We start from the raw sequence: 57034 nt of genomic DNA on the forward strand, positions 1-57034 counted from the left end.
CGGTTGACCGACGTCATGTTCGCGTTTCCTGGCCTGCTGTTCGTGGTGCTGGTGATCGCGGTGTTCGACCGTGGCCCGGCGACCGCGGTGATCGGCATGGGACTGGCGTTCGCGCCCGTGATCGCCAAGTTCACCAGGGCTGTCGCGTTGGAGGAGTTGTCGCGGCCTTACGTGGACACCTACCGGTTGCAGGGCGTGGGCCCGATTCAGCTGTGCACCCGATATGTGCTGCCGAATCTGATGCCCACGTTGCTTGGCTATCTGGTGGTGCTCTTCGGGGAAGGGCTGCTCAGCCTGGCGGCACTGAACTTCCTCGGCTTCGGCGCGCAACCACCCAGTTCGGAGTGGGGACTGATGGTCCAGGAGGGACGCTCCGGCGTGATCCAGGGATTCGTCGGGCCTGCGCTGATCCCTGGACTGGCCATCGCGATCGTCGTGGTGGCGACCAACGTCGTCGGGGTCAGGCTGTCGGACAAGCTCGCGGTGAGGACGTAACGCATGCTGCTGTCCATTGAGGACCTGAACTTGTCCGTCAGCGACCACCAGATCCTGCGCGGTGTTTCGATCGAGGTCGCCGAAGGTGAGACGGTCGGACTGGTCGGCGAGTCCGGGTCGGGCAAGTCGACCACTGCACGGGCCGCGTTGCGGCTCGTGCCCGATGGCGCGCAGATGTCCGGCGCTGTCACGGTTTGCGGCCATGACGCGACAGATCCCATGCTGGTTCGTGAAGTCCGGCGGACCATGGCCGCGATGATCTTCCAGGAGCCTCGCTCAGTGCTCAACCCAGTGCGGCGGATCGGCGACTCGGCTGCCGAACGGCTGGTACAAGTGCATGGGATGAACAAGGCGGAGGCCCGAAGGCGGATCACCGAGCTGTTCGTCGAGGTGGGGCTGAAGGACACCGAGCGCTTGTTGCGGTGTTACCCACACCAGCTGTCGGGCGGAATGCTGCAACGCGTGGTGATCGCGGCCGCGTTGAGCATCACCCCGAGACTTCTCTTGGCCGACGAGGCCACCTCGGCGCTCGACGTGACGACCCAGGCCGAGGTCCTTGCGTTGCTGCGCAGGCTGCAGCGCGAGCGAGAGATGGGCGTCTTGTTCATCACCCACGACTTGCACTTGGCGGCCGCGTACTGCGACCGGGTTTACGTGATGAAGGAAGGTTCCATTGTGGACCACCAGAAAAGTGGCGCGATCTTCGTCAACCCGGCCCATCCGTACACCAAAGCACTGGCGGAAGCGGTTGCGCTGCTGCCGGAACGCGACACCACGGAGATACCATCATGAGTGCCGTCATCAGTGCGTCCGGATTGGTCAAAGCTTTTGGTGCGACACGGCATTCCAAGGGAATTGTCGCGGTGGACAATGTGAGCTTCGCCCTGGGCAAGGGAAAAGCCATCGGCCTGGTCGGCGAGTCCGGGTCAGGCAAGAGCACGCTCGCACGCATGCTCGTCGGACTGACTCGGCCGGACGCGGGCACGATCGAGATCGAAGGCCGGGTTCGGGCATGGCGGGAACGCGGCCGCGCTGCTCGACTGCGCCGAGCCAAGGAAGTCCAGATGGTGTTCCAGGACCCGTACGGATCACTGGACCGGCGATTGACCGTGGGTGCTGCCCTGCGTGATTGCCTGCGCAGACATCACACCGGCGAGTCGACGGCCGGTGATCTGATGGACCGCGTGGGACTGGCGTCACGGCTGCTGGACTCCCGGCCACACCAGCTCAGCGGCGGGCAACGGCAGCGGGTCGCGATCGCCAAGGCACTCGCGGTGAACCCGTCGGTACTTGTCCTCGACGAAGCCACATCGGCGCTCGACGTGTCCGTGCAGGCGCAGATCCTGGCCTTGTTGAACGAGATCCGGGTGACAACCGGTGTCAGCCTGATCTTCGTCTCGCACGACCTCGCGGTCGTCGGCGAAGTCACCGACACCATCCTCGTGATGTACTTGGGCAAGGCCGTCGAGCAGGGCGAAACTGCCGACGTCCTGCGCAGACCACAACACCCTTACACCGAGATGCTGCTGTCCTCGGCCCCCGGGCCGGACTGGCAGCCTGAACGAGTCGCCGAACTACGCGCCGCGTTCGCAGGCGAGCATGAGCGAGTAGGAGGCTGACATGACCAGCATGCTCTACACGCACGGTTCCACGCCGCTCTTCGCGTCCCAAGTGGACCAGAGGCTGCACTACTGCCTGCACGTCCCGCGCGAGTTGCCGGACTTGCCTGCGCCGCTCGTGGTGATCCAGCACGGCACCGGCAGGACTGCCCAGAAATACCGCACGGCGATGCGCGACTTCGCCGAGGAACACAAGGTCGTGGTTCTCGCGCCGCTGTTCCCCGCCGGGCTGATCGATCCGGACGACGTGCACAACTTCAAGTTCATCGAGTACCGCGGCATTCGCTTCGATCTGATGCTGCTGGCGATCATCGACGAGGTCGCCGCCCGGTATCCGGTCGCCGCCGACCGGTTCTACCTGCACGGCTTCTCCGGCGGGGGCCAGTTCACCCACCGGTTCCTGTTCCTGCACCCGCAACGGCTGGCCGCGGCGTCGATCGGCGCGCCCGGCCGGATCACCCTACTCGACGACTCGCTGCCGTGGTGGTTGGGCACCAAGGGTTTCCAGGAGCGGTTCGGGCGGTCCATCGATCTTGACGCGGTGCGGCGCGTGCCGGTGCACATGGTGGTCGGCAGCGAGGACACCGACACGTTCGAGATCAACAACCCGGGCGAGTCGAACTGGATGAACGGCTGCGAGAAGACCGGTCGCACCCGCGTCGAACGGCTGGACACCCTGCGGCGCAACTTCGAGTCGAACGGTATCAAGGTGATCTTCGACGTGGTCGACGGCGCCGGGCACAGTGGATCGGCCGTGCTGCCTGCCGTGCAGAGGTTCTTCGGCTCACTCATCGGAAGGTAGCGCCCGTTGTCCTACCGTGTCGCGTTCATCAGGGGCGATGGCATCGGCCCTGAACTCGTGGAGTCCGCGTTGGCCGTGCTCGACGCCGCGGTGGATTTCCCGGTCGAGCTGATCGAGGTGCAAGGCGGCGCCGGGGCGTACCTGGAGCAGGGGACTGCCATGTCCGCGGCCGGACTGGAGGTGATCCGGCAGGCCGACGCGACCCTCAAAGGCCCGGTCGGGCTCCCTGACGTGCGACTGCCGGACGGCACCGAGGCCGGATTGCTCGGGGGCGTACTGCGTAACGGTCTGGACCTGTACGCCAACGTCCGGCCGATCACGCTGTTGCCCGGAGTGCGGTCGGCGCTGCGCGTTGAGGGAGGGATCGACTATGTGATCGTCCGGGAGAACACCGAAGGCTTGTACGCCTCGCGCGGAAAGGGCGTCGGCAATTCCCAGGCAGTGGCGGACACCTTGTTGGTAACGCGGGCGGGATGTGAGCGCATCGTGCGGTACGCCTTCGAACTAGCGGCCAAGCGGCAGGGTGCGCCGGAGGACGGCGTACGTCGAGTGACCTGTGTGGACAAAGCGAACGTGTTGCGCAGCATGTACTTCTTCCGCAGCGTCTTCCTCGAAGTGGCTGCCGAATACCCGGACATCGAAGCCGAATGCATCTATGTGGACGCTGCGGCACAGGCCTTGGTGATGTCGCCACTGCACTTCGACGTGATCGTCACCGAGAGCATGTTCGGTGACATCCTCAGCGACCTTGGTGGCGGCACAGTCGGGGGAGTGGCGCTATGCCCTGGCGGCAACATCGGCACCTCGCAGGCGTACTTCGAGCCCATCCACGGCAGCGCGCCGAGCATCGCGGGGCAGGACAAGGCGAACCCACTCAGTCAGATCCTCGCGACCGCGATGATGGTCGACTATCTCGGCGAACAGCCGACCGGCGACCGTATCCGCGGCGCGGTACGGCAGGCGCTTCGCAGCGGGTCAGTGCAGTTGAATTCGGATGGGACAGCAACTTCCGGTACCAAGTCGGTGACCACAGCGGTGATCGGAGCGTTGGCGTGATCATTGAGGAAGGGAAACAGTTTCCGTGGGACAGACCCCGCAAGCACCGAGCCTGCTGATCCGGCCGTCCGAAGTGGAGCCGTTCGACCGGGGTGAGGGCATCGTGACGCTGCCCATGGTCGGCAAGTGGAACTCCACACAGTCTTCCGTCACCACCGGTGTGACCAGCTTCGCGCCCGGCACAGGCATACCACTGCATTCACACAACGTGGACGAATGCGTGCTCGTGCTCGAAGGCGAGGCCACGGTCACGATCGGCGAGGACGAGTTCGATGTGGATGCTGGCGTCAACACATGGGTACCCGCCGGTGTCCCGCACCGCTTTGTCAACCGCGGCGACTCACTGATGCGCATCTTCTGGATCTACGGCGGCCTTCAGGTGACCAGGACGATCACCGCGACCGGTCAGACCTTCGAGCACCTGTCGGCGCACGACCGTCAGTGACTGTTCTGTTTGGACGACTTGGCCCGGAAACCGAGCTGCTCACGCAGGGCGGTCAGCTGATGCGACGCTTCGACGGTGCGCTCACGATCACTGGCCGCCACCGCCTGCGCAAGAGCGTCTGCGAGCACGATCGCGGTCAACGGCTCCGCAGTCATGCCTGTCGGTGTATTCGGCGCGTACAACGCGACCGTGACGTCGTCGCCGATCTCATCGACCAGCTCGTCGCTGACCAGGATGCATTTCGCGCCGACCGTGCGGGCCCGCTCGATCAGCACCTCGACCTCGGTCGGCAGCCTGCCGGGCACGAACACCAGGACGACCTCACCGGACTCGATGTCGATGAGGTCATCGGCGAGCCGGAAACCGGTGGTCTGGATGGATCGCGCATGCCGATCCATCCGCCGCAGTTTCAACGCCAGATGCTCAGCGGCCACATAGGACGCACCCCACCCGTAAGTCCAGATTCGCCGCGCCTCGACCAACAACCGCACGGCAAGCTCGTAGGACCCGGCGGACACCTTGCTCCGCAGCAGCTCGATCCGGTCGAGCGACTCGGTGACCACGCTGTTCCAGACCTTCTCCAGGTCGCCACCGGTCGACTCGACCCGCTGCCGCGCCCGCTCCTCCGGCGGGATGTGACTGGTGAACGGTGCGGCGACCATTCCCTTGAGCTCGGCGAGGCCGGAGTACCCAAGCCCCTGCAGAGTGCGGATCACCGTGGCGTTGCTGGTCTTCGCCTCGGCTCCGAGCTCCTGAGCGGACATGTAGAGCAGTCGCTCCGGAGTGATCGCGGACAACGACCGGCACACCCCCCGCACGGCAGGGGAGAAGTCGTCCCATCCGGCCCGGATACGCGCCCTCAGCTCGACCAACGCCGGGTTGCGTGTCGCATCCGTTACATCTTCCGTCACGTCTGTATCGTACAGTACAGCGTTTGCCTATCGGGATTCTTCGGTGGCTGGGATCATCTCATCGGGCCGCGCCGGTCGCGTTGATCTCGGCTGCGGACGTCCACGGGCCGCTGTCCTCGGCCTCGGACAATGCTCGGAGTTTCAGGTACCGTCCGGGTTTCGCGGTGAAGGACGCCCGTTTGACGTCCGACGTGTCGGCCCATTCCCCGGAGGCGACCGCGGACCCCCAGCCAGAGCCGTCGGTGGAGACGTAGATCTCGTATCGGCCGATCCGTTCTCCGAGGCGGTTTCTTCGCTGTCGGCCGTTGCTTTCCAGGCCGTCTTGGGGATCGATGGCGAGCCGGTGACGGGCGTTCCGGCGTGGACTGCGACCGACGTCGCGACTACGGTGACACCGGTCGATCTGGATGCGATCTTGGTGTGCAATACGCCGTCGTAGAACCACCCGGAAGTCGCTGCGTCGTAGCTCGCTCGGCTCGTGTGCTTGGTCAGTGTCGTGCCGTCGGCCGTGACCGATCCGGGGGCGGAGGCTACGTGCAGGTCGAGTTCGTACCCACGGCTGGCGAGTTTGCCGTTGTACGAGCCAGTCGAGGCGCCGACCGAGACTCGAACGTCACCGGTTCCGCTGGAAGGTGCGGAGACCTCGACCCTTTGCCGTGCGTACGCCCCTGTCTGATAGGCCCTGGTCAGGCCGTCATCCTCGTAGAGGTCGAACGATGATGTGCCGGAGGGGTAAATGTCGTAGGAGATCGGCGTGGCTGGCTTCTCACCGAAGTAGTTCATCTGCGGCCACATCGGCACAATCGATCCACTGCGGACAAACAGTGGCACTGTGTCGAGAGGCGCGTTGTATCCGTCGAGCCAGCCCGGGCCTGTCCATACCTTGCCGGTCCAGTAGTCCGTCCAGTTTCCGGCGGGCAGGTAGATCCGGTCACGAGTTGTGGTGTCGGAGACGACGGGTGCGACGAGGAAAGCGTTTCCTGCCATGAATTGGCCGGACGTCGCATTGCCGCGAGCGGTCGGGTCGTTCTCGAATTCCAGCGCCATCGCGCGCACGGTCGGCACCCCGGTGTCGGCGGCTGTGCGCGCCAGCGTGTAGAAGTACGGGGTCAGCCGCATCTTCAGCTTGAGGTACTTGCGGTTGATGGACAGGTACGGCTCGGCGAACCGCCACGGCTGCTTGTCGTGGTACCCCGGCTGCGGGTTTGTGGCACCCCAGCCGGACATGGTCATCAACGCCGGTGTGAATGCCTTCCACTGCAGGTCACGCACAAAGGTCTTGGGCGAGCCGGAGTAGATGCCGTCGATGTCACCGGAGGCGTAGTTGAACCCGGAGAACCCGGCACCCGCGATCGCGGGGACGTGCCAGCGCATGTCGTCCCACGTGCCGTAGGTGTCTCCGGTCCACACGACCGCATTGCGTTGCGTCCCAGCCCATCCGTCGACTGTCCAGACGAAACGCCGGGCGTCGGAGTTGCGTTCGATTCCGTCCACAGCGGACTGGACGCCGTCGAACGAGCTTTGGTATCCGCCGCCGACCCATGCGACATCGGTCTTCACGGCACGGGTGCCCGCGGTACCGACTTCCCAGTCGATATTGGACAGGCTGCGTTGTGTCCACAGTCCGGTGCGGAATCCGCGTGCCGCCAGATCGGACACCGTCTTCGGCAGATCCTTGTAGCCACACCCGTATCCGTCATTCGGCAGGAACCACCCGGACGGCATGTCAGCGGCCCGTGCGTCGTCGGCGTATCCGACGACATCGGGTGTGACCTGGTGACGGGCCCGGTTGTGGTCACCTGTGTAGTCCGGGTTGGACGCGTTCCAGCAGTCCGCGTTGCCCATCTCCAGGCCCCAGATCGGTGCGAGGAACGGTTTGCCGGTGACATCGGTGTAGTCGCCGAGTACGTCCTTCAGCGAGTTCCCGACGAAGTAGTAAGCGTCGAACCGGTTCTCGTCATGCCGGGTGGACACTGTGGACGCGAAGTCGTACTGGCCTTTGGCCCACGTGTTGCGCATGACGCCGTAACCCGCCGTCGACAGGTAGAACGGCGCCGGGCTGGCGTTGTTGTTCTCCCGCCACTTGTTGTCGACCGCGATCGGCACACTCTTGTCCCGCAACGCCCATTCGCCCAAGCGCAGGCCCGTGCCGTAGAACTGTTCGTCCGTGCCCCGGGAGAGCCGCTGGTAGGCCTGGCTGCCGGTCCACGTCAACCCGGCGGACTCGCGCCACACCGGAGTGGAGTTGTCCGCTTTGTACAGCTCGAAACGCATCGGGGTCTTGTAGACGCGCAGTGTCAACGCGCTCGTGGAGATCCGGTGATACGAGCCCGCGTCGGCGGTTGTCGTGGACACCGGACCGAAGTCTGTGCGGATCGCCAGCTTGTTCGCCGCCGGGTCGGTGAAGGTGCCGGTCGGGGCGAACCACAGGCGGAAGATGTCGGCTCTGGCGAAGGTCACCCGTACTTTGGCGGCGTCCGCGGTGATCGTGTACGAGTTCCCGGAGCCGCTGAACGCCGTGACATTGCCGGCGGTCTCCGTGGTCGCGGCCGGTGGGGGCGCGAGAACCATCCCCAAGAGCACAAGCGCAGCCAGTCGGCGCATGCCTTCTCCTCGACGTTGAGGCCAGCTGCAGCCTCGTGATCAAAGCTGCACAAAACAAGCATGCTATGAACACATACGCGCAAGGCCCGATTGTTCCCGGTCATTCCCACACCAAAGAGCCCGACCGGCGGCCGGGCTCAGAACAAGCCATGACTACACGCGGGCGCACGCTCCGAGGGTGTCCGCGCCGTAGCGCGCGATGTCGGCATCCAGGTTCAGCTCGCCGCGGTGGTTGCGGGCCGCGTCGTCGACCAGTTCGGCGGGCACGAGCCAGCAGATTTCGAACTCCAGTCCGTCCGGGTCCTTGGCGTACAGGCCCTTGGTCGTCCCGTGGTCGGCCGATCCGACCAGTGCGCCGGCGCTCTCCAGACGCTGAGCGTAATCCTGCAGGTCAGCGAGGGTGGGCACCTCCCAAGCCAAGTGGTACAGGCCGACCTGGCCGTTGCCCGCCGTGCTCAGTTCCGCCTGCCCGCCGACCTCGAACAAGCCGAGGTCGTGATCATTGGCCGAGTCCGGCGCCTGCAAGAACACGGCTTTGCCAGCGTTGTGCACAACTCGGAACCCCAGCACGTCGACGTAGAAACCAGTGCTCACGCCCGCGTCGCGCACCCACAGCACGGCGTGGTTCAAACCCCGGATAGCCACCGTTCAGCCCTTCTCATTCGCTTGCCGGCAAGGCGAAAGACGCCCCGCCGCGCGCCCACCACCGCGCGTACACGGGGGCGTTCGCCACCAGTTCACGGTAACCCTCGTCGATGTCCGCACACACTTCGTCCACTCGCGACGCCTCGGACCAGTCCACGCGCCAGGCCAGGACGAGCTTGCGGGACAACGGGTTCCCGGTGAGCGGCAACGTCGCCAGGCCGTCGCGGTTGGTGCCGATCGGATAGAGCGGGCAGACGACCCGGCCTGCCGCGGTCAGGGTGAACGCCACGTGCGACTCGGTGGTGAAGTCGGTGATCCGCTGCTCGAACCCGGCCGCGCGGCAGGTGGCCGCGAAGAATTCGTTCATCCCGCTGTCGTCCGGGTTGGGCATCACCCAGCTCTCCGCCGCCAGCTCGGCCAGTTCGACGTCCTCATGGGCGGCCAGCCGGTGGTCTTCGTGCACGCCGACGAAGATCGGCTCGGTCAGCATCAGCCGATGGCCGACAAGCGGCGGGAGCCGTAGCGGAAAACCCGGGAACTCCCGCAGCACGGCCACGTCCACCTCACCGGTCTCCAGCAACGTGAGCAGTTGCCGTGTGGAGCGATGGGTGCAGCTGACGACGTCCTTGTTGGGCAGCAACACCCTGAGCGACTTGACCAGCAACGCGTACTGCTGCGCGGGAACTCCCGCGACCCGCACCGGCGTCGCCGTCCGCCGCGCGGTCCGTTCCAGCTCACTCAGTTGGCCGAGCACCTGTTTGGCGTGTTGCAGTACCTGGCTGCCCAGGTGCGTCGGCTGCGTGCCTTCGCGGTCACGCACGAACAGCGCGCCGCCGAGATGCTGCTCGATCCTTCTCAACTGGGTCGTCACCGCGGGCTGGGTGAGGTGCAATTCGGCGGCCGCCCGCCGCAGGCTGCCGGTGTTCCCGATCGCGACGATCAACTCCAGATGACGAAAGTCGAGACGCATGCAGGTCCTTCCCGACGGCGAAGTGTTATCACCCATTGTCATATGCCCGAATCCCGCTGTGATCGCCGGTCCGTGGTTGTGTGTCCGAAACCCCCTGCACAGATGAGGATTTCCGATGCCGAACAGGGCACCCGTGGTGCTGCTGTCCGACCGGGTGCTGCGGCCGTTCCTCGACACCGCGGCCAGGCAGTACGAGGCCATCACGCCGGACGAACCCAGACCGTGCTTCGCCGTGCTCGTCGGGCATACGGTCGACGGCGCGCACATCGTGGAGCGCATCGAGTTCGGCCGCAACGCCAGGACGACCGATCCGGCCGCACGCGAGGAATTCGCGGCGGTGATCGTGCCCACTTTCGGTGCGGCGTACGAGAACCCGGTGCGCGCCTGGTGGTTCGACCCCATCGACCTGCTGCACATCTCGCGCGCCGCCGAGGCACGAGACCAGGAGATCCTTGGCTCCATCCACATGCATCCGGACTGGCACCGGCTCGGTCCCGAGGCTGCCCGAGCGCATCCGCTCTGCGAACAGCCCACACCGATGGACGAGTACGTGTTCCGCGCAAGCGGGTGGCCGGTCAACGTGGTGTGTTACGTCGAACGCCTGCACGGCAGGCTCTACCACACTCTCGCCGCGTGGCAGCCCGACTGTGCCCAGATCCCGGTGCGGGTGCACGCGGGAGTTTCCCTCTCGCACAAGGAGTCCGCGTGACGCATCAAGAGATCAGTGCGCTCTGGGACGTGATGTCCGAAGCATGGGCCGCTGGCGACGCGCAGGCGTTCGCCACAGTCTTCGACCCCGAGGTCGAGTTCGTCACCGTACGCGGCGAGGAACACCACGGCCGGGACGCGGTCGAGAAGTCCCACGCCGCGCTCTTCACCACGATCTACCAGGGCACCCTGCTCAAACCCGAGGTCCGGCTGGTCCGGGAGCTGGCCGAGGGACTGTGCCTCGTGCACGCCACCACCACGGTGTACCCGGCGGGAATCACCACCCATGCCCAAGCGGTCGTCCGGTGCGGCCGGGCGGGCTGGTCGATCGTCGCGTTCCACAACATGATCCCTGGAGGTACCCGTTGAGCAGGCCCAAGCTGCGCCACATCGCGTTCGTCGTGCGGGACGCCGCCAAGATCGCGGACTTCTACCGTGAGCAGCTGCGGATGGAGGTCTTCCACGTCGATCCGGACGGCAGCCACTTCCTGACCGACGGCTACATCAACCTGGCGTTGATCCAGCACCAGCTCGACAGCGAGACACCGGTGGGCTTCAACCACTTCGGCTTCGCGGTCGCCGATGTCGCGGCGGTGTCGGACAGAATGGTGGCCGCGGGCGTGCCAAGGCCGGTGACCAGGCCGACCGACCGGCCGTTCGCCGAGTACCGTGCGATCGACCCGGAAGGCAACTGGTTCGACCTGTCCGAGCACGGCTTCCTCCCGCCGGACAAGGAGGAATAAGGCTCAGTCACTGCCGTACGCGGGGGGCGACCCGTTGCGCCGAAAGTGGTGTCGCGACGTCCTCCAACGAGCGGCGGGCGGCCTCGACACCCAGCGCCGGACGAGGCGAAGAAGAAGATCACGGCCCACGCACCGGTCAGCGTCCACGCCGACAGCACACCGGCGGAGAACATCCACGCCGTGGTGATCAGCAGCACGCCGGATCCCAAGTAGCTGACGCTGATCATCGTTCGACGACCGATGCTGTCGAACAGCCGGCCGAGCACGAGCGGGCCGATCAAACTGCCCACTGCCAACGCGATGAGGTACAACCCGGACTGCGCGCTCGGAACGCCGAAGAACGTCGTGAGCACGAGTGCGAACGTGAAATACACTGCGTTGTAAAGGAAAGCCTGGCCGATGAAGAGGGCCAGCCCGAGTAGCGTCCGTCGCGGGTAAGTGCGCAGGACGGTTCGTGCGATCTCACCGAATCCGGTGCTGGCCTGGCAGGTGACGGTGGACAAGCAGGATGACCAAACCGAGTACCGCACCTAGTCCGAATGCGACTCGCCAGCCGACGTCGGCGGAGAACATCGCGGGGTCGAGCAACAGCCGGGTCAACGCGGCGCCGACGGCGGCGCCTCCCCAGTAGGAACCGTTGACGGCCAATGACACCGTCGCGCGGAGCCTGGCCGGGACGAGTTCGTCGATGGCCGAGTTGATCGCGGCGTACTCGCCACCGACCCCGGCACCGGTCAGGAATCGCATCAGAACGAAAAACCAGACGTCGAACGAGAACGCGGTGGCCGTGGTCGCCGCCAGATAGAGCCCGAGCGTCGCCAGGAACAGCTTCTTGCGGCCCAACCGGTCGGTGAGGTACCCGAACAACAGCGAACCCAAGACCGCGCCGGCTACGTACATCGATGCGGCCAGGCCGACCTCGGAGTCGGTGAGAGCGAGTCCACGGCCAGGTTCGGTCAACCGTTCGGCGAGCGCGCCGACAATCGTGACTTCGAGAGGATCCACACGGTGCCCAGCCCGGCCAAGACCAGCCAGTGCCAGCGCGCCCACGGCAAGCGGTCCATCCGGCAGGCACGTCGGTGGTCACCGTGCCGAGCGATCGGCCGCCTGCTCTGTGTCATACCAACGAATTGCCGAACCGTTCCGGGCCGAAACTCGCCGTCCACTGCGGAGCAGCGGGATCCCCGTGAGGCTGAATTTGCTGTTGGCAGGGCGTGCACTAATCTGACCAGGTGGTGGAGGGGCCTGGTGCTGAGGATCAGCTACAGCGGATCGAGAGCGTGACCGACTCCGCGCTGTCCCACCTCGACCTTGAAAAACTGCTGCAGGAACTCCTCGAACGGGTGCGCGAGCTGCTCACCGCGGACACCGCGACGGTGCTGCTGTACAACCAGTCGTCGGCGGAGCTGGTGGCGACCGCGGCGGCCGGGTTCGAGGAAGAGGTCCGCCAAGGCGTCCGGATTCCGCTCGGTACCGGGTTCGCAGGGCAGGTGGCCGCGCAGCGCAAGCCGGTGCGGATCGACCACGTCGACTCCTCGACCGTGGTGAACCCCCTGCTCTGGGAGAAGGGCCTGCACGCGCTGCTGGGAGTGCCGATGGTCGCCGCGGGCGAACTCGTCGGTGTCGTCCACGTCGGCACGTACGCGCAGCGCGACTTCACCGACCACGACGTGCAACTGCTCCAACTCGTCGCAGACCGGATCGCGCTGGCCACGCAGGCCCAGGTCTCGCGAACCGAGCGGGCCACCGCCGCCGCGCTGCAGCGCAGCCTGTTGCCGACCCGGTTGCCTCGGCTGGACGGGCTGGAGTTCGCCGCACGTTACGTTCCCGGCGCTGACCTGCGGGTCGGCGGCGACTGGTACGACGTGTTCCCGCTGCCTGGCGGCTGGTGGGGCATCGTGATGGGTGACGTCGTCGGGCACGGGCTGCCGGCCGCGGTGGTGATGGGCCGGCTGCGCAGCGCCCTGCGGGCGTACGCGTTGCTTCAGGTCGACGACCCGGCGGACGTGTTGGACAAACTCAACCGAAAGGCGTCGCATTTCGAGCCAGGTGCCATGGCCACGGTCCTGTACGCGGTCGTCGAACCGTCTTTTGAGCGGATCCGGGTGTCACTTGCCGGACATCCGCCGCCGGTGCTGGCCGCTCCTGGGCATCCCACGCGGTTGCTCGAAATGCCGGCGGACCCGCCGATCGGTGTGCGGTTCGACTCGATGCGCCACACCACCGAGATCGACGTGCCGCCAGACGCGGTCGTCTGCTTCTACACCGACGGTCTGGTGGAGCGGCGCGAGTGGACGCTGGACACCGGGCTCGAGAAATTGAAGGCCGCGGTCGACGCCCGACCAGCCGAGATAGTGAGCGCGGCCGTCATGTCGGCTTTGACCCAGGCACATCCGCCGGAGGACGACACCGCCGTGCTGATCATGCGGCGTACGTCCAGTACCGAGTGAAGCTGCGTATTCCCACGTCGGCGCCCGCGTGTAGTGGATCACTGCATGGGTATGCGTTGGGTAGCCGACGAGAGGAGAAACCGTGTCGAGCACGGAGACTGGTCAAGTCACTGGTACGAAGGACAAGGACTACAACATCATCTGGTTCGTCGAGTCGTGCCTGAGCAACGTCCTGCGCCTGGAGACCTACATCCAGGACGCGGAGCGCGCGAACGACAACGAGCTCGCCGACTTCTTCCGCCGCGCGCAGGAAGAGAGCCGCAAGGGCGCCGAGAAGGGCAAGGAGATGCTCACCAAGCGGCTCGGCTGAACCAGCGGCGCACACCGGCCCTCGCGATCGGCAAACCGGGGGCCGGATTGCCATCTGTGTCGAGCGGGTACCCACAAGGGTGCCCGAACTGCCTGACGTCGAGGGCTTCCGTCGCGTGCTGGCTGATCACGCGACGGGACGCCGGATCAAGGGCGTCAGCGTGTTCGACCGCGGTGTGCTGCGGGGTGTGAGCGTTTCCCGATTGGAACAGGCGCTGACGGGAGCGTCGTTGGGCAAGCCGTGGCGGCACGGCAAATGGTTGGTCGTCCCGGTGACCGGGGGCAAACCGGCCCTGATCCTCCACTTCGGAATGACCGGCGGGCTGTTCTGGGTGGCCGCAGGCGACAGGCATCGGCACGACCGTGTCGTGCTGCAGTTCGACAACGGTGATCTGTCCTACCGGGACATGCGCAAGCTACAGGGGTTACGGCTGGCAGTACCGGATCGAGTGCTCGCCGGGACCGGCCCTGATGCGCTCGAACTGCCGCGTGACGACCTCCGCGGCGTACTGGGCGGGCAGAAACGTCAGATCAAGGCGGCGTTGGTCGACCAGTCCGTGCTGGCCGGGCTGGGCAACCTGCTTGCCGACGAAATCCTGTGGCGTGCTCGCATCCATCCCCGGCAGGTGTGCGCGGAACTGGATAACAGTGATTTCGCGAGGCTGCACGCCAATATGGGCACGGTGCTCAAACAGTCCATCAAGGATGGACGGGTCCCGTCGCGCAAATCATGGCTGACCGGACGCCGGGACGAGGAGTCCGGGTCTTGCCCACGCTGTGGCACGGTGCTCAAGCATGGCCGGGTGAACGGGCGAGGCACGGTGTGGTGTCCGCGGTGCCAGGGAGAAAACGCATGAGCGCCAAGAAGGAACGCAGCCTGATCACCGTCTTGGTCGCGCTGGCGGCGAACCTGGGCGTGGGTTTCGCCAAGCTGATCGCTGGGCTGCTGTCCGGATCGGGTGCGCTGCTTTCCGAGGCCGCGCACTCGTTCGGGGACACGTCCACCCAGATCCTGTTGCTCACAGCGGTCCGTCGATCCCAGCGCCCGGCCGATCGCCGCTACCCGTTCGGTTACGGCAAGGAGCGCTACTTCTGGTCGCTGCTGGCTGCCATGGGAATCATGGTTTCCGGTGCGGCTTACTCGATGTACGAAGGCATTCACACCATTGTCGCCGGTGGTGAGCAGACCGAGTACGTGTGGGTGAACTACATCGTCCTCGGCATCGCGCTGGTGATGGAAGGCACTTCCTTGGTCCGGGCGACGCACCAGGTCAAGAAGGATGCGGCCGACCATCACCGGTCGGTCCGTGACCAGCTGGCAAGCAGCGATGACCCGACGCCTCGTGCGGTGTTCACAGAGGACAGTGCGGCCGTGATCGGCATTCTGCTTGCCGCGGTAGGCGTCGCGCTGCACCAGGTGACCGGCTCCGCGGTCTGGGACGGTATCGCGTCGATCCTGATCGGTGTCCTGCTCGCGATTGTCGCGCTGTTGCTGCTGCAGACAAGCAGGCGGTTGCTGCTCGGCAGGCAAGCCGACGTCCGGATGATCCGTGCGGTGGAGCAACGGCTTGAACAGCAACCTGAGATCGATGACGTGGTCGATCTGCTGACGATGATGACCGGCACCGACCGGGTGTTGTTGTGCGCCAGGGTGGACTTCGTGGACACGTATTCGGCCGGGGACGTGGAACAAGCGTGTGTCCGGATCGACGACGACCTGCGGGCCGAGTTCGCGGACCTGGACGAGATCTTCATCCAGCCGGTGCCCAGGTCCGACCAAGGACTGCGTGCCCGGGTCCTTCGCCGTTACGGTCGGGTGCTCGCCGACGAATGACGTGACCCGAGCGTGATGCGGCGACTGTCAGACCTTGCCGAGCTTCTCGAACGGAGTCACGATGCCGTCCTTGAACGTGCGTCCGGTGTGCCGATAACGCAGTGTCAACCTGAGCAGCGCGAGGACAATGTAGACGCCCGACAACACGATCGTGACCCACCGGTTGGCTTCAGGGGACAGCACAATGCTGGCGGCGAACTGGATGCCGAACAGTCCGAAAAGGACTCCGGCGGCCGCGCCGGTGAGCACGTGGTCGAGCAGGATGCTCACCGCGAACAGCGACTGGGCCGCGGTGAGCAACAGTTCGAGGCGCTGGTGGCCGTCCAGCGGCAGACCGCTGAACGTGCCCGCGGACAGGGCGAAGACGATCGGGATCGTTCCGACGAGGAGAGTCCATTGGTTGACCTTGCTGGAAAGCAGCGTCGCCAAGGACTGCGAAGCCTTCAGGCGTGCGGCGTACAGACAGGCGACGATGAGCTCAGGGGACTCACTGGCCAGCGGTGCCACCCATTGCACGAGCAGGAACTTGTCGACACCCAGTTGCTCGCCGGTGCTGACCAGGCTCTCGGCGAAATGCTCGGCACACGCCAGGATGATCACGCCTGCCACGGCGAACATGCCGATCACGTAGCCCCGGCGCGACTTCCTGGGCTTGCCGCCCACCCATTCCGCCACGCCGATCAGTTCCGGCTTGTCCGGTGGTGCCTGAGCGAGCCGCCAGGCGTACAAGGCGAAGATCGCCACGAACACGACGGCATCGATGAGCGTGAGTGAACTCCGCAGCGGCAAGGTCAGCGAGTACACGGTGGCCACGCCCAAGTACGCGAGTTCGACCGACATCGCGGGTTTGAACTCCACGCGGCCGGGGCGTGGGTTGTCCGAACGCGCGCGGGCGGCGGCGACACTGGCGACGAGGACCACCAACGGCCAGCCGAAACCGACCAGGATCCGGTTCGCGCCGGTCATGTTCGCCAACGCGAGCGAGCACGGATTGCCACCCCCGGTCACACAGTGCCCTTGCTCGGCGAAGACCTGCCCGGCTTGGTACGTGAACACCAGGTCGACGGCGTATTCCGGGAGGACGGCGACGATCGCCAGCAACGCGATCGCCAACCCGGCGGAGATGTCCACCTGCGCGGCCTCGGCCGCCCATGACAGCAGGAACGCGGCACCGATGATCGCGGCGCCGAAGATCAGCACCGCGATCGCCGCAGGCAGGTCGGGGTGGGGTAAGCCCAGGTAATCGGCGGCGCCGAGGTAGGTGCCGGCAACCGTCGCGGCGGCTGCCAGCGGGAGTTGGACGGGCCTTTTCGGCGCGTCCTGACTCACGGTTGCTCTCCCACGCCCGCTATTCCGCCTCGGGATCCTCAGGCGGACGCACAATCGCGACGGGACATGGCGCGTGGTACGCCACAGCGTGGCTGACTGAGCCGAGCAGGGCTCGCTTCAGCATGCCTCTTCCGTGGCTGCCGACGACGAGCAACGCGGCGTCCTGGGCATGTTCGAGCAGCGCATGGGTGGGCCGGTCGGGGGAGATCACCTGGCGTACGTCGACGTTGGGATGCCGCTGCCGGTGACCGGCAAGCGACTCGGCGAACATCCGCTCGCCTTTCTCATGGATGTCCTGCCAGGCGTAGTCCCAGGTCCGTACGGGCGCCAACGCGTCAAGCGGAAGGTCGGACCAGGCATGCACGGCCAGCAGGTCATACCCGTGCCGGTCGGCGAAATCGAACGCGAAGTCGATGGCGTTGGTGCTGGTCTGCGACCCGTCGACACCCACAACGACCCGTTTGCCGTCGGGCTGCTCGGCAGGATGACGCACGATCACAATCGGACGCCGGTAGGTGTGCATGAGCTCGGCGGCCGTTGAACCGAGCAGGGCTCTGGGCAGTGCGGTGCGGCCAGACGGCCCGATCACCAGCAGTTGCGCATCGGACGCTATCTGGGCAAGTGTTTCCGGGCCACGCCCGGACACGGCCCGTGGCGTGACGTCGAGTCCGGGATGTGCCTTGCGGCACGCCGCTGCGACGCTTTCCAGCTCACTGTCCGCGTGGCCGAGCAACGCCTGCTGTTCGTCGACGTTGAACTGCGGTGTCACCCACCCTGCGGGCGTTGATGCCATTTCCGGCAGAGCGGGAAGGCTGACTGCCTGCACGACAACGAGACCGAAGTTGCGGCTGGTGGCTTCGGCGGCTGCCCACATGACGGCCTGCTGTGCCGTTGCCGAACCGTCGTAACCCGCGACGATCACCGGACGCTCTACTGTGGACATCCTGACTCCCATGGACGGATCACACTGGAACCGGCTCTTCCGGGTTCGGGTCTGGCTGGCCTGGCGGTGGCGGTTCCGGTGCGGGCGGGATGGGATCCGGTTCCTCGGGTATCGGCCGCTCCGGCCCTGGGTGCAGGGGCGTCGGCGGCTCGGTGGGCACCGGATGCACAAGGTGAAGCACGAAATGCCCTTCTGGCTCGATATGTGTGTTGTACTTCGGCTACCACGCATCGCCCGCGCCGAAACTCCGGGCGGTTCAGCGGTGTGTTTCCTGGGTAGACCCCCAGGAATAGGCCGTGCCAGGCTAGGCGAAAGGGTGATCTCAATGCTTGTGCTTACCCCGGTAGCAGTTGAAGTTGTCAGCGCCATCACGTCAGCGAGCAACCTGCCGGACGCCTCGGGCGTGCGCATCGCGGCGGTGGAAACCTCACCTGGGACAGCAAATCTGAGCGCCGAACTTGTGGACTGTCCATTCGACGGTGACCAGGTGCTCGCACAGAAGGGGGCAAGGGTGTACCTGGACCAGACGGCGGCGCGTTTTCTCGAGGACAAGGTCCTGACCGCCGAGCTGGACGTGAACGGTAGCCCGCGGTTCATGTTGTTCGAGCCAGAAACGGACGTTCCGAACTGAGTGTCCTGCCGTGGACGGACCGCAGCACCATGAGACCGGTCACGAGTGCGACACCGAAGAAGACGGTGAATGCGGCGGCGCCGTCGAATAGTCCGCTCATCAGTCCCTGTCCGGTGACGATGGTGCCAAGCACAGGAGCTGCCACGCCCTGTGCGAGGTAGCCGATCAGGTAACCACCGGAAACCATGCTCGCGCGATGGTGCGGTGCGGCGTACTTGTTGAGGACGGTCAAGCCACCGGCGAAATCGAAGGCGTACGCCGCGCCGGCGGTGGCTGACGCGAGGAAGAACACGACCAACGAGTGCGTCGCGCCGGTGATGACGAACAACCACACCGCCGCGATCGATCCGAGCGCGCCCAGCGTGAGCATGGTCCAGACTGCCAAGCGCCGCGCGAGCAGCGCGTTGAACGTGATGCAGGCGGCGAAGACCGACAACAGTGCGCCCGTCACCAGCGCGTTGGTCGAGCCGGTGAGTTGATGGGCGATCTTGGCGCCCAGCGGCAGGACGATGGAGCCCAGCAAGAACGACGAGGCGAAGATCAGCGAGCCTGCCGTGAAGATCCCGCGACCGCCGCGCGGGATGATGATCGGCCGTACGCGCCACTTCTCGGTCGTCTCGTCGGGGGTGTGGCGGGGCGTGCCGAGGACGAACCAGATGACGACGGCGATCGCGACAGCCAGCACGACGAAATTCAGTCGCAGTGGGTAAGGCGCGTACTCGGTCAGCGCGCCGCCCACGATCATCGCGAGGGCGATCCCGAGCGCGGAGATCGCCGTGCCGATCGCTCCGGCCCGCTTCTCCTGTCCGGGCGCGCTGAACTCGACCATCGCCACGTTGGCCGGGCTGAGCGACAGCCCGACGCCAAGGCCCATGAACGCCCGGCCGACAAGCAGCCACGGCACATCGGTGGCCACCGTGAACAGCAGCACGCCGATGAGTTCCGCGAGCAGGCCGAGCGCCATGGCCGCCCGTCGCCCGATGTGGTCGGACAGGTCGCCGAAGATGATCAGCACCGGGATGAGCGCGATCGGGTACGCCGCGAAAATCCAGGTCACCGTGGTCGTCGAGACGTTCCAGCCGGCCTGGTACAGCGGGTAGGTCATGGTCGGGCACGCGCTGGTCCACAGAGCGAGCGCGACCACGGCGCCTGCGGTCCAGAAACTGCCGCGAGTGCTGAGGCGGGGCACGAGTACTCCAAAGTCAAGGCTGAGTTGCTTCAAGCAATCTAGCTAGGCTGGATAGCTTTCCGCAACTCATCCCGTATGCTGGAGCCATGTCGAAGGCACTCGGCAAAGACTCGACCTGCTCCATCGCACGGAGCCTCGAAGTGCTGGGCGACACCTGGACGTTGTTGATCGTGCGGGACGCCCTCGTCCTGGGCTCGACGCGGTTCCAGGAGTTCCGGGATGCACTCGGGGTGGCGCCGAACATCCTGGCCAAACGACTGGCTTTGCTGGTCGACGAGGGTCTGATGACCCGCCGTACCTACCAGGACACCGGTGCCCGCGCCCGTGACGAATACGTGCTGACCGACGCAGGACGAAGCCTCAGCCTGGTCATCGCGGCCCTGGGGGCGTGGGGACGGGAGTTCCGGCCCCGCCCGGACGGGACCTCGCCGAGTTTCCTGGTCGAGGACTCCGAGACGCCCGCCCAGCTGGCCTTCGTGGCCGCGGATGGTGGCCACGTGCCACCAGACCGCCTGGTGGCACGACGCACCCCGGACTAGGTTCGCGGCGCCGCGAGCAAGGCCACATACGTGACGGCGCACGCGATCACGATGTACAGCGCGATGACCCACGAGCCGCTGAATCCGGCATACAGCGCCGCGGCGATGAACGGCGCGGGTCCGCTCGTGATCAGGCCACCGACCTGGTAGGCGACAGACACGCCGGTGTAGCGGTGGTTGGCGTCGAACAGCTCCGACAGGAAGCCCGCGATCGCGCCGTACGTCAGGGCGTGCCCGAGCGTCGCGTACAGAATCATCGAGACCAGGACGCCGACGGTGGAGCCTGTGTCGACCAGCCAGAAGAACGGGAAGGCGGCGACTGCGGAATAGATCGCCCCGATTCGCAGGACCTTCCGCCGTCCGATCCGATCGGCCAGGATCGCGACGAGCGGAACGGCTGCGATGTCGAGTAGTGCCGCGATGATGAGACATGTGAGCACGGTTCCGCGTGAGATGCCGACATGCGTGGTCGCGTACGACAGCACGAACACGGTCACCACGTAGAACGGGATGTTGGCGGCGGCTTGGGTGAAGATGCCGACGAGGACTGCGCGCGGCGAACGGCGCAGGGTGTCCCGTAATGGGAACGACGAGACCCGCCCGGCCGTGCTGACCTTCTCGAACTCAGGTGATTCCTCGAGGCGTGACCGTACATAGAGGCCGACGAACAGCAAAAGCGCGCTCGCGAGGAACGGCAGCCGCCATCCCCAGCTGAGCAGTTGTTCCTTCGGAAGCTGCTGTACGGCAAGGAATGCAGCGGCAGACAGGACGAGTCCTGCGGGCACGCCTGCTTGCGGGAAACTGCCGTAGAAGGCGCGTCGCTGCGGGGGAGCGTGTTCGACCGCCATCAGGACGGCACCGCCCCACTCGCCGCCGACCGCGAACCCCTGCAACAGCCGAACCACGACCAGGAGCAACGGCGCCGCGATGCCGATTTGGGCGTGCGTCGGCAGCAGTCCGATTGCGACAGTGCTGCCACCCATCAGCATCAGCGAGATGATCAGCATGCGCTTGCGACCGATCCGGTCACCGAAGTGCCCGAAGACGATGCCGCCCAAGGGGCGGGCGACGAACGCGACGCCGAAAGCCGCGAAGGCGGCCAGTGTGCCCGCCAATGGGCTCAGCGTGGGGAAGAACTGCGTGTTGAAGACGAGGGTCGCGGCGGCGCCGAAGAGGAAGAAGTCGTACCACTCGATGGCGGTGCCGATGAAACTGGCGAACGCGACCCGCAACGGCCGCAGGCGTTGGCCGGCTCCTGTTTGGACTGTCACAAGGACCTCCGAGGTGAGGTGCGGAGATTCGGCGGTTGGCCCGGGTAGCCGAGGTGTCAGGTGTAACACGCGAAGGTGATCGACAACAAGCAGTTGTGTACCGATCGGTCCAAGAAATCTTGCCAGCGTCTTGAGCTTCGTCAGGTGAATTACCCACGGCTTGGACCGATCGGTCTGGCGTAGGATGGTGGCGGGGAGTAGCCTCGGGGCATGGCCGATGCTGATCTGCACTTCTACTTCGACCCGGTGTGCCCGTTCGCGTGGATGACCAGCAAGTGGGTACGGATCGTCCAACGGCAGCGCGATTACCACGTGGACTGGCGGTTCATCTCGCTGCGGCTGATCAACGCCAACGTCGACTACGACGCCCACTTCCCACCGGAATACGAGGCTTCACACACCGCGGGACTGAAGCTGCTACGCGTGGCGGCGCGAATCCGCGACGAGCACGGCAGCGAACCGCTCGGTGCGTTCTACAAGGTGCTGGGCGAGGAAACGTTCGAACGCGAACCCGTGCCGGGTGGCAGCGCGGCCGCAGTGCACCGCGGCACGCACGCTCTGGCGACCGAAGCGTTGACCCGTAACGGATTGCCAGCGGACTACGCCTCCGCGTTGGAGGACGCTTCCTGGGACTCGGTGATCCAGGCCGAAACCGACGAGGCACTGAGCCTGACCGGCAAAGACGTCGGAACCCCGATCCTGCACTTCGCGCCGCCCGACGGCAACGCCCTGTTCGGGCCGGTGATCAGCCGTCTGCCTGACGAGACCGAGGCGCTCGAACTGTGGGAGCACGTGATCGCACTCGGGCGTTTTCCCGGATTCGCCGAGCTGAAGCGCAGCATGCGCGAGCAGCCACAGCTGCCGTCCTTCGGCGTTCGCCCAGGTGAAGTGGGCATCCAGGAAGACTGGCACGCCGGCAGCAGACGGTTGAAGAAATGACGCCGTCGAGTCGATAACCTGTGGATCGTTCGGTCCACGACGTGAGGTGGGGGCATGACGGCAACGAGTTTCGACACGAACCGCGCACGCGTGATCGCGATCGCCGCGGACCTCTTCGCCCGCAACGGCTACCACGGCACCGGCATGACCGAGCTTGGACAAGCGGTCGGCCTGGGCCGAGGCGCGCTGTACCACTACATCGGGAGCAAGGAAGCGGTTCTCTACGCGATCAGCAAAGACCAAGTCGACAAGATGAACAGCTACGCCGAAGAGCTGCTGGACCAAGGCCTGGAGGCGGAAGAGCTGCTTCGGCAGATGGCACGGGGGTTGCTGCGGAACATCGCGGAGCACCGTGCGGAGTGGGCGGTGTTCTTCCGGGAGTACACCGCGCTGACGGGGGAGTGGCGCGATCACGTGCTGACGGCTCGGGAGAGGTATGAGGGGTATTGGCGGCAGGCGCTGAGTAGTGGGGTTCGGGACGGGGTGTTGCGGAAGACTCCGCCGCTGCTGGTGAAGGGTATTCTTGGGATGCTCAATTATACTTATTTGTGGTTTGAGCCGGATGGGAAGTTGAGTCCGGATGAGGTTGCGGATATGTTCCTTGATGCTTTGATTGAGGGAATTCGGGCTTAGAGGGCTTTGCGGCTTCATTTTAGTTTTCAGCTGGGTTTCTTTTCCTTTGGCTTTTATTTCTGCCTTTGGTGCCTGCTGCGGCTCGATTTGACTTGGGGGCCCCTGCGGCGCGCTCGGGGAGGAAGCCGGGGAGTCCCCCTTCGTTCCGCATTATTTATCCTTCGTGGCGCGAGGGGCCTCCCCGCACCGGACAGTTTAAGCGCGCCGCTACCCCAAGTAAAATCGAGCCTTCGCTTCGCCCACCACACCCCATACCTTGCCTTGCGCTTCGCCCGCTTTTCGCGCCATACCCGGCTTTCCGTTTTGCTCGCTTATTCCAACTCGTAGGGTTCCGGCTGCGTGGTGTGGGTTTTTCCGCTTGGTGTGGTGAAGGTGAGTGTTCCTGGGTGGGGTTGTTCGATCTTCCAGGTGCTTCGCTCTTTCAGTAGGTTGTGTTTCTTGCAGAGGGCGGCGAGGTTGCCGTGGCTGGTTTCGCCGTGGTCGGTGTGGCGTTGGGTGTGGTCGATTTCGGTGCGTTCGGCGGGTTCTTCGCAGCCGGGTTGTCGGCATTGGCGGTCGCGCAGTTGGATGTGGCGCTTCAGCGAGGGTGGCGCGAACCTGCGGTGGCTGACTTCCAGGACATGGCCTGCGGGGTCGGTGAGGATGCGGCGCCAGGTGCTGTCGTGGGTTAGTTCGCGGGCGTGCTCAGCGGTGATCGCGCCATACCCGGACAGCTCACCCGGCTGCTCGGTCAACCCGGCCAGGGTGGCCATCGGCACCACCACATTGGTGGCGATAACAGGACGCTTGATGTCCTTGCCCACCACCAGGTCGATGAACACATCCGCCCGGCACTGCTTCAGCGACCGGTCCCTGGTCTTGCGCTGCTTAGCCAACGCGTCGATCTGGTTGAACGCGGTCAGCGCTTCGGCGGCGTCCAGGGTGATCTTCAACTGCGCCAGGCCGTCGGGCAGGTCGACCATGGTGATGCCACGCTCTTCCTCGCGGGCGCGCTGGCGTCGTTGGTCGGCGGCTGTGACGTCGGCGCGGGTGACGGTGTCACGCACCGCACGCCGAAACCGGGAGTGATCAGCCCTCGGCCCCCGTTCCAACACCCGCTGTTCCACCCACCGCGCCTGGTCATCCGACAGCACCGCAGTCTGTTTGGTCATGGTGGCGGCACGGTCGGCGTCGATATCCCCAGCCTCCAACGCAGCCAAGGTGGCAGGCAGCCGGTTGACCATCTCCTGAGCCTGCAACAGTTTCGCCAACGCCACCCGCGGACTCACCCGGGTCTCGATAGCGATCTCCTCGGCAGCGCCATCCGCAACCCGAATACCGTCCCGGTTGGGTGGTGACAATTCCGCGAACCGCGCCAACAAGCAAGCGTCCTCGGCGTCGAGTGAAGCGCGTACCCGGGCGTTGCGGGCAAGCCGGGAAAGGACTTGCTCGCGACCCAGAGAGCGCGTTTCGAACATACGTCCAGTGTATCAGAAACAGCGTGACGAAGCAGGAGGAAACCGCAAAAGAAAAGCAACCCATCCCCGAGCGAAGGCTCGATTTTACTTGGGGTAGCGGCGCGCTTAAACTGTCCGGTGCGGGGAGGCCCCACGCGCCACGAAGGAAAAATGATGCGGAACGAAGGGGGACTCCCCGGCTTCCTTCCCGAGCGCGCCGCAGGGGCCCCAAGTCAAATCGAGCCGTGGCGGGCACCGAAGAACCCCGAAACAAAAGCCAAACCAAGAACCTAGCTGGAAATAGGGCAAACGAAGCTGGAACCCGAAGCAAAAGAGCAAGCCAAAGAGCGAGCCAAGGCAAACACCTTAGCCAAGCCGAAGACCGAACCAAAGCAAAGAAAAAGGCGGCCCGAAGGCCGCCCTCCTCTTCACCAAAGTCAGTAGGGACCGTGCTGACCACTCGGACCGTGTTGTCCACCCGGACCCGGACGCCGAACCTTGCGGACCGCGTTCTCGATCTGGTGGTGGTACTTGCCCTTTGTCTGCCGGTCAACGAACTTGCCGGCCTTGTCGGCCATCCGGGCGACCTTCTCAGGATTCTTCCTGGCGTACCGGCGGGCGGCCTCCGCCGCGCCGGCCAGCACGGTCAACTTCTTGAACAGTCCTGCCATGGCGAACCTTCCGCGAGCGGGTGCTTCCAAAGCCTTCAACGTCTCAAGTACCCAGCCGAGTTCCGCTCAAATCGCCCGTTCGGCCGTATAGATCAACCCGGTTGGCCCAGACACCGACTTCACACCGGGCTCAGACCCCCTCTGGCAGGCTCAACCGGCGATGGTCGGGTGCCGTTGACAGGAAAGATCCGGCACAATGGCGCCCGCGTATGACGGTGAGGGCAAGGGGGACGGACTGTGGGTTTGCTGGTGCGGTCGGGTGGCTGGAGAGGTGCCTTGGTGCGCAGGGTTGTCCTTGCCGCGCTGGGGAGCCTGATCGCCGGCCTGCTGAGCGCTGTTCCCGCAGCTGGGCAGGAGGAACCGGAGCAGCCGACCACGGTGGCCGGTCTCCTCGGCTACTACAAGGACTTGAGCAACCGGGCCGAGCGGATCAACGAGGATCTGCTGCGCATCCAGGAGGAACTCGAGGCCAAGCGTTCGGAGTCCAAGGACGCCGGTCAGCGAGCCGATGCCGCCCGCAAGCAGGCCGATGAGTCCCGTGCCCGCGTCACCCAGGCTCAGCAGGACAAGTCCCGTGTCGACGCGCTGCTGTCCGGCACCGGCGACCTGAACGCGATGAACGTGTTCCTCACCGGCAGTAGCCGTGATGACGTTGTGTCACGGATGCAGGCCGCCAGCATGGCGTCTCAGCTCAGCGGCACCGCCGCCGAGCAGGGCAGGCGGGCGATCGCCGAGGCCGAGCGGGCCGCGAAGGACGCCACCGCCGCACAGAACGATGTCCGCAGGTCCGAGGCCGCGTTAGAGGCGGGCGCCGCTCAGGTGCAGCGCCGCCGGGACGAGCTGGCCAAGCAGATCGAGCAGGTCAAGGCCGCGATCGAGCAGTTGACGCCTGAGCAGAAGGCGATTCTCGCCGACAACGGCGACAGCCCGTCCACGGTGAAGATCCCGAACGGCGATGTCGGCGCGGTGCTGCGGTACGCCCTCGCTCAGATCGGCCGTCCGTACGTGTGGGGCGCCGAAGGTCCGGACTCGTTCGACTGCTCTGGGCTGATGCAGACCGCGTACCAGGTCGCAGGCGTGCGCCTGCCGCGGGTGTCGATCCAGCAGTCGGGCGTTGGCCAGGCGATTCCGCGTGACCAGGTCCGCGCGGGCGACATGATCTTCTACTTCAGCCCGGTGCACCACGTGGCCATGGCCATCGACAGCAACCGCGCGGTGCACGCGCCCAGCGCTGGTCAGAACGTCAAGATCGCCCCGATCAACTCGATCGGGCCGATCACGGTCATCCGCCGCGTGCTGAACTAACCAGCCACTGTCGCTGTGATGAACGGGTCCGGGTCGGCCACGATGGCCCGGACCGCGGACGCAGCGGCGCCGCGCACCGCGGCTTCGGTTCCCAGCGTGGAGCGCAGGATCCGCACTTCCGACCACGCCGCGCTGACCACTCGGACGTTCAGTTCCTCGAGCAGCAGTTCGTGCAGCCACGGCTCGATGCGGGCGTAGGTTCCGCCGAGCACGATCGTCGGCACGTCCAACAGGTTGACCACATTGGACAGTGCGGTGCCCAGCCAGCGGGCGACCGAACGCGTCGCGGTGACTGCCTTACGGTCGTTGTCCTGCAAGCGGAGTACCAGCGTGTCGACGTCGGGCACGCCTGCCTGCTGCAGGATCGTGTCCTGGCCTGCCATCGCCTCGAGGCAGCCGCGGGCGCCGCATGAGCATTGCGGCCCTTTGGAATCCACTGGCAGATGGCCGATTTCGCCACCGAATCCACGGACGCCTTCGAACAGCACGCCGTCCATCACGATGCCCGCGCCGATGCCGATTTCGCCGGACACGTGCACGAAGTCGCGCAGGTCTTCGTGGCCGCCGCCCCACATTTCGCCGAGTGCGGCGAAGTTCGCCTCGTTGCCCACCATGATCGCGGTGTCGCCGAGGTCGGTCCGGTCGCGCAATTCCGCTTGCACGTCCACGTCCCGCCAGCCCAGGTTCGGGGCGGTACGCAGGAACCCGGTCGACGACTCGACCAGGCCGGGGACCGCGACGCCGACGCCGCCGACCCGCACGGGCAGTTCCGCCACGGCTGTCCGGATGGCACGGGCCACTTTGACCAGCACGCGGTTGGCCGGTTGGGATCGGTTGTCCACCGGGCGGATCCGCTGGCTGCTGACCGAACCGGTCAAATCGACCAAACAGGTCGCGATGTAGTCGACGCCGATCTCCACGCCAAGCCCATGTGGACCGTCGGGCGACAGCGACAGCGAGGTGCCGCGCCTGCCGGGGCCGTCTCGGCGCGCCGGTTCGCCGTCGACCACGAGATCGGCCGCGATCGCCCGGTCGACGAGGCTGGACACCGTCGCCTTGGTCAGCCCGGTCTGGGCGGCGACGCCTGCGCGTGAAATTCCAGGGGAGTCCGCGATCGCGCCGAGCACGAGCGCGGAGTTGTGCCGGCGGACGGTGTGCTGGCCGGCTGGCCTCGGCTGGGTCACGACGTCATGCTAGTGGTGTGGGTCGTGAACCGGCGGTTGCCTCACCAGTGCGACCCGGATAAGTTTAGGCATCGAACTATTAACGGCTCGATCTGAAGGAGACACCGTGACAGATCTGCCAACTCGTGCGGACAAATTCAGCTTCGGCTTGTGGACCGTGGGGTGGCGGGCGGTTGACCCATTCGGTGAGGCGACCAGGCCCGCGCTCGACCCGGTCGAGACGGTGCACCGGTTGGCCGAACTGGGCGCGTACGGCGTGACCTTCCATGACGACGACCTGATCCCGTTCGGCTCGGACGACGCCGAACGCGACCGCCGGATCAGCCGGTTCAAGCAGGCGCTGCAAGACACTGGCCTGGTCGTGCCCATGGCCACGACGAACCTGTTCAACCATCCGGTCTTCCGCGACGGCGGTCTGACGAGCAACGACCGTGCTGTCCGCCGGTACGCGATGCGCAAAGTCATGCGCAACATGGACCTCGCCGCCGAACTCGGCGCGCAGACATACGTGCTGTGGGGCGGCCGTGAGGGCTCGGAGACCGACGCGGCCAAAGACGTCGCCGCGGCGCTGGACCGCTACCGCGAGGGCATCGACACGCTCGCCCAGTACTCGATCGACCAGGGCTACGGCCTCAAGCTGGCCTTGGAGCCCAAGCCGAACGAGCCGCGCGGTGACATCTTCCTGCCGACCATCGGGCACGCCCTGGGGTTCATCTCGACGCTGCAGCACCACGAGATCGTCGGGCTGAACCCGGAGGTCGGGCACGAGCAGATGGCCGGCCTGAACTTCGTCCACGGCATCGGCCAGGCGTTGTGGCAGGGCAAGCTGTTCCACATCGACCTCAACGGCCAGAAGGGCCCGCGTTACGACCAGGACCTGATCTTCGGCCACGGCGACCTGCTGTCCGCGTTCTTCCTCGTCGACCTGTTGGAGAACGGCGGCTACGAAGGCCCACGGCACTTCGACTACAAGCCGCTGCGCACCGAGGACAGCGAAGGTGTCTGGGCCAGCGCGGCTGCGAACATGCGCAGTTATCTGTTGCTGCGTGACCGTGCCAAGACCTTCCGGGCCGACCCGGAGGTGCAGGACGCGCTGGCGGCCTCGCGCGTGCCGGAGCTGTCCGTTCCGACACTTTCGCCCGGGGAGACCTGGCAGGAACTGCGGGCGGATCGTTCCGCGTACGAGGACTTCGACCCGGACAAGGCCGCCGAGCGGGGATACGGCTTCGTCCGGTTGTCACAGCTGGCGCTCGAGCACGCGATCGGCGCCCGGGGTTAGCCGCGGCTGATCTCGTGCACGGCGGCGATCAGCCTGTCCACATCGGACTCGTCGGTGTAGGGCGCGACTCCGGCACGGACCGCGCCCGCATCGCCGAGGCCTAGCCACCGCGCGCACTCCAGCGCGTAGAACGTCCCTGCCGGCGCGTTCACGCCACGCGCCGCCAGTTCGCGGTAGATCTCGGCCGGCGGTATGCCGTCCATGGTGAACAACGCGGTCGGCGTCCGGTCCCGGTTCGGTGAACCATGCAAACGGGCCACTCCGGACAGTCCGGCCTCCATTCGCTTGAGCATCGCGCTTTCGTGCTGCTCCAACGCCTGCATCGACTGCGCCAGCCGGGTCCGGCGCGGTCCCGTGCCCGCTGTGAGGCCTGCAAGGAAGTCGATCGCCGCCGTGGTTCCGGCGAGTTGTTCGTACGGCAGGGTTCCGTACTCGAAGCGTTCCGGTACGGCGTTGGTCGCGGGCAACAGCTTGTCCGGCCGGAGCGTCTCAAGCAGCGTTGGCCGGGCCGCCACGATTCCCATGTGCGGGCCCAGGAACTTGTACGGGGAACAGGCGAAGAAGTCCGCGCCCATGGCTTCGACGTCCACCCAGGCGTGCGGCGTGAGGTGCACGCCGTCGACATAGACCAGCGCTCCCGCCTTACGGGCGTGTGGCGTGATGCGGGCGATGGATGGCCTGGTGCCCAACAGGTTCGAGGCCGCGGTCACCGCGACCACGCGGGTCCGGTCGGTGAGCAGGCTGGTGACCGCCGAGACGGGCAGCTCGCCCGTCGCCCGGTCGAACTCGGCCCAACGGACCCGCACGTCGTGTGCTTCCGCTGCCTGGACCCACGGGCGGACGTTGGCGTCGTGGTCCAGCTTGGTGACGATCACCTCGTCGCCCGGCCGCCATTGTTTGGCCAGCATGCGGGACAGGTCGTAGGTCAGCTGGGTCATGCTGCGGCCGAAGATGATGCCCGAGGGCTGTGCGCCGAGCAGATCGGCCGCGGCCTGCCGGGCCGAGGCGACGAGGTGCTCGACCCTCAGCTCGGCCGCAGTGATCGATCCGCGGTTGGCCAGGCCGGACAGCAAAGCGTCGGCGACGGCTTTCGCCACCACGTCGGGCACCTGTGAGCCGCCTGGGCCGTCGAAGTGGGCGACGCCCTCCCGCAAGGCCGGGAAATGCGCACGCACAGCCGCTACGTCGAATGGCACGTTCGCGAGCGTACTTGCGTGAAGGTGTGAATCACTGGTTCACTTCTTGTGTGCCGTACCGCCGGACTCCGCGAGTGCAGGCGCGCATGGACAACGTGCGCGCCGCGATCCTGGTCGCGGGCGTCGACCTGCTGTCCGAGCAGGGCTACGCCGGGTGCTCCGTGGCGGCTGTCGCGGCCCGCGCGGGCATCGCCACGGGCAGCGTGTACAAGCACTTCGCCAGCAAGGCGGAGCTGTCTGTCGAGCTGTTCCGATTCGTGGTCAACCATGAGGTCGACGCGGTCGCGAAGGCTGCCGCGCAGCCCGGTGACCTGGTCGAACGGATCGTTTCGGTCGCCGTCACGTTCGCGTCCCGCGCGTTGCAGTCGCCTCGGCTGGCGTACGCGTTGCTCGTCGAACCGGTCGATCTGACGGTCGAGCAGGAGCGCCTGGTGTTCCGGCGTGCGTTCCGCGACATCGCCGCAGAACGGATCGCGCACGCCGTCGACGCCGGCGCACTGCCGCCCCAGAACCCCGAATTCACCGCAGCCGCGTTGATCGGCGCGCTCAGCGAGATCCTGGTCGGGCCGTTGGCCGAACAGGCCGCCGCGGACGACGTCCTGCCCGCCCTGACCACATTCTGTCTGCGTGCCTTGGGAGGTCATGCGTGAGCACCACACACGAGGTCACCAACCAGGTCCCGCCTTTGGTGGGGCACGACGTGGCCGAAGACCCGGCGCTGCTGGAGGCCCTGCGGCGAGAAGGTGCCGGGTGGGCCGAGCCGGAGCTCCACGAGGTGGGACGGCTCGCGGGCAGCGAACAGGCCCAGGAATGGGGCCGGGTGGTCAACGAGAACGAGCCTGTCCTGCGCACGCATGACCGGTACGGCAACCGGATCGACGAGGTCGAGTTCCATCCGTACTGGCACTCGCTGATGGATGTTGCCGTCGAACACGGCCTGCACGGCGCTCCCTGGGCCGATTCCACCCCAGGAGCGCACGTCGCCAGGGCGGCCAAGCTGTTCGTCTGGGGCCAGGTCGAGGCCGGGCACACGTGCCCGATCAGCATGACTTACGCCGTGATCCCGACCCTGCGGGCCAATCCTGAGCTCGCCGCGCAGTACGAGCCGTTGCTGACAGCCAAGACGTACGACTTCGGCCTGCGCGTCCCCACGTCGAAACAGGGCCTGATCGCGGGCATGTCGATGACCGAGAAGCAGGGTGGCTCGGATGTCCGGGCCAACACCACGCGGGCGACTCCGGCCGGTGATGGAACCTATCGGCTGGTTGGGCACAAGTGGTTCACGTCCGCGCCGATGTCCGACATCTTCGCCACGCTTGCCCAGGCTCCCGGCGGGTTGACGTGTTTCCTGCTGCCGCGCGTGCTGCCGGACGGTACGCGCAACCGGATGCACATCCAGCGGCTGAAGGACAAGCTGGGCAACCGGTCCAACGCGTCGGCGGAACTCGAGTACGACGAGGCGGTCGGCTGGCGGCTGGGCGAAGAGGGTGAAGGTGTGAAGGTCATCCTCCGGATGGTCAACAACACCAGGCTCGACTGTCTGCTCGGCAGCGCGGCTGGGATGCGTTTCGGGGCCGTGCAGGCGATCCGCCACGCACGGCACCGCAGCGCCTTCGGTTCAGTGCTGGTTGAGAAGCCGTTGATGCGCAATGTGCTGGCGGACCTGGTCGTGGAGTCCGAAGCGGCGACCGTGGTGGCGATGCGGCTGGCCGGGGCGACCGACCGGGGTGAGGAGATCCTCCGGCGGATCGGGCTCGCGGTGAGCAAGTACTGGGTCTGCAAGCGGGCTCCGGTGCACGCGGCCGAGGCGCTGGAATGCTTCGGTGGCAACGGGTACATCGAGGACTCCGGGATGCCCCGGCTGTACCGCGAGGCGCCTCTGCAGTCCATTTGGGAGGGTTCGGGCAACGTTGCCGCGTTGGACGCGTTGCGTGCCATGGCGCGGCAGCCGGAGACCGTCGAGGCGTTCTTCACTGAGGTGGAACGGGCCTCCGGCGCCGACGCCAGGCTCGACGACGCGATCGAGGGTCTGCGCAAGGAACTGTCCAATCTGGAGGACATGGAGTTCCGTGCGCGCCGCGTTGTCGAGTCAATGGCTATGGTGCTTCAGGGTTCACTGCTTGTCCAGCATGGCGCGCCGTCGGTCGCCGACGCGTTCTGCGCATCGCGGTTCGCCGGTGACTGGGGTGTCGCGCTGGGCACGTTGCCGTCCGGTGTGGACACCAAGGCGATCATCGAGCGTGCCCTGGTTTGACCAGGCCGAGCTGCCAGGCGTCGAGGTAGCGGGAACGGAACCCGGCTTCGCAGTAGGCCAGGTAGAAGTCCCACATCCGGCGGAACACCGGGTCGAAGCCCGCTGCCACGACCTTGTCCCAGCCCGCGAGGAACCGCGCCCGCCACTCGTGCAGTGTGCGGGCGTAGTGCGGGCCCAGCTGGCGCTGCATCACGATCCGCAGGCCGGCATTGTCCACATTGTCCTGGATGGCGGGCAGCGAGAGCAGTTGACCGCCAGGGAAGATGTACTTGTGGATCCACGTGTACGAGCGCCGTGTCGCGAGCATTCGGCCGTGCGGCATGGTGATCGCTTGCAGACCGACCCGCCCGCCCGGCTTGAGCACCCGGTTGATGGTCTGGAAGTACGTCGGCCAGTACTCCTCGCCGACCGCCTCGATCATCTCGACTGACACCACTGCGTCGTAGGATCCTCGCGCGTCACGGTAATCCCGTAGCCGCACCTCGACTTGCCTGCTGAGCCCGGCTTCGGCGATCCGACGCTCGGCCAAGTCCTTCTGCTCGCCGGAAATCGTCAGCGTGGTCACGCGGGCACCGCGTTGCGCCGCCCGAATCGCCAGAGCGCCCCAGCCGGTGCCGATTTCGAGCAGATGGGTGCCCGGCCGGACGTCCGCGAGGTCCAGAATGCCGTCGATCTTGCGCAGCTGCGCGCGATGCAGGTCGTCGCCGGGCTGGTACCACGCGGACGAGTACGTCATCGACGGGTCGAGGAAGACCTCGAACATGTCGTTGGACAGGTCGTAGTGCCGGTGGATGTTGCTCCGCGCACCGTCCACAGTGTTGCGTTCGTCGTCCGGGCGGGTCGTGTCCACCCAGCGCCGCAACACCTGTAGCGGCTTGGGGACCAACGTCGCCATTCTCCGGGCGAACGGGGTCAGCAGCCCGGCGGGGTCGTTGCTGGTCCAGTCGCCGGCCATGTACGCCTCACCGAAGCCGATCTTGGCGTCCACGCCCAGCCGGTGGAAGAACGTCTCCGGCCGGATCAGCCGCATCACCGGCCCGCCGAGCCCGATCCGTTCCCCGCCGGGGAAGACGACCTGAACGGGCAGTCGGCGGATGGCTTGACGGAAGAGCCGTTCGGCGGCCCACGCGCGCACGGCGGATCGGGACGGTGCGGTCAATCCGGGCCAGAGCTCGATAGCTGTCGCGGTCACTGGACACCCTCCTGCGGGACGTGCGGCGTTCGGCGGACAATCGGGACGCGGCGCAGCCACAAGGCAACGCCGTGCCGACGGATCAAGGCGCTGACCAGCCGCGTGACCAGCGGACGGTTGAGTACTGCGCGGACGATTTGCCGTGTGGTCGCGGGCGTTCGGAATCCACGCACGGTGGCGACGAGTGGTGTCTGCCCATGTTGCCTGAGCCGGATGGTCAGCTCGAGCTTCTCGTCCGGTTTGGGCAACTCCATGACGTAGTCGCCGCCCATTTGCTGGAACGGCGAGACGTAGAACTCCTTGGCAGTGGTGGCATGCCCGGCCTCGTCGGTGTCCAGCAGGTAGCAATGCCTTTCGCCATAGGTGTTGTGGACTTCGGCGACAACACACGCCAGCGATCCGTCGGGCCGGTGACACCAGAACACGCTGACCGGGTTGAACACGTGCCCGAGCACGCGGGCGTTGGCCAGCATGAGCACCTGGCCGCCGTGCAGCTCGACGCCGTAGCGGCCCAGCCACGCGTCGAGGTTTTCCCGGATCGTCCTGTCAGGACGGCCCAGATGATCCCGGGACTCGAAGCGTGCGAACGGCCGCAACCACCGGGGAAGCTCCGGCAGCCGGTCCACGTCGACCAGCCACAGGTAGATCCGGTGCCGGAAAGCGCGTGGTGGTGGCACTTGGCGGACGTGTTCGACCTCGGCCTGATAGAGCGCGGTCACCACGTTACACCCAGCGCCTTGGCGGCTCGCACACCCGACACGCAACCGTCCTCATGGAACCCCCAACCGTGATACGCGCCTGCGAACGCGATCCTGTCGGTGTTCAACCCAGGAAGCTTTCGCTGTGCTGCGACGGATGCGGGGGTGTAGACGGGGTGTTCGTAGGTCATCTTGGCGATCACGGCCTGCTCGGGGATCCGGCCGGTCGCGTTGAGCGTGACGACATAATCAAGGGGTTCGGCCAACCGCATCAAGCGGTTCATGTGGTAGCTCACCACAACCGGGCCGTCGTTCTCGTGGCACGCCGTTTTCAGGTAGTTCCATGAGGCCGAAGCTCCGGTGGTGGTCGGGAGCAGCGCGGCGTCGGTGTGCAGCCAGGTCTCGTTACGTGAATAGGTGAAAGCGCCCAACACTTCCCGTTGCTGCTGCGTGGGCTCGGCCAGCATGGCCAACGCGTGGTCGGGATGCGTTGCGATCACTACCCGGTCCACGTGATGCGACTGTCCACTGTCGTCGCGGATCTCGACGCCTTCGTTGTGGGTGACGACCGTGCGGACCGGTGTGCTGACGTGCACAGCGGACAGATTCTTGGCCGCAAGCTCCACATAGGTCCGAGAACCGCCCACAACGGACCGCCATTGCGGCGACCCGGTCACCGAGAGCATCCCGTGGTTGTCTAGAAAAGCGAAGAGATATCGCGCCGGGTACTCACGTGACACCTGCGGACCCGCGGACCACACCGCGGAGACCACCGGCAGCACGTAATGCTGAACGAAGTACTGTGAATACCCGCCGATGGCTAGAAACGCGCCGAGCGTGACGTCATCAAGGGTGTCGTCGGCCAGCACCCGGCGCGCGTGCCGATGAAACCGCAGAACCTCGCCCAGCATCCACAGGTACGTCGGCCGCAGGTTGTCCATTCGCGGGAACAAGCCCGGAAGACCTTTGGCGCCAGCGTATTCCAGACCACACCCAGCACATCGGACACTCATCGACATCTCGGTCGGCTGCGTGACAACACCTAGCTCACCGAACAACCGCAGCAGATTCGGGTACGTACGGTCGTTGTGCACGATGAACCCGGTGTCGACCGCGACCATCCCACCGTCCGGTGTGGGCACGTCGTGCGTGTGCGCGTGCCCACCCAGCCGAGGCTCGGCCTCGAACAGGACCACGTCGTAACGGCGTTGCAGCAGGTACGCGGCCGTCAGCTGGTGAGGCTGGTCGAACGGCTAGCTGGGGGCAAAGATTCCGGTGGGAGTGCTCGCGTGGGACGGCAGCCGGGCAGGCGACTCCGACGGGCCTTGTGTCGTGCTGAACTCTCGTCGGGCATTGCGGCATGTGCTGTGGCAGCCGGGGGAGTTGGGGTTGGCGCGGGCCTATGTCAGCGGTGACCTCGATGTCGACGGTGACCTCGCTGACGGGTTGAGCCGGTTTTGGCGGTTGGGCCGCAAGATCCGGCCGTCGGTCAAGGACTGGACGGCGATCGTCAAGCTGGCTGTGCGGCTGGGGGTGATCGGGCCGCGGCCGAAGCCACCTGCCGCGGAGGCGCGACTGGGCGGGAAGCTGCACACGCGCAGCCGGGACCGTGCCGCGATCGCGCACCACTACGACCTGTCGAACGACTTCTACCAGCTCCTGCTCGATCCGAGCATGGCCTACTCATGTGCGTACTGGACGTCGGAGCAGGCCGAGCTGGCCGACGCGCAGGCCGCCAAGCTGGACCTGATCTGCCAGAAGCTGGACCTCCGGCCCGGCATGCGCCTCCTCGATGTCGGCTGTGGGTGGGGATCCCTGGTCGTGTACGCGGCACGGAACTACGGTGTGCACGCCACCGGCATTACGTTGTCGCGGCAGCAACGTGACCATGTCTTGAAGAGGGCCGAGGGGTTGTCCGTCGACGTGCGCTTGCAGGACTACCGGGAACTGACGGACGAACCGTTCGACGCGGTCGCCTCAGTCGAGATGGGGGAGCACGTCGGCGAGGACAACTACCCGGCCTACGCGGCCACGCTGTTCCGGATGCTCAAGCCGGAGGGGCGGCTCGTGCTGCAGCAGATGTCCCGGGGCGCGACGGCGCCGGGCGGTGGGGCGTTCATCGAGACGTACATCGCGCCGGACATGACCATGCGGCCGATCGGGTCGACCTTGAACCACCTCGCGGCCGCGGGGTTCGAGATCCGCGATGTGCAGGCAATGCGCGAGCACTACGTGCGGACATGCCAGGCATGGGCCGACACGCTGGAGAAGCGCTGGGAGGACGCCGTGCGGTTGGTCGGGGTCGAGCAGGCGAGGACATGGCGGCTGTACCTGGCCGGCGGCGCGTTGGCGTTCGCCGAGAACCGGATGGGCGTCGACCAGATCATCGCCGTCCGGACCACAGTGGATGGCCGAAGCGGCATGCCGAGCGCGACGAGGGCAGCGCTGTGTTCCTGACCAACCTGGCGGTCAGCGCGGGCGCCGTGGCCGTACTGCTCGGGCTCGTGTTCGCCATCTCGGTGCGCCGGGATCGGCACGACCTCATCGACGTGGCGTGGGGCTTGGGCTTCGCGCTGGTGGCGGCGGTGTCGCTGGCGCTGGCTTCGCAGCCGAACGTGCTGATCGCCGTGCTCACGATGATCTGGGGCGTCCGGCTGGCCGTCCACATTGGAATACGCAACCACGGCAAACCCGAAGACCGGCGATACGTCGAGATCCGGCAACGCTCCAACGGAAACCTTCACCTGGCGTACAAGGTCTACCTGACGCAGGGGTTGATCCTGCTTTTCGTATCGCTGCCCGTGCAGGTAGCGCAGTACATTCCGGCACCACCGGTCTGGCTTGTTGTTCTCGGTGCCCTGATATGGCTGATCGGCTTCGTGTTCGAAACAGTCGGCGACTGGCAGCTGTCCCAGTTCAAAGCCGATCCCGCGAACAAGGGAAAGCTGATGACGACCGGCCTGTGGCGCTACACCCGCCACCCGAATTACTTCGGCGACGCGGCCGTGTGGACCGGCCTCTATGTGCTCGCGTGTGCGACCTGGGCAGGCGCTGCCACCATTCTGTCCCCAGTTCTGATGATCTGGCTCCTGGTCAACGGATCAGGCAAACCACTCACCGAGAAGCACATGCGGAAATCGCGGCCGGAGTACGCCGAGTATGCCGACCGGACCAGCGGCTTCTTCCCGCTGCCACCGAAGCGCGTTTAGCGACCAGTTCTTTCGACAGGCGGATGAATTCGCCTTTTGGCGTCGAACCAGCTCAGCAGATCGAGTACGGACAGCACTGAACCGCCGAGCAACGCGGTGCCGAGAATGTTGTCGAGGGCTCGGACGACCTTGTTTTCGTTGCCGCCGAGCAGTTTCACCGCATCCGCGTAGGTGAACGGGGCCATCAGGCAATCATGCCGCGAGGTCCATTACGGCCTCGACCGGGTGAACGAAACGCCCCCGGGAGGTGAAATCCCGGGGGCGTCTGGGCTCATCCGCCGCTGCGGCGGCTGCTGAAGTTGCGGTGCGTCGGGGTTGCCTGGCTGCGCATGTTCTGCACTTTGCCGTGCGTCTTGGCCTGTGGTTTCGCCGCGCGGCGCTCTGCTCGGCTGAGCTTCGGGGCGTCGTCGGCCGGGTCGTGGGGCTCGATCGGCTTCATGAAGGACAAGCCTTCACTCGCGCTGGCTTTCGGTGCCTTCTTGGCGTTTTTCTTCGAGTTCGCGGCCATGAGGAATCCTCCTGGAAAAAAAGTTGATAAGGGGACGGCCACGCGGCGTGTGGACAGCCTGCTGTGGCGTGGAGTTCTCAACCTGAATGCGCGCTGTGCGCGGAGGTTCTCAGATGCCCATGGCAGGAACGATAGCAGCGCTCTACCGGGCGCGCATCCTCTTACCCCACTGGGATCGCTATCGCGGTGATCACCAGGCCGTCTCCGACTATCCACTTGCCGTTGAACACGTCGACCCGCTCACCTGCGATGACGGGGCCTGGCACCATCAGCTTCGCCTTGAACGTGCCGTCGTCGGCCAGGGTGATCGACGCTTCCTCGAACCCGAGCCATTTACGAGTCAGCGGGAACCAGGCCTTGTACACCGTCTCCTTGGCGCAGAACAGCATCCGGTCCCAGTGCACCGTGTTGTCCGCCGCGGTGAGCTTGGCCAGCCGCCCGTTCTCCTCGTCACGGGAGATCACGCCGAGCACCCCTTCGGGCAGCGGTGCGTGCGGCTCCGCGTCGATCCCGAGGGTGTGGATGTCGCTCGAGCGAGCCACGACCGCCGCGCGATATCCCGCGCAGTGCGTCATGCTGCCGACGATCCCCGAAGGCCATTGCGGTGCGCCGCGCTCACCGGTCAGCAGCGGCACCGGCGGGACCCCGAGTTCGGCGAACGCCTGCCTGGCGCAGTGGCGAACCGTGGCGTACTCGCGCTTCCGCTTGTCCACGGCCTTCGCCACGTGTGCGGCTTCCTCGGGGAACATCGTGGACTCGGCCGCGTCGCTGAACATCTCTTTGCTGGCCACGCCGGCAGGCATCAGCTTCTCGATCATGGCGCCACTCGCACCGGCAGGACGGGCTTGAGCAGCTTCGCGGGCAGGCCACGCGGCTTCCACTCGCGCGGGTAGCCCAGCGAGACCTCCTCGAACGGCACCCCGTCGTACTCCGTGTGCCTCGGGATGTGCAGGTGGCCGTACACCACAGCAGCCGTGTTGAACCGCGTGTGCCAGTCGGCCGACAGTTCAGTGCCGCACCATTGCGCGAATTCCGGGTATCGCAGGACACGCGTTGGCTGGCGGACCAACGGCCAGTGGTTGACCAGCACCAGCGGCACGTCCGGGTCGCACGCGGCGAGCCTGCGCTCGGTCTCCGCGACCCGCGCGTGGCACCAGGCGTCGATCGACGGATACGGGTCCGGTATCAGGAAGTACTCGTCGGTGCAGACGATTCCCGCCTCGTGCGCGATGGCCAACGACTCTTCCTTGTTGGTCGCGCCCTCCGGCCGGAACGTGTAGTCGTACAGCGCGAACAGCGGCGCGATCCGCACCGGCCCGCCGTCACCGGTCCATACCGGGAACTCGTCCTCCGGCGTGAGCACGCCCAGCCTGCGGCACATCTCGACCAGGTGCTTGTAGCGCCGCACGCCACGCAACTGCACTGGGTCCTTGGTCGTGGTCCACAGCTCGTGGTTGCCCGGCACCCAGATCACCGTGTCGAACCGCGACTTCAGCAGCGACAACGCCCACTGGATGTCCGGGGTGGTCTCGGCGACGTCACCGGCGACGATCAGCCAGTCGCCGGGGTGTCCGGGCTGCAGGCCCTCCACGATCGGCCGGTTCTCGGCGTGGCCGACGTGCAGATCGCTGATCGCCAGCAGTTGGGGTGTCGCGCTCACGCACACGAGCCTACCGAGGCTGATCGGCGCGAATGGTGCTTTCGCTGTGACGCCCGCCTCTGATACACCGGAGTCGACGTCCAACGCCGCCGCCACCGACATGGATGTGAGGAACTCGTCGATGGCGCTTGACCGGCGGAAATTCCTGGTAGGCGGTGCGGCGGCGGCCACTTGTCTCGTCACGGCGGGGCATGCGCACGCCGACCCCCCTGAGTTATGGCAGCAGTTCGTCGCCAACCCCTGCAACCATCCGCAGATCCCCAACATCGCTTACGCCGGCTACCGGTTCGGCGAGCGGCCGCCCAACCGGCCGTCGCGGACCAACGTCCTGCGGTACGGGGCCAAGCCCGACGGGTCGGCGGACGCCTCGGTTGCGATCAACCGGGCGATCAAGGACGTCGGCAGTGCCGGTGGCGGCGTGGTGTTCGTGCCCGCGGGCACGTACCGGATCGACGACATCATCGAGGTCGGCTACGACAACGTGATCCTCAGGGGCGCGGGCAGCGGCCAGACCACGCTGTTCGCCACGCGCTCGCTGGAGCAGATCGTCGGCATCAACCGCAGCCGCTACGGCGGCTCGAACTCGGCGTGGAGCTGGTGCGGCGGGTTGGTCTGGGTCTGTCACCGCGACCGGCGCACGCCGTTGATCGAGGCCATCAAGACGCAGCGATGGCCGCTGGAGGGCTGGATCGGCAACGAAGGCGCCGACACCAGCGTGATCACCACGATCGTCGGCGCGGTGCCGCGGGGCTCGTTCACGGTCACGGTTGCCGACGCTGGCGGCCTTGAGCCAGGACGGCGGGTGTTGCTGCAGGTAGACGACGATCCAGCGCACGGCCTGCTCAAGCACATGTGCGGGGATATCCCGGGCACGGAGTCGTACATCTGGACCGACAAGACCAAGCTGCTTTCGTACAAGCCGTTCATGTGGCCGGTGCGTATAGCGGCCGTAAAGGGATCTGAGGTGACGCTGGCCCAGCCGCTTCCGGTGGAGCTGCGGACGGAGTGGAACGCGCGGCTGACCACGAGCGCGCCGGCGATCACCGGGGCGGGTGTCGAAGGGCTGACCATCCGGATGGTCAAGACCATCCGCCCGGCCCACCTGCAGGACAAGGGCTACAACGGACTGGTGTTCCAATGCGCGTGGGACTGCTGGGCCGACGATGTGTCCGTTGTGGACAGTGATAACGGGTTCCTGCTGGTCTCGGCCAAGGGCGTGACCCTTTCGCGGACCCGGGTGAGCGGCCGCGGACAGCACCATTCCTACGCGTGCCGCGAGCAGTCGCATGACAACCTGGTCGAGGACTTCGCCATCGGCAAGTTCACCGAACCGCCCACACCGGGCTCCGGGCACCACGGGATCAACGTGGAAGGTCTGTCGTGCGGCAACGTCTGGTCGCGCGGCCGGATGGAGGCCGGCACGTTCGACACGCATCGCGGGTTGCCGTTCGGCAACGTACGAACCGAGGTCGAGATCTTCAACGACGGCTCGCACGGCGGTAGCGCCGACGCGGGTCCGTTGTACGGCGCGCGATTCGCGCACTGGAACATTACGGTGACCAACGAGCGCGCGGGCTGCGTCAAGATCGACCACGTCGCGCCGTGCAGCGCGACCGTTGGTATTTCTACGGTTCGCGAGTTCGGCCAGATCGACCGGCCGGACTTCACCGGGCCGCTGGAGTCCAAGCTGGAGAGCTACGGGACCACCGCCGTGCACCCGCCGAACCTGCACCGCGCCCAGCGAGCTTTGCGAGGTTTTGCCTAGCGCCACGCAAAATTGGTCTAAAAAGATCACTGCATCGGTTGTGCCGGACACCGATGTACGGGTACCTCTATGCTAGAGGTTGTTGCTACAGCTGGGAGATCCGGCATGATCACCGGTCCGGACCGCCAACCATGGCGGCTGATCAGCGTGCCCGCGCTCGTCGCGGCCGTCCTGCTCTCGGTACTGGCCGGTCTGCTGTGGTTACTCGGCATGCCCGACGCGTCTCTACTGTGGACGGTCGCGGCCGCGGCCAGTGTCGCGCCGCTGACCGTGTGGTCGATCGAGGACCTGGTGCTGGATCGCCGGGTGGGCGGCGCGCTGCTGACCGTCCCGGTGATCGGTGGCGCGTTGCTGGTCGGCGAGCACGAAGTCGGTGCCGCAGCGGGGATGCTCGCCTGCGGGATGCGAGGCGTCGAGGCGCTCGTGCGCCGCCGCGCCCGCCGCGAGGTCGCTGCGATCGCGCGTGCCGCCGACGAGACCAAGATCCATACGGGGGAGCGGGTCACGGTCGGCGCCGGCGAGGTGATCCCGGTGGACGGCCGGCTGCTGCACGACGCCGTGCTCGACGAATCACCCTTGTCGGGCGATCCGATCAGGGTGCGGCGCAAGGAAGGTGAGTCGGTCCGCAGCGGCGTGGTCAATGTGGGCGACCCGATCGAGCTGATCGCGACCGTGCCTGACACGGAGGGCACGTGGGCGGCGATGGCGCGCCTCGCGCACCGTGCGGTCACCGACGGCGCCGGGCCGCTGCGACGGGCCAACCGTGCCGCGTTGGTGTTCGCGCCGTTGGCGATCGTGGCTGCGGCCGTGGTGTGGCTGGTCACCAGAAATCCGTTGGCCGCGTTCAGCGTGCTCGCTGTGGCCGCCGCGGGGCCTGTTCTGCTTGCTGTGCCGTTGTCTTTGACGGCCGGGCTGACGAGGGCTGCCCGTCAGGGCGTCGTTGTGGGCGACGTCGGTGTCCTGGAGCGCCTGGCACGCACGCGGATCGGCGTGATCGACGCTTCCGGCGTGATGTACGCAGGCACGTTGTCGGTGACCGAGGTCATTGCCGCGCCGGGTTGGCTGACCAACGACGTGCTCGCGTGCGCGGCCTCCGCGCAACGCATGCGGCCTGACGCATTCGCCGGAGCCGTCGCCCGGGCGGCGAAGGCCGCGGGCCTGCGAGGCAGTGCGCACACGGGCAAGGTCACGTTCGCCGAGACCCAGCCGGACGGCGCGCTCGACTGGGTGAAGGTGGCCCTGGCCAGGGCGAGTTTGGACAACGCGAGCATCGCCTGGGTGACCGTGGACGGTCAGCCAGTCGGTGCGCTGCTGGTGCGTGACGAAGTCCGGCCGGACGCCGCGAAGTCGGTGCGGGCGTTGCGGCGGGCCGGAATGCGGCGGTTGGTCCTGGTGACGCGCGGACACCTCAACGATCCTGAGGACGTCGGCATCGTGCTGGGCGTTGACGAGCTGTGGACCCGTTGCGGTACGGCGGACAAGGTCGAGCGTGTCCGTGAGGAACGCCGTCGTGGACTGACCCTCATGGTCGGCGACGACCCTGCTGTCGGTGCGGCGGACGTGGGCGTCGCGTTGAGTGGTCGGGGCGCGTGCGTCGCCGACGTGATCATCGCGGATGGCCAGGTCGCGCGCCTCGCCGATGCCGTGCGAACCGCGCGGCGAACCCGGTGGATCGGCGTGATCACTACGACGGCCGGGCTGGCGATCATTCTCGGCGGGATGGCCGTGGCCACGCTGGGCTGGTTGGCGCCGCTGTTCGCGGTGCTGGTCAGGACGGGGCTCGACGGCCTGGTCATGGGTGCCGCGCTGCAGGCTTTGAAGCCCGGTCGGCCCGCGGTTGGGCCGTACCTGCGCGAGCCCGACCACCTCAGCCCGGTCCGGCACGCGGTCCGTCAGGCCGCTGCCGACCTGTCCACTGGACTCACGCCGCAGGCCCAGCAATCGGTGCTGCGGGCGTACCACCTGATGTCCGATCACGTGGTGCCCGCGCAGCGCACCGGCGAGATCGAACGTCAGGTCCGTCGCCTCGGCACGCACCTGACGGCGCCAAACGCCCAGGTAGACGACCTGCGAGCAACGCTGTACGGCCTGAACGCCGTCCTGAACGAAAGCGTCAACGCCAGACGGCGCTAGCCACTAAGCCGTGTCCACCATTCCGGCACCATGAAATCCCCCTCGCCCAGGCTGGAGGGGGATTTCATGGTGCCGGAAAGTGCATTTCGGTGTGTTGGAAAGGTGGACACGCGGGGGGAGACTCGCTTCACAGTCTGAAAGTTTGCAGACTCTGCAAGATCCTCGGTAACGTGGAGTCATGACCGAGGGGGAGCAGCCGTTGGGCCTGCGCGAGCGCAAGAAGCTCGAAACACGGGCCAGGCTGGTGAAGGTCACGCTCCAACTGGCGGGTGAGCGCGGCCTGGAGAACGTCACGGTCGATGACATCGCGGCCGAGGCAGGTGTGTCCGCGCGGACGTTCTTCAACTACTTCCCGTCCAAGGAAGACGCCGTGATGCACCCGGACCCTGATCCGGTGGGCCAGACGCGCAAGGTCGCGGCCGCGTTGCTGGCCGCACCCGCCGAGCTGAGCCCGACGCAGGCAGTGGTGGTCGCGATGCGCCCGTACATCGACAGGTTCGACGAAGAGCGCGACGAGTGGCTGACCCGGATCTCGATCATCGAACGGGACCCCGGGCTGATCGTGCGGATGTTCTCCACCCAGCGGGAGACCGAGCAGATCCTCGTCGACGCGATCGCGCGGCGGACCGGCCTCGACGCGGCCACCGACTTCTACCCGTTGCTGTTGTTCAAGGTCGTTGGCGGCGCCATGCAGGCCGCCTGCCAGCGCTGGCATGAGCTGGGGGGCTCGGTCCGGATGTCCGAGTTGTTCGACACGGCGATCGACACGCTCGCCGGGGGAATGCCCGTGCCCACAGGCACGGCCGTCATTGAGGGGAAGAAATGACAGTCACGGCAGACCCACCTGCCGACGGTGTGAAACTCAGTCGATCGCAGGTGGTGCAGGCGCTGTCCGGCCTGATGATGGGCATTTTCGTGGCCATCCTCGCGTCGACCGTCGTGGCCAACGCGCTGCCGCGGATCGTGGCGGACCTGGGCGGCTCGCAGTCGTCCTACACCTGGGTGGTCACCACGGAGCTGCTCGCGATGACCGCGACGGTTCCGCTCTGGGGCAAACTTTCCGACCTGTACAACAAGAAGCTGCTGACCCAGCTGTCACTGGTGATGTTCGTGGCCGGTTCGCTGGTCGCCGGGTTCTCCCAGGACATCGGCACCCTGATCGCCAGCCGGGTCGTGCAGGGTGTCGGCGCGGGTGGCTTGACGGCGTTGGTGTCGGTCGTCATGGCGGCGATGCTGTCGCCGCGTGAACTCGGCAAGTACATGGGCATCTTCGGTGCCGTGTTCGCCGTGGGCACGGTCGCGGGCCCGCTGATCGGTGGCGTCATGGTCGACACGTCATGGCTTGGCTGGCGCTGGTGCTTCTTCTTCGGTGTGCCGTTCGCGGTGGCCGCGATCCTGCTGCTGCAGCGCACGCTGAAGATCCCGACGGTGAAGCGGGAGGGCGTGAAGGTCGACTACCTCGGCGCGTTCCTGATCATGCTGGGCGTGTCCACCCTGCTCGTGTGGACCACGCTGGCCGGCCACCAGTTCGACTGGCTGTCCGGCTGGACGTTCTTCATGGTCGGCGGTGGCGTCGCGGTGCTCGCGCTGGCGGTGTGGGTGGAGTCGCGGGTGGCCGAGCCGATCGTGCCGCTGAGCATCTTCCGCAACCGCACGGTCACGCTCACCACGACCGTCAGCTTCCTTGTCGGCGTCGCGATGTTCGGCGGCACGGTGTTCCTGTCCCAGTACTTCCAGCTCTCACTGGGCAAGTCGCCGACCGTGGCCGGTCTGATGAGCCTGCCGATGATCTTCGGCATGCTGATCTCGTCGACCCTGTCCGGCCAGCTGATCAGCCGGACCGGCAAGTGGAAGGGCCACCTGATCACCGGCGGCTTCTTCATGATCGCCGGCTTCGTGCTGCTGGCCACGATCGACCGTGGCACCGACATCGTGCTGCTGTCCGCGTACATGGTGGTGCTGGGTGTCGGCGTCGGCATGCTGATGCAGAACCTGGTGCTGGTCGCGCAGAACGACGTGGCCGCGCAGGACCTGGGCGCGTCAACCTCCGTGCTGACGTTCTTCCGCAGCATGGGTGGCACGATCGGCGTCAGCGTGCTGGGTGCGGTCCTGGCCAACCGGGTGACCAGCGAGATCACCGCACACCTCGGTCCGCTGCCCACCGGCAACGGCACGGCCGCGGTGCCGGATCTGGCGACGCTGCCCGAGCCGATCGCGAACGTGATCAGGGAGGCCTACGGCGTCGCGACCAGCGAGATCTTCCTGTACTGCCTGCCGTTCGCGGTCGTCGCGGTCGCGGTGATCTTCTTCCTCAAGCAGATCCCGCTCAAGACCCAGACGGGTGCCGAGCGGCTGGCCGAGGAATCCGGGACCACGGTCACACTGCACTGACACACCTGCCGGGGCGGTCCGCCATGGGCCGCCCCGGCAGGTAATGTCTCCTCCCGTGATCCCGGTTGTCCTTCTCACCGGCTTCCTCGGTTCCGGCAAGACGACGCTGCTCAACCACCTGCTCGGCTCGGCCCGCGGCACCAGGATCGGCGTGATCGTCAACGACTTCGGGCAGATCAACGTGGACGCGATGGCCGTCGCGGGCCAGGTCGACTCGATGATCTCCCTGGGCAACGGCTGTCTGTGCTGTGTGGCCGACACGTCGGACATCGACGAGATGCTGGGCAAGCTGGCCGGCGCCAAGCTGGACGTGATCGTGATCGAGGCCAGCGGTCTCGCCGACCCGCAGGCCATGGTCCGCAAGCTCTTGGCAAGCAAGGACGATCGCGTCCGCTACGGCGGGCTGGTCACGGTCCTCGACTCGGTCGAGTTCACCAGAACCCACACCGAACATCCCGAGCTGGCCAAGGCGCTGAAGATCGCGGACCTGCTCGTGCTCAACAAAACCGACCTGGCCGATCCCGCCGCGCTCATCGACACTGTCCGGACGTACAACGGCGAAGCGCCGATCGTCCCGGTCTCGCACGGCAGAATCGACCCGGAGTTGCTGTTCGACCGCGCGCCGCAGCTGCCGGTTGCCCGGCAGCTGTCGTTCGACGACCTCAACGACGACCACTCGGACCACGCGCACGCGGTGTACGACACGGTCACGTTCACCTCGACCGAACCGATGCACCCGGTCCTGCTGATGGACTTCCTGGACAACCGGCCTGCCGGGCTGTACCGGATGAAGGGCTTTGTCTACTTCGGACTGCCCGGGCACACCGACCGGTTCGGCATCCAGACCGTCGGCAACTACCTGCGCTTCCACCGGTCGCCGTGGCCACGCGGCAGCACACCGGAAACCCAGCTCGTGCTCATCGGCAAGGACATCGACTCGACCGCGGTCGACTGGCTGGAAGCGTGCCAGCAGACCGGGCCGGTCGAAGTCGACGACATGCTCTGGGTGACGCGGTATCTGGACTCAGTGGACGATTTCTCAGTGGACGCCCTGCATGAGCCTGCGCAGCAGCGGCCGGAGGCCGAAGAGGATCAGGCCTAGCACGATCGCCGCGCCGCCGAGGATGCCGAAGTACGCGGGCTCGTTGTCGGCCGAGTAGTACCCGGCCAGTTCGCCCGCGACCGACGAACCCAGCGCGATGGACAGGAAGAACAACGCGACCATCTGCGCGCCGAACGCCTTGGGCGCCAGCTTCGTGCTGACCGACAGGCCGACCGGTGACAGGCACATTTCCGCGACGGCGAAAACCACCAGGATCAGGGCGAGCAAAAGCGGGTTCACCGCTGGGCCGTCACCGGTCTGGCTGACCGCGACCATCAGCAGGAAAGCGATCCCCATTCCGATCACGCCGAGCGAGAATTTGACCGTGGTGCTCGGCTGGCGTTCACCGAGTTTCGTCCAGAGATACGCGAACAATGGCGCCAGCACGATGACGAATGCCGGTTCCACCGAGTTGAACACCGCGGGCGGGATGTGGAATCCGAGTGCGTCCAGATCGATCCGGGTGTCGGCGAAGATCGGCAACACGGTGAACTGCTGCTGGAACAGCGACCAAAAGCCGAAACTGATGATGAACAACGGGATGAAGGCGTACACCCGGCTGCGTTCCACCGCGGTGATCTTCCGGCTGGACAGGATGACGGCGAAATAGGCGACGGCTGCTGCGACCACGACCCACGTCACGACGGTCGGCAGGTTCTCCGGCGTGATCGTGCCGGCCAGCACCAACAGAACGACGACGACCACACCGACCGCGATGATGGCCAGCGCTCGCACCCGCGCGGCCCCGGTCAGCGGGTTGGGCACCACCCGTGCGGCGGGTCCCAGGTTGCGGCGGCCGAGGACGTACTGGACCAGACCGGCGGCCATACCCACGGCGGCCGCGCCGAAGCCGACGTGGAAGCCCACGTCGGTCTGCAGCCACCCGGTGACGATCGGGCCGAACATCGCACCGAGGTTGATGCCCATGTAGAACAGCGAGAACCCGGCGTCCCTGCGCTCGTCGCCCTCCGCGTACAACGTGCCGACCAGCGCGCTGACGTTCGACTTCAGCCCACCGGTACCGATGATCACCAGGATCAGGCCGACCGCGACCCCGGTCAGTCCAGGGATCAACGCCAGCGCGATGTGCCCCAACATGATGAACACGCCGCCGTAGAACACGGTGCGTTCGGCGCCGAGCAATCTGTCCGCGACCCACGCGCCACCGACCGAGGCCAGGTACACCAGCCCGCCGTACGCGCCGACGATGCCCGCAGCGGTCGCCTTCGGCAGGGCAAGCCCGCCATCGGTCACGCTGTAGTACAGGTAGAACGCAAGGATCGCCTGCATTCCGTAGTAGGAGAACCGTTCCCACAACTCGGTGCCGAACAGGTTCGCCAGTGCCTTGGGATGTCCGAAGAATCCGCGTTGGGGAGTTTCAGTAACCGGCGTTGTCACGTTATGTCACCTTACGCCGAACGGGCTAGGCCGGCTCACCGGCCATTGGTAGGTGATCCGCGGTGCTCGGCGTCGTCGCGCTGTGATACCCCTTTCGAGTGGGCAGCAATGAGCCGTTTCGGGGGTCTGTGCTGGAGGCTGTCCTTGAGAGGATCACCTACGCCAACGAGGACACCGGGTACACCGTCGCCCGTGTCGACACCGGGCGTGGTGGCGATCTGGTCACCGTGGTGGGTGCTCTGCTCGGTGCGCAGCCGGGGGAGTCGATCCGGATGCGGGGCCGATGGGGATCGCATCCGCAGTACGGCAAGCAGTTCCACGTCGACGACTACACGACAGTGCTGCCCGCGACCGTGCAGGGGATCCGGCGGTATCTCGGGTCCGGGCTGATCAAAGGGATCGGGCCGCGGCTGGCCGACCGGATCGTCGAGCACTTCGGAGTCGACGCGCTCGACGTGATCGAGCAGCAGCCCGAGCGGCTGATCGAGGTGCCCAAACTCGGGCCGAAACGCACCAAGCTGATCGCCGCGGCGTGGGAGGAACAGAAGGCCATCAAGGAAGTGATGGTCTTCCTGCAGGGCGTGGGTGTGTCCACCTCGCTGGCGGTGCGGATCTACAAGCAGTACAACGACAAGTCCATCGACGTCGTGCGGACCGAGCCGTACCGGCTTGCCTCGGACGTGTGGGGGATCGGGTTCCGCACCGCCGACACGATCGCCAAGGCGGTCGGCATCCCGCACGACAGTCCACAACGGATCAAAGCAGGCCTGCAGTTCACCCTGTCGGAGTCGACCGGTGACGGGCACTGTTATCTGCCGGAGGAGCGGCTGATTGCCGACGCGGTCAAGATCCTCCAGGTGGACACCGGTGCCGTGATCGACTGTCTGGCGGAGCTGGTCGACGAGGAAGGCGTCGTGCGGGAGCTGGTGCCCGGCGAGGACACCGAGGTGGACCAGGTCGCGATCTACCTCGTGCCGTTCCACCGGGCCGAGATCTCGTTGGCGAGCCAGCTGACCAGGCTGCTGAGGTCCGAAGAGGACAGGATGGCCGCGTTCGCCGGTGTGGACTGGGACCGTGCGCTGGCCTGGCTGCACAAGCGGACCGGCGCTGAGCTCGCGCCCGAGCAGGAACAGGCCGTACGCCTCGCGCTGACGAGCAAGGTCGCTGTGCTGACCGGTGGACCGGGCTGTGGCAAGAGCTTCACCGTCCGATCCATTGTGGAGCTCGCGGCGGCGAAACGAGCCAGGGTGGTGCTCGCCGCACCCACCGGCCGTGCCGCGAAGCGGCTGAGCGAGTTGACCGGTCACGAGGCGAGCACCGTGCACCGGCTGCTGGAGCTCAAACCGGGCGGCGAGGCGGCCTACGACAAGGACCGGCCGCTTGATGCTGACCTGGTGGTCGTGGACGAAGCGTCCATGGTGGACCTGCTGCTGGCCAACAAACTGGTAAAAGCACTAGCTCCTGGCACGCACCTGCTGCTCGTCGGTGACGTGGACCAGTTGCCCTCGGTCGGCGCGGGCGAAGTCCTGCGTGACCTGCTGGCCCCGGACACCCCCATCCCGCACGTGCGGCTCACGCACATCTTCCGCCAAGCGCAACAGTCCGGTGTGGTCACCAACGCGCACCGGATCAACGCCGGAGAACACCCGCACACCAAGGGACTCGACGACTTCTTCTTGTTCTCAGTGGACGACGTCGAGCAGACCGCGGCGCTCACAGTGGACATCGTGGCCAACCGGATCCCGCGCAAGTTCGGGCTTGACCCGCGCAAGGACGTGCAGGTGCTCGTGCCGACCCATCGCGGCCCCGCAGGCGCGGCCGCGCTGAACTCCCTGCTGCAGGAGGCTTTGACACCGTCCACACCGAACCTGCCGGAACGCCGGTTCGGTGGCCGGGTGTTCCGCGTCGGCGACAAGGTCACGCAGATCCGCAACAACTACGACAAAGGCGAGAACGGCGTGTTCAACGGGACCATGGGAGTGGTCACCGGACTGGACGCCGAGGAGCAGACACTGACCGTCCGGACCGATGAGGACGAAGAAGTCGGCTACGAGTTCAGCGAACTGGACGAATTGACCCATGCGTACGCGGTCACTATTCACCGCTCGCAAGGCAGTGAATATCCGTGTGTGGTCATCCCGATCACCACGAGTGCGTGGATGATGTTGCAGCGCAACCTGCTGTACACGGCCGTGACCAGGGCAAAGAAGCTGGTCGTGCTGGTCGGGTCGGCCAGGGCGATCGGCCAGGCGGTGCGCACCGCCAGCACCGGCCGCCGCTACACCGCCCTTGACCACCGGCTTCGCGCGTGATGTTGTAGCCTGCATCTCAGGTCTGTTGTTGCTGGGTGAGGTGCGTTGTGATTTCTGGCAAGGTGCTGCGGTTCGACGATGTTCGTGGATACGGCTTCATCGCCCCGGACGACGGCGGCGAGGACGTTTTCATGCACGCCAACGACCTGCGTGACGAGAAGTTCCTCTTCACGCCGGGCACGGCGGTGGAGTTCGAAGTCGTCGAAGGAGACCGGGGCCTGAAGGCCTCGTCGGTCAAGATCCTCGAGCGCGGCCAGGCCAGAGCGACCTCGAGCCAGGACGACGAGGTGATGTGCGACGTCCTGTCGCCCCGCGAGCTGATGCAGGAGCTGACCGAGGCGTTGCTCGAATCAGCGCCGACGCTGACCGCGGCCCAGATCGTCCAGGTGCGACAGCGGATCGCCAAACTCGCGCACGCCCACGGCTGGCTGGAAAGCTGAAACCGCTGAGCGGTTGCCGGGGATGACCATCCACGAGCGTTACCTGGCGAGCAGGACCAGAACCAGGCCGATGGTGGCCGGAACTGTTTGCACGAAAAGGATCCGCTTGCTTGAGGTGGCCGCGCCGTACAGGCCGGCGATCATCACACAGATCAGGAAGAACACCGCGAACTGCAAGCCGGTGGTGCCGCCCGCGATCAGCGCCCACACCAGTCCGGCGGCGATGAAACCGTTGTACAGGCCCTGATTCGCGCCGAGGACCGCTGTCTGCTTGGCGAACTCCGGCGTGAGGCCGAAGGCCTTCTGGCCACGCGGTGTTGTCCACAGGAACATCTCCAGCACCAGGATGTAGGCGTGGATCGCGGCGACGATGCCGATCACGATGTTCGCGGCCACCTGCACGGTGTCCTCCCAAGAAGCGCGCCAAGTACCGGAGATGCTCTCCGGATCGGCCGAATCGTACCGTCTGGCACTGCGGCTGGCCTGGCGAGATCCTCCTACTGCATCCAGGACTACGAACACGATAGATTATATACGTGACGAAAATGCGAAAACCGGCCCGGGATGCGACAGGCGTCTACATGCGACTCACTTGTACGAGTAGGTGAACCAGTTCCGCACCGCGGTCACTGCTTCATCGGTCAGGCCGGGGTGGTTGGCGGCGAGCCATGCGTCGACTTGATCGGCCACGTCGGTGAGGGACGCGTAGTTCCACAGCGAAGGGTTGGCGGTGTGCATGGCGTTGAGCAGCGCTTTGATCCGGGGGAGCAGGTCGAAGCCCGCGTCACCGACGGCCTCGACGACGTAGTGCTCGGGCGATTTGTCCCTGAGCCGTCCCGGTTCGCCGACGTACGCGATCAGCCCCGCGCTGAAGACCTCATCCACCATCTGGTCATTCTGCCGTGAAGTCCATTGTGGAACGCGCAAGGGGTCGTGCGACGCTGTTACCGTCCCATGGCACCACCGTTGTGGTTCCTGATCGGCCGGCCGAATGCCAGGCGCAGTATCCGCTGAGCGCCAGCAAAGTTGGCGGTGAACGGCTATTCGCCCGCCATGGCGCGTGGCTAGCATCGGGTGAGCGGAACTGGGGCTGCTACACCGGGGGACGACTTGCTGCGCATCCATTTCACCGCGGCCGACCTGATGCGGATCCGGATCAGAACCGAGCCGGATCCGTTGTGGGAGGTGCTGCTCAGCTTGCACGTGCTGCAAACCGGGCACGGCGCGGTGGTGTTCGACGGGTGGCGCAGGGACGTGCGGCGGGTGCTGCGGCCGTCGGTGAGCCTGTTGACCGCACTCGCTCCACCGCAGGGTTTCTCGCCGGACTTCCTTACGCCCGATTGCGACAGCGCCGACATCGACCCTGGTCTTGATTGTCTGCTCGGCACGTCACGGCACGAACTGCGGACGGACGTCGACAAGCTCGCGGCGGAAACTCCGGTGCCGGCATGGGCATCACTACTGGCAGACGGTGATCTCGTTGTGCTGCAGGAGATCGCGACGGCGATCAAGGCGTACTACGCGACCGCGTTGCAGCCGTACTGGCCAAGCATCCGCACGCATATCCGGGCCGATCGGGACCGTCGCGCGGATCTGGCGACCGACCGCGGATTCGAGAACCTGCTCGCGACGCTGCACCCGGCCATGCGGTGGCGCGCACCCGTGCTCGAAGTCGACTACCCGGTGGATCAGGACTTGCACCTGGACGGCCGTGGCCTGGTGTTGATCCCGTCGTTCTTCTGCTGGCGCAAACCGATCAAGACGGCCGATCCGACACGGACACCTGTCCTCGTCTACCCGGTCGAACGGGATCTGGACTGGGCATCCGGGCGTGACGGCGACAGCGTCGGATCGCCGCGCCAGGAATCCTTGACCGCGTTGCTGGGCCGTACCAGAGCGACAGTGCTCAAGGCCATTGCGGACACGCCGCTGCAGAACACGTCCGCACTGGCCAAGTCGGCAGGAATATCACTGTCCGGCGCCTCGCAGCACGTCACGGTGCTACGAGACGCCGGACTAGTGGTGACTCACCGGCACAACGGTGCGGCAGTGCACAAGCTGTCCCCGCGTGGCGCCGTGTTGTTGGGCGACGGGTGGGGGACGGCACGCAAAGTTTGGACCGGCGAATGCCCGTAGGTCTTGCGGTACAGGCCAGCGAACCTCCCGAGGTGCGCGAACCCCCAGCGGCTCGCTACGTCGGCCACGGTTCCTTCGGCCTGTCCTGCGGCGATCGCCTTCAGGTCGTCGTGCGCGCGCTTGAGCCGTACTCGTTGCAAGTGCTCGAGCGGGCTCATGCCCAGATAGGTCCGGAACATGCGCTGCAACGAACGCACACTCATGCGTGCGGCGAGGGCGATGTCCGCGGTGGTGATGGGATCACCAGCGTGGTCCGCGCAGAAGTCGACCGCGCGGCGCACCGGGTCGGGCATCGCGTTGGCCTGGCCGAGCAGCGCTTCCGGGTGGCTGTCCAGCAACCCGTGGATGAGGACTTGCTCGAAGTGTGCGGCCGCCATGGGCGACTGCTTGAAGAGGTTGGCGGCCGCGCCGTCGCCCAGCGCGGACGCGGTGGCCAGCCATGCCTGACCGACCGAGTCGTGGACGCGTGGATCCTGGCTGATTCTCCGCTTTCCGATGGCGTCGGCCACGGCGGCCCGGCTCACCCGCAACGTGATCCCATACAGCTGTACTTCCAGATCGTCTGGCTGTATCCCAGTCATGGACACCCCCCGGCAATTCGAGGAACAGCCCCAGTTGAATCGTCCTATCGTCGGTTGACGGCTGTCCCTCGTGGACTTTTGCTCGCTGATAGTGACCAACGGCGTTTTCACGTCGGCAACAGCTTGGTTTCAGCGGTTGAGGTCGCCTGTAACCCGTCTGGTCAGCGAGGTGGGCAGCCCGCCACGGGCTAAGTGCGCCTGGTGCGGCATGCGCGCGAGGATTTGGTCATAAAGAAAGTGCCCCGCTCGCCGCCACCGGCTGAGAAACACCTGGAAGAGGGACGTTTGAACGACTTTCACTGATCGGAACTTGCGTGGACAGCCATGGGTTGGCACGTCAGAATGGCGCCGATGTCCAAGCCGACGACGCGCCTCGCGCCATGACCGAAACCGTCCGTTTCGGTGTCCTAGGTCCGTTGCGCGTCTGGCAGGGGCAGCAGGAACTTGATCTCGGTCCGCCGCAGCAGCGGTTGATCCTCGCCGTGCTGCTGGTCCGGCCCGGCGAGGTGGTTGGTGCGGACGATCTCGTCGACGCTTTGTGGGAGAGCGCTGCCCCGGCGAGCGCGAAGAACCTGATCCACCGGTACGTCGGAGCGCTGCGCAGGGTGCTTGAGCCGGATCTGCCGCCGCGTGCGGCTGGGCGATGGCTGGTGCGCCAGGGCTCCGGGTACGTGCTGCGGGTGGACGGGGACAGCGCGGACATCGTGGCCTTTCGTGACCTGGTGAACCGGGCACGGAGCGAAAGCGACGCCGTGGCGATGTCGTCATACGTCGAGGCGTTCCAGCTGTGGCGTGGTCTGTGCGGCGAGGGCCTGGCGTTGACTGCGCAGGCCAAGGAGCTGTTCACGTCGATCAACAACGAGTTCGCGGTGGCTGCCGACGCCATGGGCGAGGTGGCGCTGCGGTGCGGCCGGGCCGAGGATGCGTTGCCGATCCTGCGCACGATCACGGCACGCTTCCCGCTCAACGAACGGATCCAGGCCCGGTTGATGCTCGTGCTGGCCGCGACCGGCCAGCAGGCGGAAGCGCTGGAGGTTTACCGGACGACGACCGCGCGTCTGGCCGATGAATTGGGTATCGACCCCGGTCCGGAACTGCGGGCGGCGCACGCCCAGGTCTCGCATGCCGAACAGCCCGCGGGGCAGCCCGCCGCGGCGTCGATCGCCCGGCCGGCGCAGCTGCCGATGGACTTGTCCACGTTCGGTGGCAGGCGCGCAGAGCTGGATCACTTGCGGCACTTGCTGGATTCGGGCGATCCGCCGGTGACGATCATCGCGATCGACGGTATGCCCGGCGCCGGCAAGACGACCACGGCTGTGCACCTGGCGCACGAGGTCGTCGACCGGTATCCGGACGGTCAGCTGTACGTGAACTTGCGTGGCTTCGACCCGAGCGGCCTCGCTGTGCCGCCGACCGCCGCGTTGCTGAGTTTCCTGGCCGCACTGGGAGTTCACGGCGACCGGGTGCCGCCTGATCTCGCGACGCAGTCCGCGCTGTACCGCACGTGCCTGGCGGGCAAGCGAATGCTTGTGGTGCTGGACAACGCGCGTGACCGCGAGCAGGTGTTGCCGTTGCTGCCCGGTTCGCCGAGCTGTCTGGTCATTGTGACCAGTCGCAACCGGATGACCGGCCTGGTCGCCATGGAAGGCGCCCGACCGTACACATTGGATGCGGTGTCGGCATCCGAAGCACGGGAGATCCTCGCTTTGCGTCTCGGCGCCCGCAGCGACGAGCAGCACGAAGCGGTCGACCGGATCGTGGAAGTCTGCAGTGGACTTCCCCTCGCGCTCGCCATGGTCGCCGCCAGAGCCGCGACGTACCCGGACCTGCCGCTGACCGCGATCGCCGACGAACTGCGCACGGGCCACGGCAACCTCGACGCGCTCAGCCACGACGAAACCCGCGGTGTGCGCGCGGTGTTCTCCTGGTCTTACGAGGCTTTGCGGCCTCAGGCGGCGTTGTTGTTCCGGTTGTTGTCGTGGCATTGGGGGCCGGATATCTCGGCGCACGCGTGCGCCAGCCTGCTGGGGGTGCCGGTGCGCGAGGCACAGACGGCGCTCGTGGAGTTGAACCGCACCCGCCTGGTGACCGAACACGTGCCAGGGCGGTTCCTGATGCACGACTTGGTTCGCGCGTACGCGATGGAACTCAGCACCGAGTTGGACGCACCGGATGTTCGCGAGCAGGCAGCGCACCGGATGTTCGACTACTACTTGCATTCGACGTACGCGGCCAACCGGCCGCTGATGCCGCATAGGGAAGTGCCGCTCACGCCGTTGACACCGGGTGTCACGCCGGAGACCCTGTTCGACGACGGGACCGCGATCCAGTGGCTGGCCGCGGAGTACCACGTCGTGTTGATGGCCATCGGGCAGGCGATCGAACGCGGGAAAGCGGACTACGCGTGGCGGCTCGCCTGGGCGATCCAGCTTTACCAGCACTACATGGGATTCCTGCGCGACTGGGCGCTCACCGCACAGGTCACATTGGAAGCAACCCGCGCCGCGGGAGATCTGCGCGGACAAGTGTTCACCGAGCGAAGTCTGGCAGGCGCGTACTTCATGCTCGGCGACGGAAAGGCATCGCTGCAGCACCTGTACAACACCCTGGACCTGATCAACGCGGGCGGCTGGGCCGACGAGGAAAGTGCTTACGTCGAACGAAACATCGGCGAAGTCATGATCACGGGCACGGTGGACCTGCAGCCGGACTACGAGGCTGCGATCTCGCACTTCGAGCGCGCGCACAAGTACTACACGAAGATGAACCACATGCAGGGTGTCGCGTACACGCTCGAAGGCCAGGCTGTCGCGTACATGCGGACCGGCGACCCGGAACGCAGCATCGACCTGCTCAACCAGGCGCTACCGCTGCATCGTCAGCTCAACGACCGCACTGGCGAGGGGTACGCGTATGCGCGGCTGGCGGACACGTACCTGCAGCTCGGTCGGTTGGATGAGGCCGAGGCTTGGCTGGACAAGGCGATTGACCTGCACACCAAGAGCCAGCACCGGTTGATGGAGATCGACAACTTGGTGCTGCTCGGGGACATCCGGACAGCGCAGAACGATGCGGAAGGTGCTCGGCAGGCTTGGCGACAGGCGCTCGAGGTGGCTGAG

General features: G+C 66.2%; 57 protein-coding genes and 1 pseudogene (2 of these 58 running past the window's edge). 33 read left to right on the forward strand and 25 right to left on the reverse strand.

Translation table 11 applies throughout. The annotated features are described in order from the left end of the window. The 6 genes in view from B9C43_RS30040 to B9C43_RS30065 are tightly spaced (at most 25 nt apart) and all read left to right on the forward strand, a layout consistent with a single transcriptional unit that may run on beyond the window. On the forward strand, nucleotides 1–495 hold the 3' portion of the coding sequence (locus B9C43_RS30040; RefSeq protein WP_200825739.1) for an ABC transporter permease. 342 nt of this gene lie to the left of the window's left edge; only the last 495 of its 837 coding nucleotides appear in the window; its start codon lies beyond the left edge, outside the window; its stop codon occupies nucleotides 493–495. Nucleotides 496–498: 3 nt separating this feature from the next. Next, nucleotides 499–1287 (forward strand): ABC transporter ATP-binding protein, encoded by a 789-nt coding sequence (locus B9C43_RS30045; protein WP_084430276.1) that lies wholly within the window; start codon nucleotides 499–501, stop codon nucleotides 1285–1287. After that, entirely contained in the window at nucleotides 1284–2114 is an 831-nt protein-coding gene (locus tag B9C43_RS30050) for an ABC transporter ATP-binding protein (RefSeq protein WP_084430277.1), read from the forward strand. Before B9C43_RS30045 ends, B9C43_RS30050 begins: the two co-directional genes overlap by 4 nt. A 1-nt stretch (nucleotide 2115) precedes the next feature. Then, nucleotides 2116–2916, forward strand: coding sequence for an alpha/beta hydrolase family protein (locus B9C43_RS30055; protein WP_084430278.1), 801 nt, complete (start codon nucleotides 2116–2118; stop codon nucleotides 2914–2916). A 6-nt stretch (nucleotides 2917–2922) separates the two neighbouring features. After that, on the forward strand, nucleotides 2923–3972 hold the full coding sequence (locus B9C43_RS30060; protein WP_084430279.1) for an isocitrate/isopropylmalate dehydrogenase family protein: 1050 nt from the start codon (nucleotides 2923–2925) through the stop codon (nucleotides 3970–3972). A gap of 25 nt (nucleotides 3973–3997) precedes the next feature. Beyond that, a complete protein-coding gene (locus tag B9C43_RS30065; protein ID WP_033391244.1) occupies nucleotides 3998–4417 on the forward strand; it encodes a cupin domain-containing protein in 420 nt (139 codons plus the stop codon). Here B9C43_RS30065 and B9C43_RS30070 read toward each other — a convergent pair. The 5 genes and pseudogenes from B9C43_RS30070 to B9C43_RS30085 all read right to left on the reverse strand — a co-directional run bounded on the left by B9C43_RS30070 (nucleotide 4411) and on the right by B9C43_RS30085 (nucleotide 9547). Next, on the reverse strand, nucleotides 4411–5328 hold the full coding sequence (locus B9C43_RS30070) for a MurR/RpiR family transcriptional regulator (RefSeq protein ID WP_084430280.1): 918 nt from the start codon (nucleotides 5326–5328) through the stop codon (nucleotides 4411–4413). The two genes, B9C43_RS30065 and B9C43_RS30070, sit on opposite strands and share 7 nt — an antisense overlap. A 58-nt stretch (nucleotides 5329–5386) precedes the next feature. Beyond that, entirely contained in the window at nucleotides 5387–5773 is a 387-nt protein-coding gene (locus tag B9C43_RS60190; protein WP_407657130.1) for a discoidin domain-containing protein, read from the reverse strand. 98 nt (nucleotides 5774–5871) lie between these two features. Further along, a pseudogene (locus tag B9C43_RS30075) lies at nucleotides 5872–7932 on the reverse strand (glycoside hydrolase family 31 protein); the annotation flags it as partial. A gap of 153 nt (nucleotides 7933–8085) precedes the next feature. Continuing rightward, on the reverse strand, nucleotides 8086–8577 hold the full coding sequence (locus B9C43_RS30080) for a VOC family protein (protein WP_084430281.1): 492 nt from the start codon (nucleotides 8575–8577) through the stop codon (nucleotides 8086–8088). Between the two features lie 13 nt (nucleotides 8578–8590). Next, nucleotides 8591–9547: a LysR family transcriptional regulator gene (locus tag B9C43_RS30085; RefSeq protein WP_160096776.1), complete on the reverse strand. Its 957-nt coding sequence runs from the start codon at nucleotides 9545–9547 to the stop codon at nucleotides 8591–8593. A gap of 115 nt (nucleotides 9548–9662) precedes the next feature. On the opposite strand from B9C43_RS30085, the gene B9C43_RS56910 reads away from it, so the two are divergent. From B9C43_RS56910 to B9C43_RS57665, 4 genes are read left to right on the forward strand one after another with little or no spacing between them, the layout of a single operon-like run. Then, on the forward strand, nucleotides 9663–10256 hold the full coding sequence (locus B9C43_RS56910; RefSeq protein ID WP_084430416.1) for an MPN domain-containing protein: 594 nt from the start codon (nucleotides 9663–9665) through the stop codon (nucleotides 10254–10256). Next, nucleotides 10253–10624 carry an SgcJ/EcaC family oxidoreductase gene (locus B9C43_RS56915; protein ID WP_084430283.1) on the forward strand — a complete coding sequence of 124 codons (372 nt, stop codon included), beginning with the start codon at nucleotides 10253–10255 and terminating at the stop codon, nucleotides 10622–10624. Before B9C43_RS56910 ends, B9C43_RS56915 begins: the two co-directional genes overlap by 4 nt. Further along, nucleotides 10621–10998 carry a VOC family protein gene (locus B9C43_RS30100; RefSeq protein ID WP_033391253.1) on the forward strand — a complete coding sequence of 126 codons (378 nt, stop codon included), beginning with the start codon at nucleotides 10621–10623 and terminating at the stop codon, nucleotides 10996–10998. Before B9C43_RS56915 ends, B9C43_RS30100 begins: the two co-directional genes overlap by 4 nt. A gap of 48 nt (nucleotides 10999–11046) precedes the next feature. Next, nucleotides 11047–11211, forward strand: a complete 165-nt coding sequence (locus B9C43_RS57665) for a hypothetical protein (protein ID WP_200825741.1) — start codon at nucleotides 11047–11049, stop codon at nucleotides 11209–11211. Between the two features lie 249 nt (nucleotides 11212–11460). On the opposite strand, the gene B9C43_RS57670 is transcribed toward B9C43_RS57665, so the two are convergent. Continuing rightward, complete coding sequence (locus tag B9C43_RS57670; protein WP_200825742.1) at nucleotides 11461–12048, reverse strand: MFS transporter; 588 nt, start codon at nucleotides 12046–12048, stop codon at nucleotides 11461–11463. Nucleotides 12049–12230: 182 nt separating this feature from the next. Here B9C43_RS57670 and B9C43_RS30110 point away from each other — a divergent pair, with 182 nt between their 5' ends. The 4 genes from B9C43_RS30110 (at nucleotide 12231) to B9C43_RS30125 (ending at nucleotide 15591) form a co-directional block, all read left to right on the forward strand. Then, nucleotides 12231–13448, forward strand: a complete 1218-nt coding sequence (locus tag B9C43_RS30110) for a PP2C family protein-serine/threonine phosphatase (protein WP_033391254.1) — start codon at nucleotides 12231–12233, stop codon at nucleotides 13446–13448. An 82-nt stretch (nucleotides 13449–13530) separates the two neighbouring features. After that, complete coding sequence (locus B9C43_RS30115; RefSeq protein WP_033391255.1) at nucleotides 13531–13758, forward strand: hypothetical protein; 228 nt, start codon at nucleotides 13531–13533, stop codon at nucleotides 13756–13758. Nucleotides 13759–13837: 79 nt separating this feature from the next. Next, complete coding sequence (locus tag B9C43_RS30120; protein WP_084430285.1) at nucleotides 13838–14614, forward strand: Fpg/Nei family DNA glycosylase; 777 nt, start codon at nucleotides 13838–13840, stop codon at nucleotides 14612–14614. Then, nucleotides 14611–15591 (forward strand): cation diffusion facilitator family transporter, encoded by a 981-nt coding sequence (locus B9C43_RS30125; protein ID WP_084430286.1) that lies wholly within the window; start codon nucleotides 14611–14613, stop codon nucleotides 15589–15591. Before B9C43_RS30120 ends, B9C43_RS30125 begins: the two co-directional genes overlap by 4 nt. A gap of 27 nt (nucleotides 15592–15618) precedes the next feature. On the opposite strand, the gene B9C43_RS30130 is transcribed toward B9C43_RS30125, so the two are convergent. Then, a complete protein-coding gene (locus B9C43_RS30130; RefSeq protein WP_084430287.1) occupies nucleotides 15619–16920 on the reverse strand; it encodes a sodium:proton exchanger in 1302 nt (433 codons plus the stop codon). A 19-nt stretch (nucleotides 16921–16939) separates the two neighbouring features. Beyond that, nucleotides 16940–17863 (reverse strand): universal stress protein, encoded by a 924-nt coding sequence (locus tag B9C43_RS30135; protein WP_084430417.1) that lies wholly within the window; start codon nucleotides 17861–17863, stop codon nucleotides 16940–16942. 325 nt (nucleotides 17864–18188) lie between these two features. On the opposite strand from B9C43_RS30135, the gene B9C43_RS30140 reads away from it, so the two are divergent. Beyond that, nucleotides 18189–18494 carry a hypothetical protein gene (locus B9C43_RS30140; RefSeq protein WP_033391259.1) on the forward strand — a complete coding sequence of 102 codons (306 nt, stop codon included), beginning with the start codon at nucleotides 18189–18191 and terminating at the stop codon, nucleotides 18492–18494. Here B9C43_RS30140 and B9C43_RS30145 read toward each other — a convergent pair. Beyond that, nucleotides 18457–19683, reverse strand: a complete 1227-nt coding sequence (locus B9C43_RS30145) for an MFS transporter (RefSeq protein WP_143446683.1) — start codon at nucleotides 19681–19683, stop codon at nucleotides 18457–18459. The two genes, B9C43_RS30140 and B9C43_RS30145, sit on opposite strands and share 38 nt — an antisense overlap. 86 nt (nucleotides 19684–19769) lie before the next feature. Here B9C43_RS30145 and B9C43_RS30150 point away from each other — a divergent pair, with 86 nt between their 5' ends. Next, the gene (locus B9C43_RS30150; protein ID WP_033391261.1) at nucleotides 19770–20222 is read left to right on the forward strand and encodes a winged helix-turn-helix transcriptional regulator; all 453 of its coding nucleotides are present in this window, start codon (nucleotides 19770–19772) and stop codon (nucleotides 20220–20222) included. Here B9C43_RS30150 and B9C43_RS30155 read toward each other — a convergent pair. Beyond that, nucleotides 20219–21493, reverse strand: a complete 1275-nt coding sequence (locus B9C43_RS30155) for an MFS transporter (protein WP_084430289.1) — start codon at nucleotides 21491–21493, stop codon at nucleotides 20219–20221. The genes B9C43_RS30150 and B9C43_RS30155 overlap by 4 nt on opposite strands. A gap of 210 nt (nucleotides 21494–21703) precedes the next feature. On the opposite strand from B9C43_RS30155, the gene B9C43_RS30160 reads away from it, so the two are divergent. Both B9C43_RS30160 and B9C43_RS30165 read left to right on the forward strand, forming a co-directional pair. Then, nucleotides 21704–22432 (forward strand): mycothiol-dependent nitroreductase Rv2466c family protein, encoded by a 729-nt coding sequence (locus tag B9C43_RS30160; protein WP_084430290.1) that lies wholly within the window; start codon nucleotides 21704–21706, stop codon nucleotides 22430–22432. A gap of 54 nt (nucleotides 22433–22486) precedes the next feature. Then, nucleotides 22487–23065 (forward strand): TetR/AcrR family transcriptional regulator, encoded by a 579-nt coding sequence (locus tag B9C43_RS30165; RefSeq protein ID WP_084430291.1) that lies wholly within the window; start codon nucleotides 22487–22489, stop codon nucleotides 23063–23065. A 311-nt stretch (nucleotides 23066–23376) separates the two neighbouring features. Here the strand turns inward: B9C43_RS30165 and B9C43_RS30170 are convergent, their stop codons facing one another. Together B9C43_RS30170 and B9C43_RS30175 are read right to left on the reverse strand one after the other, a co-directional pair. Continuing rightward, nucleotides 23377–24522 carry an HNH endonuclease signature motif containing protein gene (locus B9C43_RS30170; RefSeq protein WP_084430292.1) on the reverse strand — a complete coding sequence of 382 codons (1146 nt, stop codon included), beginning with the start codon at nucleotides 24520–24522 and terminating at the stop codon, nucleotides 23377–23379. A gap of 416 nt (nucleotides 24523–24938) precedes the next feature. After that, nucleotides 24939–25172: an antitoxin gene (locus B9C43_RS30175; RefSeq protein ID WP_033381783.1), complete on the reverse strand. Its 234-nt coding sequence runs from the start codon at nucleotides 25170–25172 to the stop codon at nucleotides 24939–24941. Nucleotides 25173–25451: 279 nt separating this feature from the next. Between B9C43_RS30175 and B9C43_RS30180 the strand changes: the two genes are divergently transcribed. Then, on the forward strand, nucleotides 25452–26477 hold the full coding sequence (locus B9C43_RS30180) for a C40 family peptidase (protein WP_143446684.1): 1026 nt from the start codon (nucleotides 25452–25454) through the stop codon (nucleotides 26475–26477). Here B9C43_RS30180 and B9C43_RS30185 read toward each other — a convergent pair. Then, entirely contained in the window at nucleotides 26474–27661 is a 1188-nt protein-coding gene (locus tag B9C43_RS30185; RefSeq protein WP_084430293.1) for an ROK family transcriptional regulator, read from the reverse strand. The two genes, B9C43_RS30180 and B9C43_RS30185, sit on opposite strands and share 4 nt — an antisense overlap. Before the next feature lie 106 nt (nucleotides 27662–27767). On the opposite strand from B9C43_RS30185, the gene xylA reads away from it, so the two are divergent. Further along, a complete protein-coding gene (xylA, locus tag B9C43_RS30190) occupies nucleotides 27768–28940 on the forward strand; it encodes a xylose isomerase (protein ID WP_084430294.1) in 1173 nt (390 codons plus the stop codon). Here xylA and B9C43_RS30195 read toward each other — a convergent pair. Continuing rightward, a complete protein-coding gene (locus tag B9C43_RS30195; RefSeq protein ID WP_084430295.1) occupies nucleotides 28937–30136 on the reverse strand; it encodes a cysteine desulfurase-like protein in 1200 nt (399 codons plus the stop codon). The two genes, xylA and B9C43_RS30195, sit on opposite strands and share 4 nt — an antisense overlap. 50 nt (nucleotides 30137–30186) lie before the next feature. Here B9C43_RS30195 and B9C43_RS30200 point away from each other — a divergent pair, with 50 nt between their 5' ends. Beyond that, the gene (locus B9C43_RS30200; protein ID WP_033381789.1) at nucleotides 30187–30786 is read left to right on the forward strand and encodes a TetR/AcrR family transcriptional regulator; all 600 of its coding nucleotides are present in this window, start codon (nucleotides 30187–30189) and stop codon (nucleotides 30784–30786) included. Then, nucleotides 30783–32390: an acyl-CoA dehydrogenase family protein gene (locus tag B9C43_RS30205; RefSeq protein ID WP_084430296.1), complete on the forward strand. Its 1608-nt coding sequence runs from the start codon at nucleotides 30783–30785 to the stop codon at nucleotides 32388–32390. Before B9C43_RS30200 ends, B9C43_RS30205 begins: the two co-directional genes overlap by 4 nt. Here the strand turns inward: B9C43_RS30205 and B9C43_RS30210 are convergent. From B9C43_RS30210 to B9C43_RS30220, 3 genes are read right to left on the reverse strand one after another with little or no spacing between them, the layout of a single operon-like run. Further along, a complete protein-coding gene (locus tag B9C43_RS30210; RefSeq protein ID WP_084430297.1) occupies nucleotides 32368–33582 on the reverse strand; it encodes an SAM-dependent methyltransferase in 1215 nt (404 codons plus the stop codon). The two genes, B9C43_RS30205 and B9C43_RS30210, sit on opposite strands and share 23 nt — an antisense overlap. Continuing rightward, complete coding sequence (locus tag B9C43_RS30215) at nucleotides 33579–34304, reverse strand: DUF1365 domain-containing protein (protein WP_143446685.1); 726 nt, start codon at nucleotides 34302–34304, stop codon at nucleotides 33579–33581. Before B9C43_RS30215 ends, B9C43_RS30210 begins: the two co-directional genes overlap by 4 nt. Then, nucleotides 34298–35512 carry an NAD(P)/FAD-dependent oxidoreductase gene (locus B9C43_RS30220; protein ID WP_084430299.1) on the reverse strand — a complete coding sequence of 405 codons (1215 nt, stop codon included), beginning with the start codon at nucleotides 35510–35512 and terminating at the stop codon, nucleotides 34298–34300. Before B9C43_RS30220 ends, B9C43_RS30215 begins: the two co-directional genes overlap by 7 nt. Nucleotides 35513–35555: 43 nt before the next feature. On the opposite strand from B9C43_RS30220, the gene B9C43_RS30225 reads away from it, so the two are divergent. Then, nucleotides 35556–36737 carry an SAM-dependent methyltransferase gene (locus tag B9C43_RS30225; RefSeq protein ID WP_235038913.1) on the forward strand — a complete coding sequence of 394 codons (1182 nt, stop codon included), beginning with the start codon at nucleotides 35556–35558 and terminating at the stop codon, nucleotides 36735–36737. Further along, nucleotides 36728–37489 carry a DUF1295 domain-containing protein gene (locus B9C43_RS30230; protein WP_084430301.1) on the forward strand — a complete coding sequence of 254 codons (762 nt, stop codon included), beginning with the start codon at nucleotides 36728–36730 and terminating at the stop codon, nucleotides 37487–37489. The genes B9C43_RS30225 and B9C43_RS30230 overlap by 10 nt, the downstream gene beginning before the upstream one ends. Here the strand turns inward: B9C43_RS30230 and B9C43_RS30235 are convergent. The 4 genes from B9C43_RS30235 to B9C43_RS30250 all read right to left on the reverse strand — a co-directional run bounded on the left by B9C43_RS30235 (nucleotide 37486) and on the right by B9C43_RS30250 (nucleotide 39657). Further along, on the reverse strand, nucleotides 37486–37674 hold the full coding sequence (locus B9C43_RS30235; protein ID WP_084430302.1) for an NACHT N-terminal helical domain 7-containing protein: 189 nt from the start codon (nucleotides 37672–37674) through the stop codon (nucleotides 37486–37488). The two genes, B9C43_RS30230 and B9C43_RS30235, sit on opposite strands and share 4 nt — an antisense overlap. A gap of 86 nt (nucleotides 37675–37760) precedes the next feature. Then, on the reverse strand, nucleotides 37761–37997 hold the full coding sequence (locus B9C43_RS30240) for a hypothetical protein (protein WP_033381794.1): 237 nt from the start codon (nucleotides 37995–37997) through the stop codon (nucleotides 37761–37763). Nucleotides 37998–38158: 161 nt separating this feature from the next. Beyond that, complete coding sequence (locus B9C43_RS30245; RefSeq protein WP_084430303.1) at nucleotides 38159–38815, reverse strand: 4'-phosphopantetheinyl transferase family protein; 657 nt, start codon at nucleotides 38813–38815, stop codon at nucleotides 38159–38161. Further along, nucleotides 38812–39657 (reverse strand): metallophosphoesterase family protein, encoded by an 846-nt coding sequence (locus B9C43_RS30250; protein WP_235038914.1) that lies wholly within the window; start codon nucleotides 39655–39657, stop codon nucleotides 38812–38814. Before B9C43_RS30250 ends, B9C43_RS30245 begins: the two co-directional genes overlap by 4 nt. Nucleotides 39658–39703: 46 nt before the next feature. On the opposite strand from B9C43_RS30250, the gene B9C43_RS30255 reads away from it, so the two are divergent. The 5 genes from B9C43_RS30255 to B9C43_RS30275 all read left to right on the forward strand — a co-directional run bounded on the left by B9C43_RS30255 (nucleotide 39704) and on the right by B9C43_RS30275 (nucleotide 47048). Then, the gene (locus B9C43_RS30255; RefSeq protein WP_235038915.1) at nucleotides 39704–41422 is read left to right on the forward strand and encodes a glycoside hydrolase family 55 protein; all 1719 of its coding nucleotides are present in this window, start codon (nucleotides 39704–39706) and stop codon (nucleotides 41420–41422) included. A 105-nt stretch (nucleotides 41423–41527) separates the two neighbouring features. Next, nucleotides 41528–43555 carry an HAD-IC family P-type ATPase gene (locus B9C43_RS30260; protein ID WP_160096778.1) on the forward strand — a complete coding sequence of 676 codons (2028 nt, stop codon included), beginning with the start codon at nucleotides 41528–41530 and terminating at the stop codon, nucleotides 43553–43555. Between the two features lie 178 nt (nucleotides 43556–43733). Then, nucleotides 43734–44381, forward strand: a complete 648-nt coding sequence (locus B9C43_RS30265) for an acyl-CoA-like ligand-binding transcription factor (protein ID WP_235038916.1) — start codon at nucleotides 43734–43736, stop codon at nucleotides 44379–44381. Further along, nucleotides 44378–45946 carry an MDR family MFS transporter gene (locus B9C43_RS30270; RefSeq protein WP_033381798.1) on the forward strand — a complete coding sequence of 523 codons (1569 nt, stop codon included), beginning with the start codon at nucleotides 44378–44380 and terminating at the stop codon, nucleotides 45944–45946. Before B9C43_RS30265 ends, B9C43_RS30270 begins: the two co-directional genes overlap by 4 nt. Nucleotides 45947–45989: 43 nt before the next feature. Next, a complete protein-coding gene (locus B9C43_RS30275) occupies nucleotides 45990–47048 on the forward strand; it encodes a CobW family GTP-binding protein (protein ID WP_084430307.1) in 1059 nt (352 codons plus the stop codon). On the opposite strand, the gene B9C43_RS30280 is transcribed toward B9C43_RS30275, so the two are convergent. After that, on the reverse strand, nucleotides 46986–48446 hold the full coding sequence (locus B9C43_RS30280; protein WP_084430308.1) for a peptide MFS transporter: 1461 nt from the start codon (nucleotides 48444–48446) through the stop codon (nucleotides 46986–46988). The genes B9C43_RS30275 and B9C43_RS30280 overlap by 63 nt on opposite strands. A gap of 98 nt (nucleotides 48447–48544) precedes the next feature. Between B9C43_RS30280 and recD2 the strand changes: the two genes are divergently transcribed. Next, nucleotides 48545–50758: an SF1B family DNA helicase RecD2 gene (gene recD2, locus B9C43_RS30285; RefSeq protein WP_084430309.1), complete on the forward strand. Its 2214-nt coding sequence runs from the start codon at nucleotides 48545–48547 to the stop codon at nucleotides 50756–50758. A gap of 47 nt (nucleotides 50759–50805) precedes the next feature. Beyond that, entirely contained in the window at nucleotides 50806–51198 is a 393-nt protein-coding gene (locus B9C43_RS30290) for a cold-shock protein (protein WP_033381804.1), read from the forward strand. Nucleotides 51199–51237: 39 nt separating this feature from the next. On the opposite strand, the gene B9C43_RS30295 is transcribed toward B9C43_RS30290, so the two are convergent. Both B9C43_RS30295 and B9C43_RS30300 read right to left on the reverse strand, forming a co-directional pair. Beyond that, nucleotides 51238–51600 carry a DUF1304 domain-containing protein gene (locus B9C43_RS30295; RefSeq protein ID WP_033381805.1) on the reverse strand — a complete coding sequence of 121 codons (363 nt, stop codon included), beginning with the start codon at nucleotides 51598–51600 and terminating at the stop codon, nucleotides 51238–51240. Nucleotides 51601–51786: 186 nt separating this feature from the next. Continuing rightward, nucleotides 51787–52086 carry a hypothetical protein gene (locus B9C43_RS30300; RefSeq protein WP_084430310.1) on the reverse strand — a complete coding sequence of 100 codons (300 nt, stop codon included), beginning with the start codon at nucleotides 52084–52086 and terminating at the stop codon, nucleotides 51787–51789. A 222-nt stretch (nucleotides 52087–52308) separates the two neighbouring features. Between B9C43_RS30300 and B9C43_RS30305 the strand changes: the two genes are divergently transcribed. Further along, complete coding sequence (locus B9C43_RS30305; protein ID WP_084430311.1) at nucleotides 52309–53334, forward strand: winged helix-turn-helix domain-containing protein; 1026 nt, start codon at nucleotides 52309–52311, stop codon at nucleotides 53332–53334. Here B9C43_RS30305 and B9C43_RS30310 read toward each other — a convergent pair. After that, nucleotides 53226–53915: a helix-turn-helix transcriptional regulator gene (locus B9C43_RS30310; protein ID WP_143446687.1), complete on the reverse strand. Its 690-nt coding sequence runs from the start codon at nucleotides 53913–53915 to the stop codon at nucleotides 53226–53228. The genes B9C43_RS30305 and B9C43_RS30310 overlap by 109 nt on opposite strands. Nucleotides 53916–54295: 380 nt before the next feature. On the opposite strand from B9C43_RS30310, the gene B9C43_RS30315 reads away from it, so the two are divergent. Further along, nucleotides 54296–57034: the 5' portion of an AfsR/SARP family transcriptional regulator gene (locus B9C43_RS30315; protein ID WP_084430313.1), read on the forward strand. It continues 99 nt past the right edge of the window; 2739 of the gene's 2838 nt are visible here — the first part of the coding sequence; its start codon is at nucleotides 54296–54298; its stop codon lies off the right edge, out of view.

The organism is Kibdelosporangium aridum (assembly GCF_900176515.1).
Taxonomy (GTDB): domain Bacteria; phylum Actinomycetota; class Actinomycetes; order Mycobacteriales; family Pseudonocardiaceae; genus Kibdelosporangium; species Kibdelosporangium aridum.

Bases quoted from the DNA above. Each gene is read 5' to 3' on its own strand.
- B9C43_RS30160 (WP_084430290.1), top strand. From the start codon at position 21,704: ATGGCCGATGCTGATCTGCACTTCTACTTCGACCCGGTGTGCCCGTTC.
- B9C43_RS56910 (WP_084430416.1), top strand. From the start codon at position 9,663: ATGCCGAACAGGGCACCCGTGGTGCTGCTGTCCGACCGGGTGCTGCGG.
- B9C43_RS30140 (WP_033391259.1), top strand. From the start codon at position 18,189: ATGCTTGTGCTTACCCCGGTAGCAGTTGAAGTTGTCAGCGCCATCACG.
- B9C43_RS30050 (WP_084430277.1), top strand. From the start codon at position 1,284: ATGAGTGCCGTCATCAGTGCGTCCGGATTGGTCAAAGCTTTTGGTGCG.
- B9C43_RS30170 (WP_084430292.1), bottom strand. From the start codon at position 24,522: ATGTTCGAAACGCGCTCTCTGGGTCGCGAGCAAGTCCTTTCCCGGCTT.
- B9C43_RS30045 (WP_084430276.1), top strand. From the start codon at position 499: ATGCTGCTGTCCATTGAGGACCTGAACTTGTCCGTCAGCGACCACCAG.
- B9C43_RS30240 (WP_033381794.1), bottom strand. From the start codon at position 37,997: ATGGCCGCGAACTCGAAGAAAAACGCCAAGAAGGCACCGAAAGCCAGC.
- B9C43_RS30085 (WP_160096776.1), bottom strand. From the start codon at position 9,547: ATGCGTCTCGACTTTCGTCATCTGGAGTTGATCGTCGCGATCGGGAAC.
- B9C43_RS30135 (WP_084430417.1), bottom strand. From the start codon at position 17,863: ATGTCCACAGTAGAGCGTCCGGTGATCGTCGCGGGTTACGACGGTTCG.
- B9C43_RS30300 (WP_084430310.1), bottom strand. From the start codon at position 52,086: ATGGTGGATGAGGTCTTCAGCGCGGGGCTGATCGCGTACGTCGGCGAA.
- B9C43_RS30270 (WP_033381798.1), top strand. From the start codon at position 44,378: ATGACAGTCACGGCAGACCCACCTGCCGACGGTGTGAAACTCAGTCGA.
- B9C43_RS30265 (WP_235038916.1), top strand. From the start codon at position 43,734: ATGACCGAGGGGGAGCAGCCGTTGGGCCTGCGCGAGCGCAAGAAGCTC.
- B9C43_RS30165 (WP_084430291.1), top strand. From the start codon at position 22,487: ATGACGGCAACGAGTTTCGACACGAACCGCGCACGCGTGATCGCGATC.
- B9C43_RS30150 (WP_033391261.1), top strand. From the start codon at position 19,770: ATGTCGAAGGCACTCGGCAAAGACTCGACCTGCTCCATCGCACGGAGC.
- B9C43_RS30310 (WP_143446687.1), bottom strand. From the start codon at position 53,915: ATGACTGGGATACAGCCAGACGATCTGGAAGTACAGCTGTATGGGATC.
- B9C43_RS30275 (WP_084430307.1), top strand. From the start codon at position 45,990: ATGTCTCCTCCCGTGATCCCGGTTGTCCTTCTCACCGGCTTCCTCGGT.
- B9C43_RS30125 (WP_084430286.1), top strand. From the start codon at position 14,611: ATGAGCGCCAAGAAGGAACGCAGCCTGATCACCGTCTTGGTCGCGCTG.
- B9C43_RS30055 (WP_084430278.1), top strand. From the start codon at position 2,116: ATGACCAGCATGCTCTACACGCACGGTTCCACGCCGCTCTTCGCGTCC.
- B9C43_RS30235 (WP_084430302.1), bottom strand. From the start codon at position 37,674: ATGGCCCCGTTCACCTACGCGGATGCGGTGAAACTGCTCGGCGGCAAC.
- B9C43_RS30175 (WP_033381783.1), bottom strand. From the start codon at position 25,172: ATGGCAGGACTGTTCAAGAAGTTGACCGTGCTGGCCGGCGCGGCGGAG.
- B9C43_RS30245 (WP_084430303.1), bottom strand. From the start codon at position 38,815: ATGATCGAGAAGCTGATGCCTGCCGGCGTGGCCAGCAAAGAGATGTTC.
- B9C43_RS30260 (WP_160096778.1), top strand. From the start codon at position 41,528: ATGATCACCGGTCCGGACCGCCAACCATGGCGGCTGATCAGCGTGCCC.